At 59.7% G+C, this 56,289-nt stretch carries 55 protein-coding genes (2 of these 55 running past the window's edge); 24 read left to right on the forward strand and 31 right to left on the reverse strand.

Annotated elements, in window-relative coordinates:
* The 4 genes from WG78_RS08270 to WG78_RS08285 form a co-directional block, all read right to left on the reverse strand.
* On the reverse strand, positions 1–229 hold the beginning of the coding sequence (locus tag WG78_RS08270) for a transferrin-binding protein-like solute binding protein (RefSeq protein WP_152969125.1). It extends 728 nt beyond the left edge of the window; 229 of the gene's 957 nt are visible here — the first part of the coding sequence; it begins with the start codon at positions 227–229; its stop codon lies off the left edge, out of view.
* A 287-nt stretch (positions 230–516) separates the two neighbouring features.
* The gene (gene tpx / locus WG78_RS08275; protein ID WP_053937337.1) at positions 517–1,017 is read right to left on the reverse strand and encodes a thiol peroxidase; all 501 of its coding nucleotides are present in this window, start codon (positions 1,015–1,017) and stop codon (positions 517–519) included.
* 252 nt (positions 1,018–1,269) lie between these two features.
* A complete protein-coding gene (gene tpx / locus WG78_RS08280) occupies positions 1,270–1,803 on the reverse strand; it encodes a thiol peroxidase (protein ID WP_053937338.1) in 534 nt (177 codons plus the stop codon).
* A 76-nt stretch (positions 1,804–1,879) separates the two neighbouring features.
* On the reverse strand, positions 1,880–3,259 hold the full coding sequence (locus WG78_RS08285) for a DUF3426 domain-containing protein (RefSeq protein WP_053937339.1): 1,380 nt from the start codon (positions 3,257–3,259) through the stop codon (positions 1,880–1,882).
* 114 nt (positions 3,260–3,373) lie between these two features.
* On the opposite strand from WG78_RS08285, the gene WG78_RS08290 reads away from it, so the two are divergent.
* On the forward strand, positions 3,374–4,714 hold the full coding sequence (locus WG78_RS08290) for an MATE family efflux transporter (RefSeq protein WP_053937340.1): 1,341 nt from the start codon (positions 3,374–3,376) through the stop codon (positions 4,712–4,714).
* A 509-nt stretch (positions 4,715–5,223) separates the two neighbouring features.
* Here WG78_RS08290 and prmA read toward each other — a convergent pair.
* The 4 genes from prmA to aroQ all read right to left on the reverse strand — a co-directional run bounded on the left by prmA (position 5,224) and on the right by aroQ (position 8,697).
* The gene (gene prmA, locus WG78_RS08295; protein WP_053937341.1) at positions 5,224–6,120 is read right to left on the reverse strand and encodes a 50S ribosomal protein L11 methyltransferase; all 897 of its coding nucleotides are present in this window, start codon (positions 6,118–6,120) and stop codon (positions 5,224–5,226) included.
* A 152-nt stretch (positions 6,121–6,272) separates the two neighbouring features.
* On the reverse strand, positions 6,273–7,652 hold the full coding sequence (gene accC, locus WG78_RS08300; RefSeq protein WP_053937342.1) for an acetyl-CoA carboxylase biotin carboxylase subunit: 1,380 nt from the start codon (positions 7,650–7,652) through the stop codon (positions 6,273–6,275).
* A 79-nt stretch (positions 7,653–7,731) separates the two neighbouring features.
* Positions 7,732–8,187, reverse strand: a complete 456-nt coding sequence (accB, locus tag WG78_RS08305) for an acetyl-CoA carboxylase biotin carboxyl carrier protein (RefSeq protein WP_053937343.1) — start codon at positions 8,185–8,187, stop codon at positions 7,732–7,734.
* A gap of 54 nt (positions 8,188–8,241) precedes the next feature.
* Positions 8,242–8,697 carry a type II 3-dehydroquinate dehydratase gene (gene aroQ / locus WG78_RS08310; protein WP_053937344.1) on the reverse strand — a complete coding sequence of 152 codons (456 nt, stop codon included), beginning with the start codon at positions 8,695–8,697 and terminating at the stop codon, positions 8,242–8,244.
* Between the two features lie 206 nt (positions 8,698–8,903).
* On the opposite strand from aroQ, the gene queA reads away from it, so the two are divergent.
* The 10 genes from queA (at position 8,904) to WG78_RS08360 (ending at position 18,254) form a co-directional block, all read left to right on the forward strand.
* A complete protein-coding gene (gene queA / locus WG78_RS08315) occupies positions 8,904–9,929 on the forward strand; it encodes a tRNA preQ1(34) S-adenosylmethionine ribosyltransferase-isomerase QueA (protein WP_053937345.1) in 1,026 nt (341 codons plus the stop codon).
* A 78-nt stretch (positions 9,930–10,007) separates the two neighbouring features.
* On the forward strand, positions 10,008–11,141 hold the full coding sequence (gene tgt / locus WG78_RS08320; protein WP_053937346.1) for a tRNA guanosine(34) transglycosylase Tgt: 1,134 nt from the start codon (positions 10,008–10,010) through the stop codon (positions 11,139–11,141).
* Between the two features lie 193 nt (positions 11,142–11,334).
* Positions 11,335–11,679 carry a preprotein translocase subunit YajC gene (gene yajC / locus WG78_RS08325; RefSeq protein ID WP_053937347.1) on the forward strand — a complete coding sequence of 115 codons (345 nt, stop codon included), beginning with the start codon at positions 11,335–11,337 and terminating at the stop codon, positions 11,677–11,679.
* A gap of 52 nt (positions 11,680–11,731) precedes the next feature.
* Complete coding sequence (secD, locus tag WG78_RS08330) at positions 11,732–13,555, forward strand: protein translocase subunit SecD (RefSeq protein ID WP_053937348.1); 1,824 nt, start codon at positions 11,732–11,734, stop codon at positions 13,553–13,555.
* 19 nt (positions 13,556–13,574) lie between these two features.
* Positions 13,575–14,510, forward strand: a complete 936-nt coding sequence (gene secF, locus WG78_RS08335) for a protein translocase subunit SecF (RefSeq protein ID WP_053937401.1) — start codon at positions 13,575–13,577, stop codon at positions 14,508–14,510.
* A 113-nt stretch (positions 14,511–14,623) separates the two neighbouring features.
* Positions 14,624–15,259 carry a DedA family protein gene (locus WG78_RS08340; RefSeq protein WP_053937402.1) on the forward strand — a complete coding sequence of 212 codons (636 nt, stop codon included), beginning with the start codon at positions 14,624–14,626 and terminating at the stop codon, positions 15,257–15,259.
* Complete coding sequence (bioC, locus tag WG78_RS08345) at positions 15,256–16,143, forward strand: malonyl-ACP O-methyltransferase BioC (protein ID WP_053937349.1); 888 nt, start codon at positions 15,256–15,258, stop codon at positions 16,141–16,143. The genes WG78_RS08340 and bioC overlap by 4 nt, the downstream gene beginning before the upstream one ends.
* Complete coding sequence (gene bioD / locus WG78_RS08350) at positions 16,143–16,835, forward strand: dethiobiotin synthase (protein WP_053937350.1); 693 nt, start codon at positions 16,143–16,145, stop codon at positions 16,833–16,835. Before bioC ends, bioD begins: the two co-directional genes overlap by 1 nt.
* Positions 16,836–16,892: 57 nt before the next feature.
* Complete coding sequence (locus tag WG78_RS08355) at positions 16,893–17,486, forward strand: SCO family protein (protein WP_053937351.1); 594 nt, start codon at positions 16,893–16,895, stop codon at positions 17,484–17,486.
* A gap of 6 nt (positions 17,487–17,492) precedes the next feature.
* On the forward strand, positions 17,493–18,254 hold the full coding sequence (locus WG78_RS08360) for a flagellar brake protein (RefSeq protein WP_053937352.1): 762 nt from the start codon (positions 17,493–17,495) through the stop codon (positions 18,252–18,254).
* Positions 18,255–18,385: 131 nt separating this feature from the next.
* Here WG78_RS08360 and adhP read toward each other — a convergent pair whose 3' ends face one another.
* Together adhP and WG78_RS08370 are read right to left on the reverse strand one after the other, a co-directional pair.
* Positions 18,386–19,411 (reverse strand): alcohol dehydrogenase AdhP, encoded by a 1,026-nt coding sequence (adhP, locus tag WG78_RS08365; RefSeq protein ID WP_053937353.1) that lies wholly within the window; start codon positions 19,409–19,411, stop codon positions 18,386–18,388.
* A gap of 71 nt (positions 19,412–19,482) precedes the next feature.
* Positions 19,483–20,436, reverse strand: coding sequence for an NAD-dependent epimerase/dehydratase family protein (locus WG78_RS08370; protein ID WP_236692004.1), 954 nt, complete (start codon positions 20,434–20,436; stop codon positions 19,483–19,485).
* 24 nt (positions 20,437–20,460) lie between these two features.
* Here WG78_RS08370 and WG78_RS08375 point away from each other — a divergent pair, with 24 nt between their 5' ends.
* Positions 20,461–21,495, forward strand: a complete 1,035-nt coding sequence (locus WG78_RS08375; RefSeq protein ID WP_053937354.1) for a CDP-6-deoxy-delta-3,4-glucoseen reductase — start codon at positions 20,461–20,463, stop codon at positions 21,493–21,495.
* Between the two features lie 77 nt (positions 21,496–21,572).
* Here the strand turns inward: WG78_RS08375 and WG78_RS08380 are convergent, their stop codons facing one another.
* From WG78_RS08380 to WG78_RS08400, 5 genes are all read right to left on the reverse strand, one after another.
* Complete coding sequence (locus tag WG78_RS08380) at positions 21,573–22,454, reverse strand: metal ABC transporter substrate-binding protein (protein ID WP_053937355.1); 882 nt, start codon at positions 22,452–22,454, stop codon at positions 21,573–21,575.
* 82 nt (positions 22,455–22,536) lie between these two features.
* Positions 22,537–23,406 (reverse strand): metal ABC transporter permease, encoded by an 870-nt coding sequence (locus WG78_RS08385; RefSeq protein WP_053937356.1) that lies wholly within the window; start codon positions 23,404–23,406, stop codon positions 22,537–22,539.
* Complete coding sequence (locus tag WG78_RS08390; protein ID WP_236692005.1) at positions 23,403–24,146, reverse strand: metal ABC transporter ATP-binding protein; 744 nt, start codon at positions 24,144–24,146, stop codon at positions 23,403–23,405. The genes WG78_RS08385 and WG78_RS08390 overlap by 4 nt, the downstream gene beginning before the upstream one ends.
* The gene (locus tag WG78_RS08395; protein ID WP_053937358.1) at positions 24,116–24,355 is read right to left on the reverse strand and encodes a hypothetical protein; all 240 of its coding nucleotides are present in this window, start codon (positions 24,353–24,355) and stop codon (positions 24,116–24,118) included. Before WG78_RS08395 ends, WG78_RS08390 begins: the two co-directional genes overlap by 31 nt.
* 82 nt (positions 24,356–24,437) lie before the next feature.
* On the reverse strand, positions 24,438–25,055 hold the full coding sequence (locus tag WG78_RS08400) for a putative pterin-binding protein (protein ID WP_053937359.1): 618 nt from the start codon (positions 25,053–25,055) through the stop codon (positions 24,438–24,440).
* Between the two features lie 196 nt (positions 25,056–25,251).
* Here WG78_RS08400 and moaA point away from each other — a divergent pair, with 196 nt between their 5' ends.
* The 3 genes from moaA to WG78_RS08415 all read left to right on the forward strand — a co-directional run bounded on the left by moaA (position 25,252) and on the right by WG78_RS08415 (position 28,183).
* Positions 25,252–26,259 (forward strand): GTP 3',8-cyclase MoaA, encoded by a 1,008-nt coding sequence (gene moaA / locus WG78_RS08405; protein ID WP_053937360.1) that lies wholly within the window; start codon positions 25,252–25,254, stop codon positions 26,257–26,259.
* Entirely contained in the window at positions 26,260–26,766 is a 507-nt protein-coding gene (mobB, locus tag WG78_RS08410) for a molybdopterin-guanine dinucleotide biosynthesis protein B (protein WP_053937361.1), read from the forward strand.
* 100 nt (positions 26,767–26,866) lie between these two features.
* Positions 26,867–28,183, forward strand: coding sequence for an NCS2 family permease (locus tag WG78_RS08415; protein ID WP_053937362.1), 1,317 nt, complete (start codon positions 26,867–26,869; stop codon positions 28,181–28,183).
* Positions 28,184–28,214: 31 nt separating this feature from the next.
* Here WG78_RS08415 and WG78_RS08420 read toward each other — a convergent pair whose 3' ends face one another.
* Positions 28,215–28,886, reverse strand: coding sequence for a peptidoglycan DD-metalloendopeptidase family protein (locus WG78_RS08420; RefSeq protein WP_236692006.1), 672 nt, complete (start codon positions 28,884–28,886; stop codon positions 28,215–28,217).
* A gap of 250 nt (positions 28,887–29,136) precedes the next feature.
* Here WG78_RS08420 and WG78_RS22060 point away from each other — a divergent pair, with 250 nt between their 5' ends.
* On the forward strand, positions 29,137–29,343 hold the full coding sequence (locus WG78_RS22060) for a glycine zipper 2TM domain-containing protein (RefSeq protein ID WP_083458871.1): 207 nt from the start codon (positions 29,137–29,139) through the stop codon (positions 29,341–29,343).
* Between the two features lie 89 nt (positions 29,344–29,432).
* On the opposite strand, the gene cysK is transcribed toward WG78_RS22060, so the two are convergent.
* Positions 29,433–30,365 (reverse strand): cysteine synthase A, encoded by a 933-nt coding sequence (gene cysK / locus WG78_RS08425; RefSeq protein ID WP_053937363.1) that lies wholly within the window; start codon positions 30,363–30,365, stop codon positions 29,433–29,435.
* A gap of 287 nt (positions 30,366–30,652) precedes the next feature.
* Between cysK and WG78_RS08430 the strand changes: the two genes are divergently transcribed.
* Positions 30,653–31,045 carry a helix-turn-helix domain-containing protein gene (locus WG78_RS08430; RefSeq protein ID WP_053937364.1) on the forward strand — a complete coding sequence of 131 codons (393 nt, stop codon included), beginning with the start codon at positions 30,653–30,655 and terminating at the stop codon, positions 31,043–31,045.
* A gap of 44 nt (positions 31,046–31,089) precedes the next feature.
* Here the strand turns inward: WG78_RS08430 and WG78_RS08435 are convergent, their stop codons facing one another.
* Complete coding sequence (locus WG78_RS08435) at positions 31,090–32,025, reverse strand: pseudouridine synthase (protein ID WP_053937365.1); 936 nt, start codon at positions 32,023–32,025, stop codon at positions 31,090–31,092.
* Between the two features lie 144 nt (positions 32,026–32,169).
* On the opposite strand from WG78_RS08435, the gene WG78_RS08440 reads away from it, so the two are divergent.
* Together WG78_RS08440 and WG78_RS08445 are read left to right on the forward strand one after the other, a co-directional pair.
* On the forward strand, positions 32,170–32,571 hold the full coding sequence (locus WG78_RS08440; RefSeq protein WP_053937405.1) for a YkgJ family cysteine cluster protein: 402 nt from the start codon (positions 32,170–32,172) through the stop codon (positions 32,569–32,571).
* Positions 32,572–32,588: 17 nt separating this feature from the next.
* Positions 32,589–32,792 (forward strand): hypothetical protein, encoded by a 204-nt coding sequence (locus WG78_RS08445; RefSeq protein WP_053937406.1) that lies wholly within the window; start codon positions 32,589–32,591, stop codon positions 32,790–32,792.
* A gap of 113 nt (positions 32,793–32,905) precedes the next feature.
* Here the strand turns inward: WG78_RS08445 and ettA are convergent, their stop codons facing one another.
* The 3 genes from ettA to WG78_RS08455 form a co-directional block, all read right to left on the reverse strand.
* The gene (ettA, locus tag WG78_RS08450; protein WP_053937366.1) at positions 32,906–34,573 is read right to left on the reverse strand and encodes an energy-dependent translational throttle protein EttA; all 1,668 of its coding nucleotides are present in this window, start codon (positions 34,571–34,573) and stop codon (positions 32,906–32,908) included.
* A 157-nt stretch (positions 34,574–34,730) separates the two neighbouring features.
* Entirely contained in the window at positions 34,731–34,907 is a 177-nt protein-coding gene (locus tag WG78_RS22825) for a hypothetical protein (protein WP_169788463.1), read from the reverse strand.
* A gap of 123 nt (positions 34,908–35,030) precedes the next feature.
* On the reverse strand, positions 35,031–36,524 hold the full coding sequence (locus WG78_RS08455; RefSeq protein ID WP_201782399.1) for a multicopper oxidase family protein: 1,494 nt from the start codon (positions 36,522–36,524) through the stop codon (positions 35,031–35,033).
* A 232-nt stretch (positions 36,525–36,756) separates the two neighbouring features.
* On the opposite strand from WG78_RS08455, the gene WG78_RS08460 reads away from it, so the two are divergent.
* From WG78_RS08460 to WG78_RS08475, 4 genes are read left to right on the forward strand one after another with little or no spacing between them, the layout of a single operon-like run.
* Entirely contained in the window at positions 36,757–38,976 is a 2,220-nt protein-coding gene (locus tag WG78_RS08460) for a heavy metal translocating P-type ATPase (RefSeq protein WP_053937367.1), read from the forward strand.
* The gene (locus WG78_RS08465) at positions 38,957–39,163 is read left to right on the forward strand and encodes a heavy-metal-associated domain-containing protein (RefSeq protein WP_053937368.1); all 207 of its coding nucleotides are present in this window, start codon (positions 38,957–38,959) and stop codon (positions 39,161–39,163) included. Before WG78_RS08460 ends, WG78_RS08465 begins: the two co-directional genes overlap by 20 nt.
* Entirely contained in the window at positions 39,150–39,488 is a 339-nt protein-coding gene (locus WG78_RS08470) for a metal-sensitive transcriptional regulator (RefSeq protein ID WP_053937369.1), read from the forward strand. Before WG78_RS08465 ends, WG78_RS08470 begins: the two co-directional genes overlap by 14 nt.
* A 6-nt stretch (positions 39,489–39,494) precedes the next feature.
* Positions 39,495–39,839 (forward strand): hypothetical protein, encoded by a 345-nt coding sequence (locus WG78_RS08475; RefSeq protein WP_053937370.1) that lies wholly within the window; start codon positions 39,495–39,497, stop codon positions 39,837–39,839.
* Positions 39,840–39,867: 28 nt separating this feature from the next.
* Here WG78_RS08475 and pncB read toward each other — a convergent pair whose 3' ends face one another.
* The 10 genes from pncB to zwf all read right to left on the reverse strand — a co-directional run bounded on the left by pncB (position 39,868) and on the right by zwf (position 54,445).
* Positions 39,868–41,094: a nicotinate phosphoribosyltransferase gene (gene pncB / locus WG78_RS08480; RefSeq protein ID WP_053937371.1), complete on the reverse strand. Its 1,227-nt coding sequence runs from the start codon at positions 41,092–41,094 to the stop codon at positions 39,868–39,870.
* 74 nt (positions 41,095–41,168) lie between these two features.
* Positions 41,169–42,326, reverse strand: a complete 1,158-nt coding sequence (locus WG78_RS08485) for a methionine aminotransferase (RefSeq protein WP_053937372.1) — start codon at positions 42,324–42,326, stop codon at positions 41,169–41,171.
* Between the two features lie 62 nt (positions 42,327–42,388).
* Positions 42,389–42,685, reverse strand: coding sequence for a fimbrial protein (locus tag WG78_RS08490; protein ID WP_152969126.1), 297 nt, complete (start codon positions 42,683–42,685; stop codon positions 42,389–42,391).
* Positions 42,686–42,904: 219 nt separating this feature from the next.
* Positions 42,905–44,677: a dihydrolipoyl dehydrogenase gene (lpdA, locus tag WG78_RS08495; protein ID WP_053937374.1), complete on the reverse strand. Its 1,773-nt coding sequence runs from the start codon at positions 44,675–44,677 to the stop codon at positions 42,905–42,907.
* Positions 44,678–44,773: 96 nt separating this feature from the next.
* Positions 44,774–46,459, reverse strand: a complete 1,686-nt coding sequence (aceF, locus tag WG78_RS08500; RefSeq protein ID WP_053937375.1) for a dihydrolipoyllysine-residue acetyltransferase — start codon at positions 46,457–46,459, stop codon at positions 44,774–44,776.
* Between the two features lie 101 nt (positions 46,460–46,560).
* Positions 46,561–49,221 (reverse strand): pyruvate dehydrogenase (acetyl-transferring), homodimeric type, encoded by a 2,661-nt coding sequence (gene aceE / locus WG78_RS08505; RefSeq protein WP_053937376.1) that lies wholly within the window; start codon positions 49,219–49,221, stop codon positions 46,561–46,563.
* Positions 49,222–49,345: 124 nt separating this feature from the next.
* The gene (gene pgi / locus WG78_RS08510) at positions 49,346–50,992 is read right to left on the reverse strand and encodes a glucose-6-phosphate isomerase (RefSeq protein ID WP_053937377.1); all 1,647 of its coding nucleotides are present in this window, start codon (positions 50,990–50,992) and stop codon (positions 49,346–49,348) included.
* Positions 50,993–51,212: 220 nt separating this feature from the next.
* Positions 51,213–52,058, reverse strand: a complete 846-nt coding sequence (gene hexR / locus WG78_RS08515; protein WP_053937378.1) for a transcriptional regulator HexR — start codon at positions 52,056–52,058, stop codon at positions 51,213–51,215.
* 114 nt (positions 52,059–52,172) lie between these two features.
* A complete protein-coding gene (gene pgl / locus WG78_RS08520) occupies positions 52,173–52,871 on the reverse strand; it encodes a 6-phosphogluconolactonase (RefSeq protein WP_053937379.1) in 699 nt (232 codons plus the stop codon).
* A gap of 119 nt (positions 52,872–52,990) precedes the next feature.
* On the reverse strand, positions 52,991–54,445 hold the full coding sequence (zwf, locus tag WG78_RS08525) for a glucose-6-phosphate dehydrogenase (protein ID WP_053937380.1): 1,455 nt from the start codon (positions 54,443–54,445) through the stop codon (positions 52,991–52,993).
* Between the two features lie 509 nt (positions 54,446–54,954).
* On the opposite strand from zwf, the gene edd reads away from it, so the two are divergent.
* On the forward strand, positions 54,955–56,289 hold the 5' portion of the coding sequence (edd, locus tag WG78_RS08530; protein WP_053937381.1) for a phosphogluconate dehydratase. It continues 501 nt past the right edge of the window; 1,335 of the gene's 1,836 nt are visible here — the first part of the coding sequence; it begins with the start codon at positions 54,955–54,957; the stop codon falls past the right edge of the window.

Here is a 56,289-nt window from a genome sequence, read left to right on the forward strand (position 1 = left end):
GCGAGGTAAAGATATTGTTGTACGTGTTGTCGCGGTAAACCTCAGCGTTGCCGATGGTCATGTTGTCGAGCTGGGGAGTGGTCGCGACGGGCTGGGGGCCTGTATCTGGCAGGTCGACATGCTTGCCGATACGTTCATCGCCACCGCCGCAACCGCTGAGCGAGGCACACAAAACCGGAATAACAAAACAAGACAGGATGGCGCGTTTCATCAGATGAACCCCCGACATGATGAGCGCCAGCAGGGGCTGGCGCGGAAGTGCTCATTGTCCGGAGGGGCGCACAATAGCGAATAAGAGGATTCGCAAAAATGGTCGGCATGGGGGCTGGACCCACCATCTAGCGTCCGTCAACGGCCTTTGAAATCAGCGCCATTGCAAGGCGGGTGACGGCCCATCCCATGCTTGGGTTAGCCCGCCATGGGCAAGGCTTGATTGGGTGTTTTCTTGACGCCCAAATAAAACAACGCGCCCCGTTGCCGGTGGCGCGTTGTGGTATTGCCCAGGCCGAAGCCGCTTTACTTGAGTGCCGCCAGCGCCGAATCGTAATCCGGTTCGTTCTTGATTTCGGGCACCAGCTCGGAATACAGCACCTTGTCGTTGGCATCCAGCACCACCACGGCGCGTGCCGCCACGCCTTTCAGCGGGCCACCAGCGATAGCCACACCATAGTCGTTCAGGAATTCGCGGCCGCGCATGGCCGACAGCGTGACCACATTGGCCAGGCCTTCCGCGCCACAGAAACGCGCCTGGGCAAACGGCAGATCGGCCGAGATGCACAGCACGACTGTGTTTTCGAGCTTGGAGGCCGATTCGTTAAAGCGGCGCACCGAGGTGGCGCAAGTCGGGGTGTCGATGCTGGGGAAAATATTCAGCACTTTGTTTTTGCCGGCAAAGCTGGCCAGCGAGACGTCGGCCAGGTCTTTGCCCACCAGCGTAAACGGCTTGGCCGCATCGCCTTGCGCCGGGAAAGCGCCGTCAACCGGAATGGCGTTACCGCCGAGAGTCACTTGAGACATCGAACAAGCTCCTGGGAGTTGGAATTCTGTGGGCAGCCCCGGTGGGGCCGCCAGTCCTTTGTAGATTTTGTTGGCGCCTTTTTTGAGCAGCGCTCTGCGCCGGCCTCAGTGCGGTGGTGGGGGTAACCCACAACCGGAACCGGGCTGGCGGCACTTTACGTGCGGCCAGCCCAGGTTATTTCAAGCGCGCAACCTATGACATATGCATGACGAAATGTACGAGATCACATACCGTCCTGTTTTATTGCGCGATCAAGCCACCAGACTCGGATTTTGCGGCACAGGCGGAATCAGGGCGGCGGCCAGCGCTTCGTAATCCGGTTCCTTGTTCAGGTCGGACACCAGTTCGGCATGTACCACGTTGTCATTGACGTCGATGCCGATCAGCGCGGTGGTCATCAGCCCGGACAGCGGCACGTCGGTGATCATCACGCCGTAATCCTTGTGGAAATCGCGGCCGCGCAGCGTGGACAACAACTGCACGCGATGAAAACCTTCTTGCTGGATGATGCGCGACAAGGCGTACGGCGTGTCCACCGACACCACCAGCACCACCGTGTTATCGAGCGCGCTGGCCACGCCTTCCAACCGTCGCGCAATGGTCAGGCCGATCGACGCATCAATGCTGGGGATGACGCCGATGACTTTGCGGCGGCCATAAAAGCGGGAAAGCGGAACATCTTGCAGATTGGTATCCACCAGCATAAAGCTGTGGGCCGGGTCACCTACGCGGGGAAAACGGCCACCGACGCTGATGGGCGTGCCGTTGAGCATCACTGTCGCCATGACGGGCCTCCTTGGGGCGGGTCTTATGTGCCTTCCAGTATGGTATGCCGTCGCGCAAATACAAGCCTGCTGGCGGCTACGGGTAGAACCAGTTCAGCGTGTAACCGGTGGAATGCAAAGCGCCCGCGTCCAGCTGCAAAAACACGTGCAGCTCGTCGTTAACGCCCAGTGACGCGCGTTTCTTTTCGTTGGCGGCCAGGTATTCGCTGGCTTTGAATACCTTTTTGGCCACCACTTCATCCGAGGCGTTGGTCAGCGTCAGTTCGAGCGACGGCAACGCCTGGTCATACGGCGCGAGGTTGCGCAGCGAAGCGGAGAGCTGGATCAAATCCGGGCGATCCGGCACAAACACCAGCTCGGAATATTCATTGCGTAGCAGCGTAGCATCGCGCGGCAACGGCATCTCGCAACCGAGCACGCCGCAGACGCTGACCAACGGCGCGCGCAGCCATGGGAAATCGGTGCTGATGGTATTGCGATAGCGCAGGCCGACTTGCACCAGCAGCAGCGCCAACAGCAGCAAAACCAACGGCACTAGCAACAGACGCAGTGGCGAGCGTTTGACCGGCAGCGCCAGCAGCGCGTCGTCTTCGGCGGTGTGGATCGGCTGATATTGCGGCGCGGACGCGGTATGGGCCAGCGGCTGTTGGCCATGGACCAGCACGGTGGCGACGGCTTCGGGTGCGGTGGCCGGGTCGTGGTCCAGCGCTTCGGCTTCGGCGGCCATGGCGGCGACGGCGGGGACATACGCGTGCTGCAACCAGTCGCTGACTGATTCTTCGGTTTCGGCGGTGGCCTCTACGGCATGGGTATCGCGGGCGGGCTGGCCAGGCTCAGTTTCGTGATGAACGGGGGCGGTTGTCGTTCCGCCGGGGGCGTGCACCTCGATCAGTTCGGCTTGCGCGGGTATCTGGTTCAGCGCATCGCGATACGCCGCTTCGATGGCGGCGTTGAATTCGTCCAGATGCGCATCATCGGCGGCTTCGGCGGGCGCGTAATCGGTGCTAACGGTTTCGGTGCGCAGATCAAAGCGTTCTGCTTTGACCGGAAAGGGCTCGGGTTCGTCGTCGGGTTCGGCTGGGTGCGCGGCGTCTGTGGCGACTTCGGGCGCTGGCGCAGGGTCAGCGAAATCAGGTTCGAAGGCAGGTTCTGTAGACGGCGCAAAGGCGGCTTCGGCTTCGGGGACGAACACCGGCGCGGGTTCTGGCTCGGGCGCAAATACTGGCGCGGGCGACGGGGCCGGGATCGCAACCGCTGCGGGTGCAGGCGTGGCCACGAGGGCTGGCGCAGCTTCCGCCACCACTGGCGCAGGTGCCGGCGCTTCTTCCAGGCAGTCACGCGCATTAAAAACGAATGCGCATTTGCCGCAGCGCACTTTGCCGCCATGAGCGGCGAGTTGCGTGTCGGAAACCTTGAAGGCGGTGCGGCAGTTGGGGCAGCGCGTGACGTGATTCATAGTGCGCGATTCTAGCCGGTAAACGGGCCGCTGGTCATTAACCCGCAGTGTGTTTGCAACGCCGATGCGCACGCCAGGGCCAGCGCATGAGCCAGCTATGCGATCATCGCGGCCATGACGATCCAGCTGACCGCATCCAGTCTGCCACCCGTAACGCATCGCCGCGTATTGGGGCTGGCATTGCCCATGGCCCTGGCCAATCTGACGCAGCCGTTGCTGGCCGCCGTCGATACCGCCATGGCCGGACATTTGCCGCAATTAGCGGCGCTGGGTGGCGTGGCGTTGGGCGGTGTGTTTTTTAATTTTGTGCTGTGGGGCTTCGGCTTTTTGCGCATGGGCACTACCGGCCTGGTGGCGCAGGCCCACGGCGCGGGCGACGCGCTGGCGTTACGCGATGCGGTCGTGCGCGCGTTATTGCTGGCGCTGGGTCTCGGCGTATTGGTGATTGCGCTGCGTGGCCCCTTGCTGGCGTTGGCGCTGCACCTGCTGGGCGGCTCCGCAGCGGTACAGGACGCAGCGCGTGCTTATGTGCACACGCGCATCTGGTCCGCGCCGATGGCGCTGGCTAACTATGTGGTGCTGGGTTATCTGATTGGCGTGCAGCGAGTGCGGTTGGCGCTGGCGCTGCAGCTATTGATCAATCTGGCCAACGTGGCGGCAGTGTTTGCCCTGGTGCGTGGCAGCGGTCTGGGCGTAGCGGGCATCGGCGCTGCGACCGCGATTGCCGATGCGCTGGGCTGTGTAAGTGGGCTGATGCTGTTGTGGCAACAGCGCCCCCACGGCGTCGCGCCTGCACTCCGGCCAGCGCTGTGGCGTGATGGTGCGGCGTGGCGCAGATTGGCGGCGTTAAATCGTGATCTGTTTTTGCGCACGATGCTGTTGCTGGGCGCATTTGGCTGGTTTGCCCATGCGGGCGCCAAAGCGGGCGAGATTACGCTGGCGGCGAATGCGTTGCTGCTTAATTTCCAGACTTTTATGGCGTATGGCCTAGATGGCCTGGCGCACGCGGTTGAAGCGCTCACGGGCGAGGCCATCGGCGTGCGCGATCGATCGCGGCTGGTGGTGGCCATCCGCCTGAGCGTGTTGTGGGCGTTGGTGTTGGCGCTGATCTTCAGCGCGGTGTACGCCCTGGCGGGCGCGGACATCATCGATCTACTGACCGACCAGGCGGCGGTGCGCGCGATGACCCTGCGTTATCTGCCGTGGGCCGTGCTGACACCAGTCATTTCGGTGTGGGGATTCATGCTGGATGGTGTATTCATAGGCGCGACGCGCACGCATACGTTGATGCGCTGCATGGCCATTTGTGTGGCGGCGCTGGCGCTGGGCATGTTGACCTTGCCGCCGCTGTGGGGCAATCACGGGGTATGGCTGGCGCTGATGCTGTTTATGGCGCTGCGCGGCGTAACGCTGGCCACGCAGCTACCCCGCTTGTTGAGAACGCTGCGGCAATAGCGTGGGTCTAGCCCCACATTTCAAGCCAATTGCGAGGAACCGCGATACTTGGGAATCCTCTCGCTAGACCAGCTGGGCCAGCTAGACCCACGGGGCCCACCAAGCCTGCTGGTGAGTCCCGCCCATTTCGCTTTTTTCTTGATGGCTCTGGATGGTGGGTCGAGACCCACCCCATGCGGTAGCCCGTCGCTTTGCCGCCTGCTGAAGTCGCTGCGGCGATAGGGTGGGTCTAGACCCACCATCCAAAGCCAATTGCAAGGATCCGCGATACTCGGGAGTCCTCCCGCTAAACCAGCTGGGCCTGCCAAACCTGCTGGAGAGACCGCCCATTTCGCGTTCTTCTTGATGGCTCTGGATGGTGGGTCGAGACCCACCCTATGCGGTAGCCCATCGCTTTGCCGCCTGCTGAAGTCGCTGCGGCGATAGGGTGGGTCAAGACCCACCATCCAAAGCCAATTGCGAGGATCCGCGATACTTGGGAATCCTCCCGCTAGATCCACCCCGTGCCGTTATTCCGTGGCTTTGCGGGTGCCGGACAGGCAGACCCAGCCTTCTTCCGCAGCGGGCGGCAAAAAGTTGAACCACACGCCGTAGATCGCCATTACTTCTTCAGCTTGTTCTTCCAGAATGCCTGACAGCGCGATATGCCCGCCGGCATGCACGCGGCCGGCCAGCAGCGGCGCGAGCGTCTTCAGCGGGTTGGTCAGGATGTTGGCCACCACCACGTCATATTCGCGATGCGGTGCGGCGTCGGGCAGATAGAAATCAACCTGTACGCCGTTTTGCTCTGCGTTTTGACGCGAGGCGATCATCGCTTGCGCGTCGATATCCACGCCATCGGTCGCGCCCGCGCCCAGCTTGCGCGCGGCAATCGCCAGGATGCCGGAGCCGCAACCGTAATCCAGCACGGTTTCGCCGCCAACAATATTGCGATCCAGCCATTTCAGGCACAAACGTGTGGTGGGGTGGCTGCCGGTGCCAAAGGCCAGACCGGGGTCGAGCGCGATATTGATGGCATTGCCGGACGGCGCTTCGTGCCACGTGGGCGTAATCCACAGCCGATCAGAGATGCGGATCGGGTCGAATTGCGATTGTGTCAGGCGCACCCAATCCTGTTCTTCTACCGTGGACACGGTAAATTTCGGCTGGGCCAGTCCGATGGCGTTGGCGGCTGCGGCCACGATGAATTCGGGCGCGATGCCTTCATCAAACAGGGCCACCACCACGCTGTGATCCCACATCTGATCCACCGGCTCGCCCGGTTCGCCAAAAATCGGCTTCTCGTCGGCGGTGCCGGCGGTGGCGTCTTCGATCGAGACGGCCAGCGCGCTCAGATCGAACAAGGCGTCAGACAATGCTTCGGCACGGTTGGAATCAGTTTCAATACGAAGTTCTTGCCAAGGCATGTGCAACCTCAGAGCCAAATAACCATTCTCGCATCGCAGCAATACTTAAGAAAAGCATGACGTTAGATGCAGTTGCGGATGTCGCAGCAAATGGGAAATAGAAAAAACAAAACGGGGCCTCAAGGCCCCGTTGCGATGAACCACCGGCGCGCTTATGCGTTCTGGGCGGTTTGCGCCTCAACCAGCGCGCGGATTTCCGGCATCTTGTGCTCCAGGTAATGGATGCTGGTGCCGCCTTTGATAAATTCGGCGTCGAGCAACAATTGCTGGTGCAGCGGGATGTTGGTGTGGATGCCTTGCACCACCGTTTCTGACAGCGCAATGCGCATGCGTGCCATGGCCTGCTCGCGCGTATCGCCATAAGTGATGATCTTGCCGATCATCGAGTCATAGTTGGGCGGCACAAAATAGCCTTGATACACGTGCGAATCCACGCGTACGCCAGGGCCACCGGGTGCATGGTAGCTGGTGATGCGGCCCGGGCTCGGTACGAACTTGAGCGGGTCTTCGGCGTTGATCCGGCATTCCATGGCGTGGCCTTTGAGCTTGACGTCCTTCTGCGTGTAACGCAGTTGTTCGCCCGCAGCCACACGGATCTGTTCCTGCACGATATCGATGCCGGTAATCAGTTCGGTGACCGGATGTTCCACCTGCACGCGCGTGTTCATTTCAATGAAATAGAACTCGCCGTTTTCAAACAGGAACTCAAAGGTGCCCGCACCGCGATAACCAATCTTGCGGCACGCTTCAGCGCAGGCTTCGCCCACGCGTTTGCGTTGCGCATCGGTAATGCCCGGCGCCGGTGCTTCTTCGATCACTTTCTGGTGACGACGCTGCATCGAGCAATCGCGCTCGCCCAGATAGATGGCGTGACCATGTTGGTCGGCCAGTACCTGGATTTCGATATGCCGCGGGTTTTGCAGGAATTTCTCCATGTAAACCACGGGGTTACCGAACGCGGATTGCGCTTCGCTCTTGGTCATCTCCACCGAGCGCAGCAATTCTTCTTCAGCATGCACCACGCGCATACCGCGGCCACCACCGCCGCCAGCGGCTTTGATGATGACGGGGTAACCGACTTCGCGGCCCAGCTTGAGCACCGAGGCGTCGTCGTCGGGCAGCGCGCCGTCCGAACCCGGCACGCACGGTACGCCGGCAGCCTTCATCGCGTTTTTGGCCGAAACCTTGTCGCCCATCAGGCGAATCGATTCCGGGGTCGGGCCGATAAAGACAAAGCCCGACTCTTCCACGCGTTGAGCAAAGTCGGCGTTTTCAGACAGAAAACCATAGCCGGGGTGGATCGCTTCGGCTTCGGTCACTTCGGCCGCGGCGATCAGCGACGGAATATTCAGATAGCTTTGCGCCGACGGGTTCGGCCCGATGCAGACCGATTCATCGGCCAGCTTGACATACTTGGCTTCGCGGTCGATCTCGGAATGCACGACCACGGTCTTGATGCCCATTTCACGGCAGGCGCGCAGCACGCGCAGCGCAATTTCGCCGCGATTGGCGATCAAAATCTTATTAAACATGGCTCAACTCCGTGAGACGTGAGGGTCTGGCGCGGGATGCCGGCGTCTGCCTTGCACCTCATGCCTCACACTCACAGAATTACCCGATGACAAACAGCGGTTCGCCAAATTCAACCGGCTGGCCGTTCTCAACCAGGATGGCTTTGATCACACCGCTGGTTTCGGCTTCGATTTCGTTGAGCAGTTTCATCGCTTCGATGATGCACAGCGTATCGCCGACATTCACTTGCTGGCCGATCTCGACAAAGTTTTTGGCACCAGGGCTCGGTGCGCGATAGTACGTGCCCACCATCGGCGATTTAACGACGGTGCCTTCCAGTGCGGGCGCAGCGGCCGGCAAGGTGGCAACCGGCGCCGCGATGGCGGCGGCGGGCTGTTGCATTAACTGCGGTGCGGCTGATGCGATGTACGTCGGTTGTACCGACTGGGTAACGCGTGTGATGCGTACTTTTTCTTCGCCCTCGGTCACTTCGAGTTCGGCGATGCCCGACTCTTCAACGAGGTCGATCAGCTTTTTGAGTTTGCGCAAGTCCATTGATGGCAACCCTTCTTTGATTTAGAACGTGTTTTGGAATGAAGCGACGCCGTCTCAGGGCGTCTTGACGGGCTGGGACAAGACGAAGGCCAGAGCGTATTCATAGCCCCGGGCGCCCAGACCACAGATCACGCCGACGGCGAGATCAGAAAAGAACGAGTGATGCCGGAACGCTTCCCGCGCATGCACATTGGATAAATGCACTTCAACAAACGGTTTTTTCACAGCAGCCAGCGCATCGCGCAGGGCGACACTGGTGTGGGTATAGGCTGCCGGATTGATGATGATGTAATCTGTGCCGTCGTCCAGCGTGGCGTGGATGCGTTCGATCAGCTCGAATTCGCGGTTGGACTGAAGCGCCTCCAGGGTAGCCCCTGCGGCTTGAGCTTGTTCGCTCAGGCGGGCATTGATGCTGGCCAGTGTGTCCGCACCGTAATGTTGCGGTTCACGCACGCCCAGCAGGTTGAGGTTGGGGCCGTGCAAAACCAGTACTTTACGGCTGTGCGTCATGGTCTCCCCGGATCGAGTGTTCCCTGTCATCGGCGGGAGTTTGCCGAGGCGACCCCACCTTGTCTAGTAAATTCGGCGAAATTACCGGCATTTTCGCGCTAAAACGCTCGTTTGAAAGCGTGTTTGAATCAACACCGGCGCGGGCTGCGCGCGGGTGACGCTGGTATACTCGCGCCATTTGAAAATTGCTGGATTAGAAGCACCTTATGCAGTTATCTGACTTTGATTACCACTTGCCCGAGCATCTGATCGCGCAATTTCCCCCTGAAGTGCGCGGCGGCAGCCGCTTGTTGCATGTGGCCGGCGCCACACTCGAAGACCGCATGTTCGCGGATCTTCCGCACTATCTAAGGGCAGGCGATGTGCTGGTGTTTAACGACACGCGCGTGATCAAGGCGCGTTTGTTTGGCCAGAAAGAGAGCGGCGGCCAGGTTGAGGCGCTGGTGGAGCGCGTGCTCGACACCCATCGCGCGCTGGCGCATATCCGCGCTTCCAAGTCGCCCAAGCCGGGCAGTCGCATCATCTTTAATGGCGATCATGCCGCCACGATGGTGGAGCGCCAGGGCGAACTGTTCTTGCTGCAGTTCGAAGAAGATACGCCGGTGCTGGATATTCTGGAGCAAGCAGGCCAGTTGCCACTGCCGCCCTATATTACGCACGTGCCCGATGATGAAGACGCCAAGCGTTATCAGACCGTATACGCGCGCGACCCCGGCGCGGTGGCGGCGCCCACTGCGGGTCTGCACTTTACCGATGACTTGCTGGCGCGCCTGCGCGAAATGGGCGTGCATACGGCGTTTTTGACGCTGCATGTGGGCGCGGGCACCTTTCAGCCGGTGCGGGTGGAAAACCTGGCCGAGCATAAAATGCACCACGAGCGCTATACGATCGCGCCCGAAACCGTCGCTCTATTAAAACGCGTGCGCGAGGCGGGCGGCCGCATCATCGCGGTGGGCACCACCTCGCTACGTGCGCTGGAGGCCGCCAGTCAGCATGAATTTCTGGGCGAGCCGCAAGGCGATACCGATATTTTCATCACGCCGGGCTATCAGTTTCGCGTGGTGGACCGGTTGGTCACCAACTTCCATCTGCCCAAATCCACACTATTAATGCTGGTGGCCGCGTTTGCCGGCTTTGATACGATGCGCGCCGCGTATGCGCATGCGGTGGCGGCGGAATATCGTTTCTTTAGTTATGGCGATGCGATGTTGCTGGAAAAGCAAAGCCACTGAACGCGCTTATATATGTAGTTCTTGTAATCCCACCCACATGCATCGGACTGTTTTCCGGTAGCAAGGAGCAATACAGCAATGGCAACAACTTTTAACGGCCTCGATTTTGAGCTGAAGGCCACCAGTGGCGGCGCACGTCGCGGTCAAGTCACGCTTAACCACGGCGTGGTGCAAACCCCGGTGTTTATGCCGGTGGGCACGTACGGCACCGTCAAGGCGATGACCCCGCGCGATCTGAACGAGATCGAAGCGCAAATCATCCTCGGCAATACCTTCCATCTCTGGCTGCGCCCCGGAACCGAGGTCATCAGCCAGTACGGCGGCCTGCACGGCTTTATGGGTTGGGACAAACCCATCCTGACCGATAGCGGTGGCTTTCAGGTGTTTAGCCTGGGCGAATTGCGCAAGATCACCGAAGAAGGCGTCAAGTTTCAAAGCCCGGTGAATGGCGACAAGCTATTTTTGACGCCGGAAGAATCGATGCGCATCCAGCGCGCGCTCAATTCCGATGTCGTGATGATTTTTGACGAATGCACGCCGTACCCCGCCACGCGCCAGGAAGCCGCCGATTCGATGCGCATGTCCGCGCGTTGGGCGCGTCGGTCACGCGATGAATTTGATCGGCTGGAAAACCCGAATGCGCTGTTCGGCATTGTGCAGGGCGGCATGTATGAAGACCTGCGCAATGAATCGCTGGCTGGTCTGGATGAGATTGGGTTTCATGGCATGGCCATCGGCGGTTTGTCGGTGGGCGAGCCGCGCGAAGAGTTTTATCGCGTGCTGGCGCAAACCGCGCCGCGTTTGCCTGTGCACAAACCGCGTTATCTGATGGGCGTGGGCACGCCGGAAGATTTGGTGTACGGGGTTAGCCAGGGGATTGATATGTTCGATTGCGTAATGCCGACGCGCAATGCGCGCAATGGCATGCTGTTTACGCGTTTTGGCGATATCAAGATCAAGAACGCCCGTCACCGCACCGATACCCGGCCGCTGGACGAAACCTGCGACTGCTATGCCTGCCGCAATTTCAGCCGTGGTTATTTGCATCATTTGTTCCGCGCTGGCGAAATCCTGGGCGCGCAACTCAACACCATCCACAACCTGCGCTATTACCAGGTGTTGATGGCAGAAATGCGTACCGCGATTGAAGAAGATGCCTTCCCGGCGTTTGTGGCGCAGTTCCACAGCGGGCGCGCGCGCGGCACCGAGTAACCCCGCAAGCCGGCGCGGGCAGGGAACTGTTTGATTGCAGCAAGCGTCTGACACGCGCCGCTTGTCCGGCCCCCGGTGCACCATTCCTGATACGGGCGGCTACCCGTGATGGATTTACCTCAGGTCGCGGGCTAGAATGGGCGGCTTTCGCGTACCGCTTTATTTAATTTACAAATACGGAAGACTCACCACTATGTCGTTTTCGCTGATTCCTAGCGCGTTTGCCGCTGACGCAGCCGCTGCACCTGCTGGCCCCCTGGGCAGCCTGATGTCGTTCCTGCCGATGATCGTGATCTTCGTGCTGTTCTATTTTCTGTTGATCCGTCCGCAGCAAAAACGCGCTAAAGAAACCCAAGCCATGCTGCAAGCACTGCAAAAGGGTGAAGAAGTGGTAACCACGGGTGGTCTGGTTGGCCGTATCACCAAAACGACCGAACAGTTTCTGACCATCGAACTGGCTGACGGTGTTGAAGTGCTGGTCCAGCGCGGTGCGATTTCGCAGCGCCTGGAAAAAGGCACCATCAAAAACAACAAATAAGTAACCCCGATGAGCGGCAGCAAGACTGCCGCTTGTCTTACCGGCTCTGAACATGAACCGTTATCCGTTGTGGAAATATTTTGTGATCGTGGTCTCCCTGGTGGTGGCCGCGCTCTATACCCTGCCTAACCTGTTTGGCGAAAGCCCGGCCGTGCAGATCTCGACCGCGCGCTCTTCGGCCAAGGTGGATGACGCATTGCAGGCGCGCGCGCTTGCCGCCATCAAACAGGTGGGCCTGACTCCCGATGCCACGCTGGCGGACGCTAACTCGGTCAAGTTCCGTTTCAAGGACACCGACGCCCAGCTGAAAGCCAAAGATGCGGTACAAGCTGCATTGGGTGACGATTATTCAGTGGCGTTGAACCTGCTGCCGCAAACGCCGCAGTGGCTGATTTCGCTGCACGCCAAGCCGATGTCGCTGGGCCTGGACTTGCGTGGTGGCGTGCACTTCCTGCTGGAAGTGGACATGAACGCGGCGCTGAGCAAACAGCTGGATAAAACAGCGGGCGATATCAAGCGCGAATTGCGCGATCGCAAAATCCGTTACGGCAAGATTGCCCGCGTGCGTGATTCGGTGGTGGTGCAACTGCGTGACGCGCAAACCGTGGATGATGCAGCCAACGCGCTGCGCACCGCGCTGCCGACGCTGGCGCTGGAACAATCCAAAGCTGCCGACAACTACACGGTGACGGTGACTTTCACCCCGCAAGGCTTGCAACAGCTGAAGTCTGACGCGGTGAAACAGAACATCACCACGCTGCACAACCGGGTTAACGAACTGGGCGTTAGCGAGCCGGTGATCCAGCAGCAGGGCGAAGGCCGCATTGTGGTCGAACTGCCCGGCGTGCAGGACACCGCCAAGGCCAAGGATATTCTGGGCCGTACCGCCACGCTGGAAGTGCGCATGGTGGATAGCGACCCCAACCATATCGACGCGGCGCTGAAGGGCAACCCGCCTGAAGGCACCGAGCTGATGCCGGAACAAGGCAGCCGTGGTAGCGGCGTGTTGCTGGTGAAGAAAGACGTAGAGCTGACCGGCGATAACATCAACGACGCGCAAGCCGGTTTTGATGATCATAGCCAGCCCGCAGTGCACTTGAATCTGGATTCGGCGGGTTCTTCAATCTTCGGCACGCTGACCCGCGAAAACGTGGGCAAGCGCATGGCGATGATTCTGGTGGAGAAGGGCAAGGGCGAAGTCGTTACCGCTCCGACCATCAACAGCGAAATTACCGGCGGCCGCGTGCAGATTTCGGGCGCGATGACCTCGCAAGAAGCCAATGATACCGCGCTGTTGCTGCGCGCCGGCTCGCTGGCGGCGCCGATGAACATCATCGAAGAACGCACGATTGGCCCGAGCCTGGGTAAAGACAATATCGAGAAGGGCTTCCACTCGACGCTGTACGGCTTCCTGGCGGTGGCCGTGTTCATGATGGTGTACTACCGCGTGTTTGGTGTGGTGTCGGCCGTGTCGCTGGCTTGCAACCTGTTGTTCTTGCTGGCCTTGTTGTCGATGCTGGGCGTAAGCCTGACCCTGCCAGGTATTGCAGCCATTGCGCTGACGCTGGGTATGGCCATCGACTCGAACGTGCTGATCAACGAGCGCGTGCGTGAAGAAATGCGCAATGGCATGACGCCGCACATGTCGATCCAGAACGGCTACGCCCACGCGTTTGCCACCATTCTGGATTCGAATGTGACTACCTTGATCGCCGGTCTGGCGTTGCTGATTTTCGGCTCGGGTGCGGTGCGCGGTTTTGCCTGGGTGCATTGCATCGGCATCGTGACCTCCATGTACAGCGCCGTGTTTGTTTCGCGCGGCCTGATCAATCTGATTTACGGCTATCGCCGCCGTTTGTCCTCGCTGGCCGTGTAAGCGAGGGGAGCTGAAAATGATCGAGTTCTTTCATGTAAAACGCGATATCCCGTTTATGAGCTATGGCAAGCTCACCACGGCGATTTCGCTGGTCACCTTTCTGGTGGCGGTGGTGTTCCTGGGCTACAAGGGCCTGAATTTTGGTGTGGAATTCACCGGCGGTACGGTGATGGAGCTGCAATATGGCCAAAGCGCGGATCTGAATCAGATTCGTGATTCGGTCAGCGCCATGAAGTATGGCGACCCGCAGGTCCAAGCTCTGGGCACTACGCGTGACGTCATGGTGCGTTTGCCCGCCACCAAGCTCCACACCGCAGCGCAGATTTCCGACGCCGTGCTGGCCACGCTGAAGAAAGATCGCCCCGATGTGCAAATGCGCCGCGTCGAGTTTATCGGCCCGTCGGTGGGCGACGAACTGGTGTCGCACGGTATTACCGCGCTGGTGCTGGTGTGCGTAGGTATCGTTGCCTACCTGGCAGTGCGCTTTGAATGGCGCTTTGCGGTGTCGGCCATTCTGGCCAACATGCATGACGTGGTCATCATCTTGGGCTTCTTTGCGTTCTTCCAGTGGGAATTTACGCTGACCGTACTGGCCGCAGTGCTGGCGGTTCTGGGTTACTCAGTTAATGAATCGGTGGTGGTGTTTGACCGGATTCGTGAGAACTTCCGCAAGCCCCAAATGCGCGGGCGCGAAGTCCCGCAGATTATCGATAACGCGATTACCGCCACCATGAGCCGGACCATCATCACCCACGGTTCGACTGAAGTGATGGTGCTTTCCATGCTCGTTTTTGGAGGCCCTGCATTACATGGGTTTGCCACGGCGCTTACAATTGGTATTCTGTTCGGTATCTATTCGTCAGTGCTCGTTGCGTCGCCGCTTCTGCTGATGTTTGGGGTAACGCGCGAAAACATGATCAAACCGGTCAAGGTGAAACAAGAAGCCGTGGTCTGATTTTTGCTCTGCAACATTTGTCGCCAGGTCTGTACTAAGGATCGGCAGGCAAATAGATGTTACCGACGCCGGCGGCCATCGCCGGCGTTTTTTACGTCATTACGGAGTCAACCATGGAATTCAACCCCATCGACGTCTTTATGCATCTCGACGTTTATCTGGCCCAACTGGTGCAGCAATATGGCACGGGCGTTTATGCACTGCTGTTCGGCGTTATCTTTTGTGAAACCGGTCTGGTGGTGCTGCCGTTTCTGCCGGGCGATTCTTTGTTGTTTGTAGGCGGGGCCGTGGCGGCACTCGGTGGCATGGACCCGTTTGCCCTGTCTGCCACTTTGATGGCGGCAGCGATCCTGGGCGATAGCACCAACTATCTGATCGGACGTCTGCTAGGCGAAAAGCTGTTCAGCAATCCCAAATCGAAAATCTTTCGCCGCGATTACCTTGATCGCACCCACGAGTTTTACGAACGCCATGGCGGCAAAACCGTTACGCTGGCCCGCTTTGTGCCCATCGTGCGCACCTTCGCGCCGTTTGTGGCAGGCGTGGGCCATATGAATTACTTCCGCTTCCTGATGTTTAGCGTGCTGGGCACGGTGGCATGGGTGGGCGGGCTGGTGGCGCTGGGGTATTTCTTCGGCAACATCACGTTTATCAAGCAGAATCTGTCCATCATGATCATCTGCATCGTGGCACTGTCTTTTGTGCCGATGATGCTGCAGGTAGCACGTCATAAATTAGGTAAGGCATGACCGAAGCGTTTTACACCGACAAGACCGCAGTCCGCGCTGCATTTGATAAAGCCGCCACCACATATGATGCGGCGGCTTTTCTGCAGCGCGAAATCGCCCAGCGCATGGGCGAGCGTTTGCAATATATCCGCGTGCAACCGGAACGCGTGCTGGATGCGGGCTGTGGCACCGGCTATGCCAGCGCCATGCTGCGCGAGCGTTATCCACAAAGCCGTTTGTTGGAACTGGATCTGGCACCCGGCATGCTACGAGTGGCGCGCGATCAGCGTAGTGGCCTGAAGGCGCTGTTTGACCGGCGCAAACCGCTGCAACTGTGCGGCGATATCGAGGCATTGCCGCTCGCTACTGGGTCGGTAGACCTGATCTGGTCCAACCTGGCGCTGCAGTGGTGCAATACGCCGGATGCGGCTTTCAAAGAATTCTTGCGCGTGCTCAAGCCGGGCGGGCTGTTGATGTTTTCGACGCTGGGCCCCGATACGCTGAAAGAACTGCGCGCTGCGTTTGCCGATGTCGATGGCGCCACCCACGTTAATCACTTTATCGATATGCATGATCTGGGTGACGCACTGGTCAACAGCGGCTTTGCGACGCCGGTGATGGATATGGAATACATCACCTTGACCTATCCTGAACTGAAACCTTTGTTGGCTGATCTGAAAGGCATTGGGGCGCAAAACGCCACGCTGGGGCGGCGCAATGGCCTGATGGGCAAATCGACGTGGCAGCGCATGGTGGCCTCGTATGAACGTTTTCGTCGGGATGGCGAACTGCCAGCCACCTATGAAGTGGTCTATGGTCACGCATGGAAGCCGGAAACAGCACCTGCGCAAAAGCGCGCCGATGGCAGCCAGGTGATTGAATTCCGCCCGCGAGGGCAGGCTTGATGGCCGCGCGCGGCTGGTTTATCACCGGCACCGATACTGAGGTGGGCAAAACTGTCGCCACGTCGCAATTACTACGCGCGTTTGTGGCCAACGGTTATGCAACCGCAGCAATGAAACCGGTAGCGTCAGGCTGTGAGGTGCGTCGCGACGAGCAGGGCGGCGAGTGGTGGTGGAATGCTGACGTTGCTGCGCATGCCGAGGCCAGCAATCTGGCGCTGCCCGAGGCGCTGACCAATCCGTACAGGTTTTTGCCGCCGATTTCGCCGCATCTTGCTGCCCGTGATGCGGGTGTCGAGGTATCGCTGCCGCATTTACTCGATTGCGCGCAGCAGATTGGTGCGCAGTCAGACGTGTTGCTGGTGGAAGGTGCGGGCGGATGGCTCGCGCCCTTGAACGAAACGGCATGCATGGCCGATCTGGCGGCGGCGCTGGGTTACCCCGTCATCTTGGTGGTAGGTATGCGTTTGGGTTGTATCAACCATGCGTTGTTGACGGTGCAGTCGATCAAGGCGCAAGGCGTGCCTTTGGCTGGCTGGATTGCGAATCAGGTTGATCCGGAGATGTCACGTTACGACGACAATCTGGCCACCTTGCAGCAGCGCATTGCCGCACCCTTACTGGGTGAAATACGCCACAGCGCGCAGGCGCTGACACAGCGGCTGTCGGACGAAACCGTGCGCTTGCTTGTCTGAATGCTTGCGTAAGCATATAAGGCAGCGCACACTGACGCCAATTTCGCCGGAACTCATATGATTATCAGCCTTAGACGTTTGCGAATCTTCTTCGCGCCCTTGGCTTTATTGTCGTTGGCGATGCTGGCGGGCTGCAGCAGGCCGCAGTTCCAGGGTACCGATTTAACCGGCGCCAGTTTTGGCGGCGATTTTGTGTTGCAAGATCATCACGCTAAAGCTCACCGCCTGGCGGACGATAAAGGCAAGGTAGTCGCGCTGTTTTTTGGCTACACACATTGCCCTGATGTTTGCCCGACGACGATGGCAGAATATGCGGCTGTCATGAAGCAACTGGGCGATAAAGCCAAGGACGTACAAGTATTGTTTGTGACGCTTGATCCGGCGCGCGATACCTCGGCATTGCTGGCGCAGTATGTGCCCGCATTCAATCCGGCCTTTATCGGTTTGACTGGCACCGACGCGCAAATTGCCGAAGTGGCCAAACAGTACAAGGTGGTTTATCAAAAACAGGGCGAGGGTGCTGGCTATACGCTGGACCACAGCGCCGGCAGCTATTTGCTGGATAAACAAGGGCATCTGCGCGTGCTGGAAAACTACGGCGCGCCTGTGGCCACATTGGTCGCAGACCTGAAGATACTGATCGAGGAATGAGCTTGCATGAGCGAGCCGATAGAACATCCACAAACGCCCGTTTCTGAGGGTGAAGATATTGCGCCGTTCCAGCTGACCAATCCGCTGGAGATTGGAGCTGTCTTGCGCCAACTGGTGCTGCGTGGTGACAACATCACCATTTATTTTGCCCAGGGCCGCCAGTTGATGCTGTCGCGGCTGCTCGCGGTCGATATCCCGAAGCGTGAGCTGATTCTTGATGTGGGCGGCCACGCAGAAACCAATGCCGCGCTGCTGAACTCCGAGCGCAACATCATTGTGGGCACGCCAGACGGCGTAAAAATCCAGTTTGTGCTGAGCAAAATCCGCTCAACGCGCTTTGACGGCTCGCCCGCTTTTGTCGCTTCGTTTCCGTCGGACTTGATCAAACTGCAACGCCGCGAATTTTTTCGCATCGAAACGCCGCTAAACCGACCGTACACCTGCGAAATGACCCTGCCCGACGGCAAGCGCGCTGCGCTTGAACTGCACGATTTGTCACTGGGCGGCATCGGGGCATGGGCGCTACCGCAGGTTGCGGTGCCGCTGGTGCCGGGTACGGTGCTGGAAAGAGCACAGCTTGAGCTTGGTCCGAATGGCATGTTGCAAATGGATCTGGAAATGCGCTCCAAGCGCGTCACGGTGCGCGGCTCGGGGCAAGAAATTTATCTGGTGGGCTTCAAGTTTGTGAATACCAGCCGGGCGGGCGAAGCAACCTTGCAACGTTTGATGGCCCAACTCGAACGCGAACGTAAAGCGCTAACAGGCTAAGCGTAGCTGCAGTGGCGCGAGGCTGGAGCCGAATGACAAAAGCGGTTCCGGGTGAGTATCTCTTCTCTGGAATACCCACCCGGCGTTCTCCGCCACTCCTTACTTCCCCATTCCCTGCTTATTACGCTTTATCAAAATGCCAGGACCACACGGCCCAGCAGTTTGCCTTCTTCCATGTCCTGGAAGATCTGATTGATGTCTTCCAGTTTTGCCTTGGTGTAATGGGTCTTGATCTTGCCGGCGGCGGCAAATTCAAGCGCCTCACGCAAGTCTTCACGCGTACCCACAATCGAGCCACGCACCGTGATGCGTTTGAGTACCACGTCGAAAATCGGCGTTTCAAAGGTGCCGGGAGGCAAGCCGACCAACGAGATGGTGCCGCCGCGACGCAGTAGATCAATGCCTTGTTTAAACGCTGCGGGTGACACTGCGGTCACCAGCGCGCCATGCACGCCGCCGCCGGTTTTGGCCTGAACCTGCGCGACCATATCAGCCGATTTGTAGTTAAACGCCAGCTCAGCGCCCAGCTCGCGCGCTAGTTGCAGCTTTTCTTCATCGCCGTCGATGGCGACGACACGGAAGCCCATAGCCTTGGCATACTGCACCGCTACGTGGCCGAGGCCACCGATACCCGAAATGGCCACCCAGTCGCCCGGCTTGGCATCGGTTTCTTTCAGGCCTTTATAAGTGGTGACGCCTGCGCACAGGATCGGCGCAACCATATAAGGATCAAGCCCGGCCGGAATATGCGCGACGTAGTCTGCGGGGGCCAGCATGTATTCCGAGAAACCACCATTGACCGAATAACCGGTGTTGGTTTGTTCAGGGCACAGCGTTTCCCAGCCAGTAACGCAATATTCGCAGCAGCCGCACGCTTCGTGCAGCCAGGGCGAACCGACCAGATCGCCCACTTTGATGCGGGTAACGCCTTCGCCCACTTTGACCACTTCGCCAAGCCCTTCATGGCCTGGAATAAATGGGGGCGTGGGTTTGACCGGCCAATCGCCCTTGGCGGCGTGTAAATCGGTGTGGCAAACGCCGCAGGCCACCAGGCGGATCAATACCTGGCCAAAGCCGGGATCAGGAATTTGAACGGTGGAAATTTCGAGCGGTTGGCCAAAGGCGCGAACAACAGCAGCACGTGATGCAGTGGACATGACAGTTCTCCTGTATTGCGGATGCACCCGGGGACGGGCGACATGACACATGCACCTTACTGCTAATATTTCTACGGCTTATTGATCCAACTCAGATTTCGGACATGTGCCAAAAACTGGTCGACATCGGGCCAGCGCAATTTGATACGTAGTTCCTGGCTTAGCCGCACATTGCGCAGCCGCCGCGATTCGTTCAGATAAGACAACAAAGCAGGCGACAACACATGCTGTGCCTCGGCGCGGCTAATGCGCGGCGGGCGCGGCAGACCGGCATGATCGGCGACGCGATCAAACCAGTCGGCCATGCGCAGGGGCTGATTGTCCACCACGTTGTAAACACGCAGCGGCCGGGCGCGGAACAACGCCAGGCAGACCGCGCGCGCCAGATCGTCGGCGTGTATATGGTTGGACCAGCTGTCTTCTTCGGCCCGTAGCGCGGGTTCGCCGCGCTGCACGCGGGCCAGTGGCAAGCGACCGGCCGCATAGATGCCTGGGGCGCGCAAAATACCCAGTCCGATGCGGCTGCGACGCGCCCAGCGGCGTAACGCCACTTCTGCCGCCACGCGCCGTTGTGCGCGCTCCGACCTGGCGTGCGCCGGGCTGTTTTCATCCAGCCAACCACCATCCGCATCGCCATACACCCCGGTTGTGCTGATGTAGACGGCGTGCGCAGGGGGCTGTGTTAAAATTGCCACTTTCTTTGGCCCCCGCCACGGCGGCCGGCTGAGTGCCTGAACCAGATTGCGCGTGCGCTGGTCCAGACTGGAGTCGCCCGCAGGCGGCGCGCTGTGGATCAGCCAGGTTGCCAGTCCGGCAATACGCCGCAACGTGGCTGGCTGATCCAGATCGCCCCGCACCACGCGTACGCCCAAGGCACGCAACCGGGTCGCTTGCTCCGGGCGTCGAACCAGCGCATAGACCTGAAAGCGCACCAGCAGCCATGGCAGGGCGCGTTGGACAACATCGCCACAGCCAATAATCAGCAGGCGTGGACGTTGGATGGATTGCGGTTTATGGGCTAACACGGTTATTTATCGAAGACGGAAAAGATGTCGAAGCAACTTACCATTCAGCCTTCTGGCCAGCAAATCACGATGCAGGATGACCAGACCATCCTGGACGCGGCCATGGCCGCTGGCTTTAACATGCCATATGGCTGCAAGAATGGCGCCTGTGGCGCCTGCAAAGGCCAGATCATCAGCGGCGATGTGGATTACCCCGACGGTTATGCCGAATCCGCGCTGCCGCATATGGAGCGCGAGCGCGGCCTGGCGTTGTACTGCTGTGCGGTGCCCAAGGGCGATATCACCGTCGAATGCCGCGAGGTGGCGGCCACCAAAGATATCCAGATCAAGACGTTGCCGTGCCGCGTGCAGCAGATCGACAAGATCTCACACGATGTGGCGGTACTGTCGCTGAAGCTGCCCACCACCGAGCGCATGCAGTTTCTGGCGGGCCAATATATTGATCTGCATACCAAAGGCGGCAAGAAGCGCAGTTTTTCGATCGCCAATGCGCCGCACGAAAGCGAATACCTGCAGCTGCATATCCGCTGCATGCCGGGTGGCGAATTTTCTGATTACGTCTGGAACGAGATGAAAGAGCGCGAAATCATGCGCTTTACCGGCCCGCTGGGTTCGTTCTTTCTGCGCGAAGACAGTGATCGTCCAATCATCTTTATTGCCACCGGCACCGGCTTTGCGCCGATCAAGGGCATTCTGGAACATGCCTTCAACAAAGGCATCCAGCGCGAAATGATCCTGTACTGGGGCTGCCGCAGCCTGCAAGACCTGTATATGCCGCAGTTGCCCAGCGACTGGCAGCAGCAGCATCCCAACTTTACCTTTATCCCGGTATTGAGCGACCCGCAGCCCGAAGACCAATGGCAAGGCCGTACGGGCCTGGTCCACGAGGCGGTAATGGACGATTTCAATAATCTGTCGGGCTGGCAGGTGTATGCCTGCGGTGCGCCGGTGATGGTGGAAGCGGCGTACACGCACTTTGTATCGCACGGCTTGCCGGAAGGCGAATTCTTCTCGGATGCGTTTTTCAGCTCGAAGGATCTGGGCAAACCCAAGGCGTGATCGTGCGCGGCGCAAACAAAAACCGGTGCACTCCAACGAGGCACCGGTTTTTTATCGCCTAGAACATCCAGGCGCGATTAGCGATTCAGTTTCATCCCTGCCACCAATGACGTCACATTGTGGCGATACATCGTTAGATAGTGATTGGCGCGCGGGTCTTTCGACAACGCGTCGGAATACAGTTGTTCGCCCAGCGGGCTGCCGGTTTCGGCGCCAATCTGCTGCACCATTTTCGGATTGCTGATGTTTTCCATAAACACCGCGTGGACGCCGCTTTTCTTGATTTGATCAATCAGCTTGCCCACGTCCTTGGCGCTGGGTTCAGCGTCGGTGGATACGCCTTGCGGTGACAAGATCTTGATGCCAAAGCGCTTGCCCAGATAGCCGAACGCATCGTGCGAAGTCAGGATGACACGCTTACTTTGCGGCACCGTATTGAACTGCGTGCTAGCCCAGTTGGCCAGCTCGTCCAGCTGTTTTTGATACGCATCGGCGCGTTGTTGATAGGCGCTGGCGCCTGCCGGGTCGGCTTTGACCAGCGCTGCGGTGATGTTGTTGACCATCAGTTTGACTTGCGCAGGGTCTTGCCAGATATGCGGATCAGTGATCGTTTTGCCTTCTTCGTTCATCGTGAGCGGCGCGACACCGGTGCTGACGGTGACCACCGTGCCTTTATAGCTGGCGGCTTGCTGCAAGCGCGTCAGCCAGCCTTCCAGCCCCAGACCATTGACGAAAAACAGGCGGGTACGTCCCACGCTGGCGATATTGCCCGGCGTCGGCTGAAACACATGGGCATCTTCGTCCGGACCTACCAGCGTCATCACATCGACGCGATCACCGCCGACCTGTTTGACCAGATCGCCCAGCACGCTAAAACTGGCAGCGACCGGTAAGGCGGCGTGCGCGGGCAGGGCGATAGCGCCCAGCAATAAACTGAAGGCGACAACAAAGCGACGCATGGCAAGACTTCCTGAGAGTGGAGAAACCGGAATATCGGGTTATGCGCCCGGCGTTGTCGCTATCGCAGCCACCAACCCGCAATCAATGTTGCAAGTGGGTTTTGCTGGCGCGGCGGCCCAGCCAGCCATGCGGCGCAAGCCAGAGCGACAGCAGATACAACACGCCCGCCACCAGCACGATGGCGGGGCCAGACGGCAAATTCAGGTGGTATGACAACAGCAGACCCACCACGCTGGCGACCAGGCCCGCCACCCAGGCGGACCACAGCAAACCGGCCAACGTATCGGCCCACAAGCGGGCGATCGTGGCGGGCAGCATCATCATGCCCACAGCCATCAGCGTGCCCATGGCCTGAAACCCGGCCACCAGATTCAGCACGGTCAGCACCAGCAAACCCAAGTGGTACCGGCTGCCGCGGCCGCCTGTGACGGCCAGATAGCCGGGATCAACGCATTCAAGAATCACGCCACGGTAATTGATGGCCAGCCAAAGCAGCGTCAGCGTGGCGATGGTGGCCAGCATATACAGCGCGGCATTATCGATGGCCAGCACCGAGCCAAACAGCAGATGGATCAGATCGACGTTGCTGCCGTAACGCGATACCAGCACCACGCCAATGGCGAGCGAGACCAGATAAAAGCCGGCAAAGCTGGCATCTTCGTTCAGGCTGGTAAACCGGCTGGCCAGGCCCGCCAGCAATGCCACCAGCAAGCCCGCGACGATGCCGCCGCCAGCCAACCAAGGTAGCGCAAAGCCGCCAAAAATAAAGCCGATGGCCGCGCCCGGTAGCACGGCGTGCGATAGCGCATCCCCCATCAAACTCATACGCCGCAATACCAGCATCACGCCCATGGGCGCGCACCCGGTGGCCAAAGCCACACAACCGGCTAAAGCGCGGCGCATAAAGGCGTAATCGGTGACAGGCGCCAGAAACATCTCATGCAAGGTCATGGGCGGGCACACCAAGGCGCATCGTTTTGCCAGTATTCGGTCATTTGTTGAGCGCGTTGCAGGTTGTCTTCAGACAGCGTGCTGGCCGTATCGCCCCAGGCGATTACCTCGTGCGCCAGCAATAGCGTCTCGGGAAAATGTTCGTGAGCCAGGCCCATGTCGTGTACCACCACCGCCACTGTGCGTTGCTGCGCACGCCAGTGCGCGAGGATGGCCAGCAGCGTGTCACGCGTGCGGGTGTCGACGTTATTAAAGGGTTCATCCAGCAGGATGATGGGCGTGTCTTGCACCAGCAGTCGGGCAAAACGCGCGCGTTGCAATTGGCCGCCCGACAAGGTGGCGATGGTGCGTTGACCAAAGCCGCTGAGGCCAACACGTTCCAGCGCTTCGTCAGCGCGATCGGTTTCTTCGCCGTCCAGCGCGCGCAAACCACCGCGCCGCTTCCACGCGCCGGCCAACACCAGCTCGCTTACGGTTAACGGAAACTGTCGATCCAGCTCGGCCATTTGCGGCAGATAGGCAATATCGCCATCGACATGGATGGTGCCGGTGGTCAGCGCTTGCTGGCGCGTAATGGCTTTCAGCAGCGTGGTTTTGCCCGCACCGTTGGGCCCGACCACGGCGGTCAGGCCACCCGCGGTAAACGTGCCGGTCAGATGGTGCACCGCCGGGTGTTTGCGATAGCAAACCGTGACGTCATCCAGCCGGATCATTGCAGCGCCCACCACGTGAATAGCCAAACCAGTGCCAACGGCACAATCGCAATCAGCAAGCGTTGCGCGGCCCCGGCGGCAAACAGCCGCGCCGCAAGCGGCGGCCGACCGGGTGCCTTGGGCGCACGGTGCGCATGCGCATGGCTGGCCGCCTGGCTGTAGCTGTGGTTGTGGCTATGATCATGGCCGGCGCCATGCTCATGCGTGTGAGGGGCCTGTGGGGCAGGAACGGACATCGGCAGGTTCAGTATTTTGCAACAGTGTTGCATTATGGCGAACAAGCCGTTGCCCGACAAGCTGGAATGCGATGATGCCGCTTTAGCCGGTTTGCACTTCGATATGAAACAGCGCGTAAGGGCAGTTTAAATAGCGCTCCGCCAGCGGCCGCGCCGTGATCTCGGCAAACTGGTCAGCCGCATACACCGCCCACAGCGGGCCCAGTCCGCCCAATGCCAGCGGCTGACCATCCATATGCGTCGCCACGATATAGCGATATTTGCGCAGGTCGCCCAGGCTGATGCTGGCATTGGTGCCATCCAGCCCGCGCAGCAGCACCTTGGTGCCATCTCGCGTGGCTGCGCCGGCTGTGGCCAGCAGTTGCGCCAGATACGGGCCTTGCAACGTGTGTACTTTGCCGTCCCATGCCAGCGTGGTGCGGATTTCATTGGAAGGCATCGCCGCCAGTTCTGGCCATGACAAGGTCCACGCTTTATCAAAGTGGATGCCCAGTTTGTTAAACAACGGGTCCAGCGCTGGATCGGTGGCGCCGCGATTGCTGCGGCTGATTGCGCCGGTTACTGTCAACAATGCCGGGCCGGCCACCGGGGCTGGCGCGGGCTTACGCGGCTTGCTGTGAGGTTTGCTCTGGGCCAGCGCCGTCACAGGTCCCGCGGCCAGTAATGCGGCCCCGCGCAGCAGAAACGTACGTTTATTCATTGCATCTACCGTCAAAACGAGTGCCACAGTGTGCCAGACGTTCGCCGCTTGCGGCATGGGTGGCCATGATCAATTTCCTCGGTGGGGCCGCTCAAGCCGCTCGACCAGGAATTGTCTTGTAGCCGACGACTGTAGGAATTTGTAAAACTAGCGCCTCTGCCGCATCAAGCTGTAACGGCCTACAATGGCATCTATCATGAACGCACCGGCACTTTCCACCCTTCGTCCCGCCTTGGTCGACCGTTTTGGTCGATCGGTTGATTATGTCCGGCTGTCGGTCACGGATCGTTGTGATCTGCGCTGTTCATATTGCATGCCCACAGGCTTTAAAGGTTTTGAAGAACCTGCTGACTGGCTGACGTTTGATGAGATCGAGCGCCTGGTTGCGGCGTTTGCCCGCTTGGGCGTGGGCCGCATCCGCCTGACCGGCGGCGAGCCCTTGCTGCGCCGGGGCATTTCGGATCTGGCGGCGCGGTTGAAGGCGCTGCCGGGCCTGCGCGATCTGTCGCTGTCCACCAACGCCACGCAGTTGGTCAAACATGCCAAAGCGCTACGCGCTGCAGGCGTAGACCGGCTCAACATCAGCCTGGATACGCTGGACGGCGCCTGTAACAAGCACATCACCGGCCGCGATACCTTCAACGCGGTGATGGCAGGCATCCACGCCGCACGCGATGAAGGCTTCGCGCCGATCAAGCTCAATATGGTGGCCATGAAAGGCGTTAACGATCACGAGATCGAACGCATGGCCGAATTTGCCATGGAGCACGGCTTTATCTTGCGTCTGATCGAAGCCATGCCGATGGGCGCAACTGGCCGCAATGCGCAATATCTGGATCTGGGCCCCGTGCGCGATCGTCTAGTGGCGCGGTACGGCATGCGTGCTGAAACTCACGAGCTGGGCGGCGGCCCCGCCCGGTATTGGACTACCGCCGACGGTCGCGGTCAGATTGGCTTTATCACCCCGATTTCGCAGCATTTCTGTGCCACCTGTAACCGCGTGCGTCTTGCCGTGGATGGCACTTTATATATGTGTCTGGGCCAGGAAGAACGCTACGAATTCCGCCCGTTGTTACGCGATGGCGTCAGCGATGCCGAGCTGGAAGCGGCCATCCGCGAAGCCATTGAACTGAAGCCGGAACGTCATGAGTTTCTTGAGGCGCCGGGCAAGATCATTCGTTTCATGTCGCAAACGGGCGGTTGAATGCGTGTATTTGGTCTGGTGGGCACGTCGGGCAGCGGCAAGACCACGTTGCTGGAAAAACTGATTGCCGAATTTACCCGCCGCGGCCTGCGCGTTAACGCCATCAAACACTCCCACCACGATATCCAGCTGGAACCGCCCGACAAAGACAGCGCGCGTTTTCGGGCTGCCGGCGCGGCCGAGGTCATGGTGGTGTCGCCGTATCGTTACGCCATCGTGCATGAGCTGCGTGATGAAGCGGAACCCGATATCGCGCAGCAATTGGCGCGGCTGGCACCGGCCGATCTGACCTTGCTGGAAGGGTTTCGCAAAAGCGCGTTTCCCAAGCTGGAAGTGTGGCGCGAAGCCAATGGCAAGCCACCGCGCTTTCTGCAATTCGATGACATTATTGTGCTGGTCACCGAAGACACCCCGCCGGTGGCCACTGACATTGCGCGATTCGGTCTGGAGCAAATCAGCGAAATCGCCGATTTCATTGCGCAACACGCGGTCGACTATCCTCAGTAAGACGTCCGCATATTGGTATTTATGCACGCGGCGCGGGCAGGGCGGGTTTTGCTATGCTTGCCGCGCGCTTGCCTACCTTTCGTTCTGATTCTGGTGATCCATGTCCCAAATACCCCCGTCCATGCTGGAACGCCTGTTCCAGTTGCGCGCCCACGGCACCACGGTACGCACCGAGTTGCTGGCCGGTTTGACCACGTTTTTAACCATGGTCTACATCATTTTTGTTAATCCGCAGATTCTGGCCAACGCGGGCATGGACCAACAAGCCGTGTTTGTCGCCACCTGCCTGATCGCAGCGGTGGGCAGTATCGCCATGGGCTTGTTTGCCAATCTGCCCATCGCGTTGGCGCCCGCCATGGGGCTGAACGCGTTTTTCGCATTTGTGGTGGTCGGGGGCATGCATCTGACCTGGCAAACCGGTATGGCGGCCATTTTCTGGGGTGCAGTCGGCTTTTTTGTCCTGACCGTATTGCGTGTTCGTTATTGGCTGATTGCCAGCATTCCACATGGTCTGCGTGTGGGCATCGGCGCGGGCATCGGGCTGATGATTGCGCTGATGGGCTTGCACAATGCGGGCATCGTGGTGGCCAATCCGGTCACGATGGTGACGGTAGGCGATCTGACTTCCCTGCCTTGTCTGTTGGGCGCAACCGGCTTTTTTCTGATCGCAATCCTGGCCGCGCGCGGTATACACGCCTCCGTTTTGATTGCCATGGCAGTCACCACCGGGCTAGGGCTGGCGCTGGGGAATGTGCATTACGTCGGACTCGCGTCGCCGCCGCCCAGCCTTGCGCCCATTCTGGGCCAACTCGATTTGCGCGGCGCGTTGCAATGGCCATTGGCCAGTGTGATTTTCGCGTTCCTGCTGGTCAGCCTGTTTGATTCATCCGGCACCTTGATTGGCGTTACCGGCCGCGCGGGGCTCAGCGATGCCAATGGCCGCTTTCCGCGCATGAAACAAGCTTTGCTGGTGGATAGCAGTGTTTCGGTGCTTGGCGCGTTTATGGGCACGTCGGCCATTTCCACTTATATCGAAAGCTCGGCGGGCGTGGCGGTCGGCGGTCGTACCGGGCTTACCGCGCTAACGGTGGGCGTGCTGTTTATTCTGGCGGTGTTTTTTGCGCCGCTGGCGCAAATGGTGCCTGCCTATGCGGCGGCAGGCGCACTGATCTATGTGGGCGTGCTGATGACGTCCGAGCTGACCAAAGTGCGCTGGGATGATCTCACCGAGGCCGTGCCTGCCTTCGCAACCGCCGTGATGATGCCATTCTGCTTTTCGATTACCGAAGGCATTGCGGCGGGCTTTATCGCCTATGCGGTCATGAAGCTGGGCACCGGACGTTGGCGCGAATTGCCCTGGTGCGTGGTAGTGGTGGCGCTGTTGTTTATCATCAAATTCGGGCTGGATGCACACTGAAGCTGCGTGCGCGCTGCCCATACAAAGCAAATCAGGGTAGGGCGCTGGTCGGATCGATCGCCTTGCCCTTGTAGCGCAATTCAAAATGCAGCGCCACACGCTCGGCGCCACTATCCCCCATGCTGGCAATGCGCTGACCCTGCTTCACCTCATCGCCTTCTTTAACCGCCAGCGCATCGTTGTGTGCATATGCGGTCAGATACACTTCGCTGTGCTTGATCACCAGCAGCTTGCCGTAGCCGCGGATGCCTTCGCCGGCATACACCACTTTGCCTGCGGCGGCGGCCACCACCGCGTCGCCCCGATTGCCTGCGATATCAATGCCGTTATTACGATCGCCCGATTTAAGCACCTGGCCTTTGGCAGGCCAGATCAGGCCGATTTTTGGCGCGACTTCCGCGGGGGCAGTGGTTTCGCTGGCCGGTGGCGTGGTCGGGCGGCGCGTAGTGGTTGGCGCGGGCCGGTCACCGGCTCTGGGCGTTACGCGCAGTACCTGGCCGATCTCGATGGCGGTTGCATCCTTCAGGTTATTCCAGCGCACCAGGTTATTGACGCTCTGGCCGTTGTTCACAGCGATGCGATACAGCGTGTCGCCTTTCTGCACGCGGTAGTAACCGGCAGGCGTGGCCTCGGAAGTCGGGTTGCTGGAACACGCGGCAAGCAGCGTCAGGATGCAAAGGGTGGAAAGCAGGCGGCGCGTCACGATAGCTCGAGTCGGGTGTTGATAGATGATTGGCGCCGATTGTAAGGCGCGCGCGGCGTTCCTGGCAGTCGGCCAGGTGGTTTTTATTGCCGCGGCATCTGGCTGACGCAGGCTAGCGCCGACATTTTTTTGGGCGCCCTGCCCACGCGAGATGCGGACTTTGCGCCGCAACCCGGCCTACTCAGCGTCGTCTTATCGGTATGGCTTTGCGCCAGAACTCGCCAACCAACACAAATACCGGGAGCACATCATGACAAATACTCTGCGTAGTGCAGCAATCATCGCAACGCTGGCAGCCGCCTTGGGCGGATGCGCCGATATGGATAGCACCACTAAACATACAGCCGTGGGTGCGGCTGTTGGTGGGGTCGCAGGTTCTGTTTTAACCAATGGCTCGGCGGTGGGCACCGTGGGTGGTGCGGCCGTAGGTGGCGTGATCGGCCACGAAGCACATTAAGTGGTTGAAGCGGGTGGTTTGCTTTTGCGATGGCTTAAGCAAAGACCACCCGCACTGCCGATCCCGCATCTCTTGGCGGGATAAAAACCCTAATCGATCAGATCCGCGAACAGCGGCGTCGACAGATAACGCTCGCCAAATGACGGGATAATCACTGCAATCAGCTTGCCGGCATTCTCCGGACGCTGCGCAACCTGTAATGCAGCCCACACCGCAGCACCCGAAGAAATGCCCCCCATGATGCCTTCCTGGGTAGCCAGCGCGCGCGCGGTGGCGAACGCGTCTTCGTTCTTCACACGGATTACCTCGCTATAAGCGTCCGTGGCCAGCACTTTGGGGACAAAGCCAGCGCCAATACCCTGGATCGGATGCGGGCCTTTGGCGCCACCCGACAATACCGGGCTGGCGTCGGGCTCCACCGCAATCGCCTGAAACGACGGCTTGCGTGCCTTCAATACTTCGCTCACGCCAGTAATGGTGCCCCCCGTGCCTACACCGGCAATCAGGATATCAATCTGGCCATCGGTATCACGCCACAATTCTTCAGCGGTGGTTTTGCGGTGAATTTCCGGGTTGGCCGGGTTTTCAAATTGTTGCGGCATAAAGTGGTTGGCGTTTTCAGCCACCAGTTCACCTGCGCGTTTGATGGCGCCGCCCATGCCTTCAGGTCCGGGCGTCAGCACCAGTTGCGCGCCATAGCCGCGCAGCAACGCGCGGCGTTCCCGCGACATGGTCTCGGGCATGGTCAGAATCAGCTTGTAGCCGCGCGCCGCGCACACCATGGCCAGGCCGATGCCCGTATTGCCCGACGTGGGTTCGACGATGGTGGTGTCGGCATTAATCAGACCATCGCGCTCGGCAGCATCCATCATCGCCACGGCGATCCGGTCTTTGACGCTGTGGCTGGGGTTCAGGTATTCCAGCTTGGCCACCACGGTGGCGCCGCTGCCTGCCGTCAGGCGGTTCAGTCGCACCAGCGGGGTGTTACCAATCAAAGCCGTCACATCATTGGCGATATTCATGGTCTGCTTCCTTGCGTTAAAGAGATGTCAGGCGGCCATTCTAGCGCGCCCCTTGCGCCATGTGCAGCATCTGCCGAGATTATTCTGATTTACATTCGGGGGTGACCGATTTAATTGTCTATTACATCAGCATTGGCAAAGATAGTCGCTGGCAATTGCAATTATTCTAATGCAGGATCATTCGGTTAATTCCTATATATGGATTATCTGGATTGTTAGGCGCTATATGGCTATGTATCTTTAAAGACAATTCTGCCGCATGCAACAAACCCGCTAATATCCTGCTCATGAATACTTTAGGCTCCCGCATCAGCATGGTGCGCAAAATCCGGAAACGCAGCCAGGGCTGGTTGGCTGATCGTTTACATGTAACCCAACCCTCGGTCAGCGCATGGGAATCGGACGAGGCAGATCCCACCCTGACCAATCTAATGGGCATATCCAGCTTGCTGGGCGCGTCTACTGACTGGCTATTAACGGGTATGGGCACGGCCGAAGGTGGTGGTTTTCCGCTGCGCGAGCCTTTGCCGCTGGACCCCGAAGAACAGGCGTTAATTGATGCGTTTCAAGATCTTAACCGGGTGCGCAGGCATGCCTTGCTGCACTTTTTGCAGGCCTTTACGCATCGGCACAATGTGCATGTAACGCGGTTTCCGCCCGATACCACAGCCAAAGGTTAAGCGATATCGTGTATAGCAATAGCCCGGCTAAGGCCGGGCATTTATCACGTTTGCGTCAATATCAGATTGCGACGACTGCCAAATTGTCGCAATTGCCCATTAAACGGATCAATAAACTCAACAGAGCGCGCCAGCAATTGGAGTGGCGAGCCAAAATCATCTGCCTTATCACCCATGGGTGTCGGGTACCACGGATCATTGATAATAGGAATGCCTAACCCGGCCATATGTACGCGCAATTGATGTTTGCGTCCGGTGTGCGGTTTTAACCGATACAGGGCGAGTTGCGGATTCGGATCTGATTTCTGCGAAAACGGTAATTGGCGAATTAATTCAATTTGCGTATGCGAATTGGGCGCTTCGTCAATTTCCTGCATCGTAAACCACGTCGCACCCGCAGCAATGTGGCTATGCCGGATTTGCGGCAATTGGATATCCGCGCGCCACGGCGCAACGGCTTCGTATTCTTTTTTAACCAGCCGATCCTGAAACAACGCCTGATAGGCGCCGCGGCTGGGCGGGTGCAGACAGAACATCACCACACCTGCGGTTTCGCGATCGAGTCTGTGGATGGGCGTTAGCTCGGGCAGATCAAACTGTAGCCGCAGCCGCGCCACCACGGTTTCACGCAATTGCCGACCGGACGGGATGGTGGCCAGAAAATGCGGCTTGTCCACTACCAGCAGGCGGTCATCGCGATGCAGGATGTCGATCTCGAACGGCACTTTGATTTCGTCCGGCACGTCGCGGTAATACCAGAGCCGACCACCGCGCGGGTAGGGCATGTCGCCGCGCACCGCCTGGCCATGCTGGTTCACCATTTCGCCATTGGCCAGGCGCTGCTGCAGCACGCCTGCGGGCAGGAACGGAAAGCGCTGCAGCAAAAAGGTCAACAGATCCGGCCAGTCGCCTTGTTCGGGCAGCACCACAAAGCTGGGGGCGACGCCATCGCGATGTGGCAGTGGCGAACGGTTATGCATACGGCAATCCGGCAAGCAAAAGCGTGATTGTAGCGCGCGCGGGTCCAGGCCCGCAGAGGCGCAGACAGCTACCGTCCGGCACAGCTGCATTGCGCGCAGCACAGCGCGCCGCTGATAATGCGCGCCGCACTGGACTGTTTGCTTATGATCACCAAGAAACTGATACACCTTTCGACGCTGGAAAATCTGGATACTTGGGCGCGCTATCGCGCCAGCCTGTGTATCGATTGCCAGGCGTCCTGTTGCACGATGCCGGTAGAAGTACGCCTGCCCGATCTGGTCCGCATGGGCGAGGTGGACGCGTTCGAGGCCGAGCACGAGCAAGCCAAGCAAATCGCCAAGCGCTTGCAGAAGGCAGGCGTCATCCAGCATTTCAATTTCAAGCATGAAGTGTTTACGCTGGCGCAGCGCGCCAGTGGCGATTGCCGCTATCTGCACGCCGAAACGCGCCGCTGTACCATCTATGACTTGCGCCCCAACACCTGTCGCAACCACCCCAAAATCGGCCCGCGCCCTGGCTTTTGCGCGTACCGCAACAAACCCTGATCGAAGATTTGAACGCCATGGCTGAACAAACCGCTGCCCAACCCGTTGCACTGCCTGTTCCCTGTCCGCGCTGCGGTGCGCCCGGCAAGATCTGCAAGGCTGGCGCCAACCGCGTCTGGGTTCAGTGCAGCAAATTTGGCAAAGACGGCAATTGCAGCGCCATCAGCAGCCCGGAGCCCAACAAGAAGGCCGCGCTGGCCACCTGGGCGCGCCTCAAATAAATCGCCCGCGCCGCGCCAGACGAAAAAAAGCCGCCTTTCAAAGGCGGCTTTTTGCTGGCTGTAGCAGACGATGTTCCAGTCCGCTGTAGCGGCAGGGCAAGAATCGTCAACGATCAGCGGGTGACCGGCTTGTAGCGAATCCGCTTGGGTTTGGCGCCTTCTTCGCCCAGACGATAACGCTTGTCCGCTTCGTATTCCTGATAGTTGCCATCAAAGAACGTCCACTGGCTGTCACCTTCGGCCGCCAGAATGTGCGTGGCGATCCGGTCAAGGAACCAGCGATCATGGCTGATTACAAACGCGGTTCCGGCAAACTCCAGCAACGCGTCTTCCAGCGCACGCAGGGTTTCCACGTCCAGATCGTTGGACGGCTCATCAAGGAACAGCACGTTGCCGCCTTGCAGCAGCGTTTTGGCCAGATGCAGACGACCACGTTCACCGCCCGACAGCATGCCGACCTTCTTCTGCTGGTCGCCGCCTTTGAAGTTAAAGCGGCCGAGGTAAGCGCGGCTGGACATTTCAAACTTGCCTACCTGCAGGTTGTCCAGGCCGCCCGATACGTCTTCGAACACGGTCTTTTCATCTTCCAAGCTGTCGCGCGATTGCTCAACAAAGGCGGTCTGCACCGTCTGGCCGATTTCAATGGTGCCGCTATCGGGCTGTTCTTTGCCCGCGATCATCTTGAACAGCGTGGTTTTACCCGCGCCGTTGGGGCCAATGATGCCGACGATGGCGCCCGCTGGCACCGAGAAGCTCAGATTATCGATCAGCAACCGGTCGCCAAAGGCTTTGGAGACGCCATTGAAATCGATGACCTTATCGCCCAGGCGTTCGGCCACAGGGATAAAGATTTCCTGGGTTTCGTTGCGCTTTTGATGCTCGAAGCTCGACAGTTCTTCAAAGCGCGCAATCCGCGCCTTCGATTTGGCCTGGCGGCCTTTCGGGTTCTGGCGCACCCATTCCAGTTCTTTGTTCAGCGCTTTCTGGCGTGCCGATTCGGTCGATTCTTCCTGCTTCAGGCGCGCTTCCTTTTGCTCCAGCCAGCTGGAGTAATTGCCTTTCCAGGGAATGCCATGGCCGCGATCCAGTTCCAGAATCCATTCGGCCGCGTTATCAAGGAAGTAGCGATCATGGGTGACGGCCACTACGGTGCCCGGAAAGCGCACCAGGAATTGCTCCAGCCATTCCACCGATTCAGCGTCCAGGTGGTTGGTCGGCTCATCCAGCAACAGCATGTCGGGCTTGGACAGCAGCAGTTTGCACAGCGCCACGCGGCGCTTTTCACCGCCGGACAAATGCCCGATCACCGCATCCCACGGGGGCAGACGCAGCGCGTCGGCCGCCAGTTCGAGTTGCAGCGCGGTATTGTCGCCTGCACCGGCCGAGATAATGGCTTCCAGCCGGCCTTGTTCTTCGGCCAGCGCATCAAAGTCGGCATCAGGTTCGGCATAGGCGGCATACACTTCTTCCAGCCGCTTTTGCGCATCCATCACTTCGCCCATGCCGCTTTCCACTTCCTCGCGCACGGTTTTGGCGGCGTCTAGCTGCGGCTCTTGCTGCAGATAGCCGATTTTGACGCCAGCCAGATGTTGCACTTCGCCGTCGAATTCCTTGTCTGCGCCCGCCATGATGCGCAACACAGTGGATTTGCCCGCGCCGTTCAGACCCAGCAGGCCAATCTTGGCGCCAGGAAAAAAGCTGAGCGAAATATCCTTGATGATCTGACGTTTAGGCGGAACGATTTTGCTCACACGGAGCATCGACATAACGTATTGGGCCATTGCAGTGTCTTGTGTGTGGCTGAGAATGGCGCAAGTGTAGCAAACGCGGACGTACCCGGCAGCGAATGCTCGCGTAGCTCAATGATCAATCCGGGATCAATCCGGCAATAAAAAACCGGCCCTGAGGCCGGTTTTGTACAAGCGCACTACCGCGTGATCAAGCAGCGGAAGCGGCGCTAGCCTTGGTTTTCTTGGCTTTTTTGTGATGCTTCACGTGCTGCGAAGCTTTTGCAGCCGGATCAGCATCAGCAGTGCCAGCAGCTTCTTCAGCGAAAGCCAGACCAGCGGAACCGAAAATCGAGAGAGCGAGCACAGCAGCGAACAGCTTTTTCATGGTTTTTTTCTCCTGGGTTTATCAACATGCGTTGACGTTGCAACCAGCATAGGAAAGCGAGCGCCGGTTCACCGTAACGTTCGTCCATTCTCATGTATCCACTTGTAATTAAACAAGCGCTTTTTAGATGACGTCCAACTGGCCCATCATGCCGAGGTCTTCGTGCTCGATGATGTGGCAGTGATAGACGCGGCGACCCTTCTGTTGCTGTGCCACATGAATAATCACGCTCTCTTGCGGCCGCACATTAACGGTGTCGCGCCAGGCTAATAATTTCTCCGGCGTGGTCTGCCCTTTGTAACGACGCTCTGCCACCTGGAACTGCGTGCCGTGCAGATGAAAGGGGTGGTCCATATCGCTGTCGTTACGCAAGGTCCACGCTTCGACTTCGCCCACTTTGCTGGTCAGGTCGACACGATTCATGTCGAACACTTTGCCATTGATCATGAACTTCATCGAAGCCGGGTCATCGGTCATGTTGTCCATGTCCTCGCTGAACACCAGTTCTTTTTGCGCCGTCGGCGTGCCCAGCGGCTCGATGGTGCGCAGTTGCTGCGGCAATTCGGCTGGCACGCCGATCCGGAAATGCGCATGTAGCAACGGTATATCGTGTTCGGGCGGCATATCACCCATCTTGCCGCGATCATAAGACAGCGCCATTAAAGCGCTATTGCCATCGCCAGAGACCAAAACCTCAGCGCGCTCACCCGGGGCCAGCAGTAATTCGGTTACCGGATGCGGCGCGCCCAGCAGACCGCCATCGGTGCCGACTTGAATCATCGATTGCTCGGGCAATTTCAGCCGCAGATAGCGTGCACTGCAGGCATTCCACATGCGCCAGCGCTGCCGTCCCAGCACTTGCAACGTGGGTTGCAGATGGCCGTTAACCAGCACGAACTGACCTTCGCGGCCATTCATCCAGTCGTCCATGCTGTTTTCGGCGATGCGGCCATTGGTTTGCAGTTTGAGGTCGGAAAACACCAGATGGCGTTCGGGCAGATGCGCCAGCGGATCGGCCTTGGCGCGCACGATAAACAGCCCGGCCAGGCCGCGGAACACTTGCTCGGCGGTATGGCCATGCGGATGCGGGTGAAACCAGTAAGTGCCCGCGCTACCCACTGGCAAGGTAAAGCGATAGGTGCGCGATTTGCCCGGCGCAATTTCGCTACCGGGGTTGCCATCCTGCTCGGGCGGCACGGGCAGGCCGTGCCAGTGGATGGTGGTGGGTTGTTGCAACTGGTTGATCAGTTTGATGGTGACGGTATCGCCTTCGTGCACGTCGATCAGCGGGCCCGGCACGCTGCCGTTATAGGTCCACACCGGCGTACGCACGCCCGGTTTGATCTGAACCACGGTGGGCGCAGCGCGCAAGGTAGCGACAAACTGACCGGGTTTTTTGCTCTGGTTTTTAAGCCGCACCAAAGGCGGCAGCGCAGCGCCGGTCGGCAACGTCAGCGCCTTGGCACCGGCTGGCTTGCCCGCAGCCTTAGCCGATTTGCCATGACCGGCGTGATTCATGCCCGCCATCTGGTCCATTTCCATGGCCGTCGCGGCCTGGCGCAGTGTCAGCAAGGCCAGGCCAGCACCGGCGTAATACAAAAAATCTCTACGTTTCATGCGCGTTCTCCGGGTGGCGCATTGGGGGGCCACCATGCTGTGTCGTCGTCCTGTCAGGCATCAGTATTGGCGCTGCGCGCGCAGTTTGCTAACGCCAGCCACAAAATTCGAGGCAAAGCCTATACCCCCCTGCCGTATATCGTAAAGCCCCAAATCCACACCATTAGCGCGGTTGATCCTGGTCAATACCGGGGCGTAATATACCCCCTGCAGGTATTTCTGGAGCAGCTCGATGACCGCCGAAACCACGCTCGTGCCCGGCCCTAACGAAACGCGTTCCTTCGCGATCGAAGGCATGACATGTGCCGCCTGCGCCGCGCGCATCGAGAAAGTGCTGAATCGTCTGCCTGGCGTGCAGGCGCAGGTAAACCTGGCCACCGAAGTCGCGCAGATCGAACTGCCCGCGGGCCAGTATTCGCCCGAGCAATTGATTGCCACCGTGCAAAAGGCGGGTTATCAGGCGCAATTGCTGGCCGATGCCACGCCGCCCGCACCCAGCGACCATCGCGCCAGTGCCTGGGTGTGGCTGCTGCCCGCGTTGCTCACCGCGCCGTTGTGGCTGGATATGCTGGCGATGCTGAGCAGCGCGCACAGCTGGATGTTGCCGCGTTATTGGCAATTGATATTGGCGACGGCGGTGCAGTTCGGGCCGGGCCTGCGCTTTTATCGCGGCGCGTGGCACAGCGTGCGCGGCGGTGGCGCCAATATGGATGTGCTGATCGCTTTGGGCACCAGCGTGGCGTGGCTGTTCAGCGCGGTGGTGGTATTGGCGGGGGCGGAAGCGCAGCCGGTTTATTTTGAGGCCAGTGCCACCGTCATCACGCTGGTGTGCCTGGGCAAATGGCTGGAAGCGCGCGCCAAGCAACGCGCTTCGCAAGCCATGTCGCGCCTGCTGCAATTGCAGCCCAAAATGGCGCGCATCGAACGTGAGGGGCAGGTCAGCGAAGTCGAGATCAGCAGCTTGCGCCGAGGTGATGTGTTGATCGTGCGGCACGGCGAAGTGATTGCCGCCGATGCCGTGGTGATTGAGGGCCAGGCCGCCGTGGACGAAAGCATGCTGACTGGCGAAAGCGTGCCGGTGCACAAAGGCGTCGACGACGCGGTCTATGCCGCCACGCGCAATCAGGACGGCATGTTACGTTGCCGGGTCAGCGCGACCGGTCAGGGCACGCAGCTAGCGCAGATCATCCGCCTGGTCAGCGCAGCCCAAGGTTCGCGCGCGCCGATTCAGCAATTGGCGGACCGCATTTCGGCGGTGTTTGTGCCCAGCGTGCTGGCGATTGCCTTGGCCGTGTTTGCCCTGAGCTGGTGGTGGTTGGGGGCGGCGGTGCCCGCGATGATCCATGCGGTGTCGGTGCTGGTGATTGCCTGCCCCTGCGCCTTGGGTCTGGCCACGCCGTCGGCGGTGATGGTGGGCGTGGGGCGTGGCGCAAAACTGGGCTTGCTGTTTCGCAACGCCGGCGCACTGGAACACGCCGCCGCGCTGGATACCTTGGTGCTGGATAAAACCGGCACGCTGACCACAGGCCGGCCGGCATTACGCCGCATCGATGTCATCGCAGGCAACGACACGCTTGAGCATTTGCTGCAGATTGCCGCCAGCCTGGAAGCGGGCAGTGAACATCCGCTGGCGCATGCGTTAATCGAAGCGGCTGCCCAACGCCAGTTGCCCTTGCTGCCGGTGGCGCAGTTCAAAGTGGAACCGGGTCTGGGCGTGAGCGGCGCGGTCGAAGGCCATGGTGGCTGGCAAGTGGGCCGCCCAGATTGGCTGGCTCCCGCAACCCCGTTGGCGGCGGGCCAACAAGACGAAACCGTAATTGGCCTGGCCCGTGATGGGCAGTTGCTGGCGACGTTTGCTTTGGCCGACCAGATCCGCCCCGATGCCCGTGCCGCCATCAGCGCCTTGCGTGCCATGGGCATCCGCCCAGTGATGTTAACGGGCGACCGGCGCGCCACTGCGCAATGGGTGGCGCAACAGGTTGGCATCGATGAAATCCACGCCGAGGCCATGCCAGGCGGCAAATCCAGTGTGATCGCGCAACTGCGCGCGTCCGGTCGCCGCGTGGCCATGGTTGGCGATGGCATCAATGACGCGCCCGCACTGGCCGCTGCTGACGTCAGCTTTGCCATGGGCAGCGGCAGCGATGTGGCAGTGGAGGCCGCAGACGTGACCTTGCTGCGCAACGATCTGCGTATCTTGCCGCAAGCGCTGGCGCTGGCGCGCACCACGCTGCGCCGCATCCGGCAGAACCTGTTTTTCGCATTTATCTACAATGTGTTGGGCATCCCGCTGGCCGCGATAGGGCTGCTTAGCCCCGCGCTGGCAGGCACGGCGATGGCGCTGAGCTCGGTGTCGGTGCTGCTCAATGCATTGCGAGGCTGGCAAGCGCCCGCGCTCGCACCGATCACTCAACCCGAAGGAGCAACAGATCATGCAAACCACCACGCTTGAAATTGGCGGCATCAGCTGCGGCGGCTGCGTGCGCACTTTAACCACCGTGTTGTCGGCCATCCCCGGCGTACACAGCGCCGTGGTCGAGCAGCAAACCGCCAAGGCCACCGTCGATTACGACGCCACCGCCACCGGGCCGGACGAATTCCGTCAGGCCATCGAGGACGCCGGTTATGACGTCGTCTGAAGGCTGCCTGCACTGCGCTGATCCGGTCGATATGGCGCCGGGCGATCCCGAGCGGGTGGTAGTGCAACCCGAGAAAAAGCGCTTGTTAAGCCGGATCAACCGTATCGAGGGCCAAGTGCGCGGTGTCGGTCGCATGGTTGAACAGGATCGGTATTGCGTGGATATCCTCACCCAGATCACCGCGATCCGCGCCGCGCTCGATTCAGTGGCATTGCAGTTGCTGGAGGACCATGCGCACGGCTGTGTGTCGCGTGCGATCGCGGCGGGCGAGGGCGAAGAGGCTATCGCCGAATTGATTGATGTGGTGCGCAAACTGAAAGGGTAAGCCGCTATGGCGCGAGTAAAAAAAACCGACCCCGCGACCAGTCCGCCACTATGGCAAGTGCGGCGCGTGCTGGCGCTGGGGCGGGCGTTATCGGATGAGCAACGCACGCGGCTGAATGAACTGGGCACGCAAGAAGGCGTGCTGCAAATCGAACCGGTGCATGGCGGCCGGGTGGCGGTGACGTATGACGTGCGGGTTTGGCAATACAGCCGCTTGCTCAACTGGCTGCAAGCCAAGGCCACCGGCTTTAGCCGCTGGCGCGCGGGCTGGTATGACAACCAGGATAGCAATCTGGCCGCGCAATCCACGCTGAAAGCGGCGGCCTGCTGTAACACGCCGCCGCGCGCCTGAAACCGCGGGGCGCGACGGCCCCGCCGACTCAAGCGTTGAGCATTGCTTTGTCGATATGGAACACGTCGCCCAGGTAGTTAAGGAAGTTCTGGTCTTCGCACATACCCTTGCCCGGGCTGTCGCTGACCTTGGCGACAAACTGGCCGTTACACCGGGTCATCTTCATCACGATCTGCAACGGCGTAATACCGCAATCGTTGGTGAGATTGGTGCCGATGCCAAAGCCGGTGCGGGCGCGATCCGCAAAGCGGCGGTATAGCGTGATCGCTTTTTCCACATTCAGCCCGTCGCTGAACACCAGCATCTTGGTCAGCGGGTCGATGCGCATTTTGTGATAGTGCGCGATGGCCTTTTCGCCCCACACAAACGGGTCGCCCGAGTCGTGGCGCAGCCCGTCAAACAGCTTGCAGAAATACAGGTCGAAATCGCGTAAGAACGCATCCATGCCAACGATATCGGTCAGCGCAATGCCGAGGTCACCGCGATATTCGCGCACCCAATGTTCCAGCGCGTTTTTCTGAAAGTCGCGCAAGCGCGAGCCAAACGACTGGAACGCCTGCAGATATTCGTGCGCCATGGTGCCAATTGGCGTCAGGTTATAGATGCGCGCCAACTCGACGTTGCTGGTGCCTTTGATAAACGAATTGGGCTTGCGCGCCGCCCCGGCGATGATCTCTTCATGCCAGGCGCGCGAGAAGCGGCGGCGCGTACCAAAATCGAACATCACAAACGGAAAGCGGCAGGCCGGTTCCTGCGCAAACGCATCCAGTTGCGTCAGCTTGCCCGCGATGCGACGACGACCCTCGGCGATGGCAGTGTCTTGCTGAAACTGGCGGAAATACAGCTCGTTGACCGTGGACAGCACGTAAATCTCAAACAACATCACATGCAGCATCGGGCCGATGGCGCGGATTTCGAGTCCATCGGGGTTGTTCTCGGGGATGGAGACATGGATGAACTGGCGATGCAGATGAAACAGCCGCAGAAAATCGACAAAGTCGGATTTGATAAAGCGCAGGCTGGCCAGGTATTCCAGTTCGGTGTCGTTAAAGCGCAGCGTACACAGGTGGTCCAGCTGGCGTTCCACTTCTTCTTTCAGCGCGGACAACGGCAGTTCGGGCACATTGCGGCACTTGAACACATATTCGGCGCTGGTCTCGGGATGGTGATGCAGGATCTCTTGCATCATCGTGAACTTGTACAGATCGGTATCCAGCAGCGATGTGATAACGGGCTGGAATGCGGGCGCGCTCATGCGGGTACTCCGGGTCGGATAAACGCCAGTCTGCCGGGCCAACGCGCGCCCGGCAACTGGCGGAAACCGCAGTGTTAGCGTGCCTGAGCGAGTGGGGCCAGCCGGGCAATGGCGGCGTCCAGCGTTTCGGGGCGCTTGGCAAAACAAAAGCGCACCAATTGGTGGTTGGCGCCGTCGCCATAAAACGGACTGAGCGGAATGCTGGCCACGCCAAATTCGGTGGTCAGCCATTTTGCAAAGGCCAGCTCGTCCAGATCGGGCCGGATGCGCGTATAGCTGGCCAGCTGAAAATACGTGCCCGCGCATGGCAGCAGATCAAAGCCCGCGGCGCTGAGACCGGTGGCCAGATGATCGCGCCGCGCCTGGTATTCAGCCGCCAGGTTTTGCCAATGGCTGGCATCGTGCAAATGCGCGGCGAGGCCAAACTGCGCCGGGGTATGCACGGAGAACACCAGAAACTGATGCAGTTTGCGCAATTCGGCGGTGATGGCGGGCGGCGCAACCATATAGCCAATCTTCCAGCCGGTGGCGTGAAAGGTTTTGCCAAACGAATACACCGCAATGCTGCGCGCGCGTAATGCCGGTTCGGCCAGCACGCTTGAATGCTGCGCGCCGTCGTACACCAGATGCTCGTACACCTCATCGGCAATCACCAACAGATCATAGCGCTCGGCCAGTTGCGCCAACGCGGCGCGATCCACGCGCGACCACACCCGCGTGGACGGATTGCCGGGGTTGTTGATGATGATGACGCGCGTGCGCGGCGTAATGGCGTCTTCAATCTGTTGCCAGTCCAGCGCGAATGTCGGCGGCGCCAGTTTGATGCGTACTGGCTCCGCGCCCAGTGCAGTGATGGCGGGCGCGTAGCTGTCATAAGACGGATCAAGCACCAATGCCTGGTCGCCCGCGTGCAAGCCTACCGCCAGCGCGGTAAACAGCGCCTGGGTGGCGCCAGCGGTAATCGTGATCTCGCTGACCGGGTCGACTGTCACTTGTTGGCCCAGCGCCAGTTTGCCCGCGATGGCTTCACGCAAGGCCAGCAAACCCGGCATCGGGGCGTACTGGTTGTGGCCTTGGCGCATGGCGTCGTTAACGTGTTCCAGTAGTGCCGGGTCCAGCGCAAAGTCTGGAAAACCTTGCGACAGATTGATCGCGCCGTGGTCCAGCGCCAATTGGCTCATCACACTGAAAATGGTGGTACCGACATCGGGTAATCGCGAACGCAGATTCATGGGCTGGTTAAATTCAAGAGAGTGATAAAAGCCCGAATACCGGGGGCTCTGGGCGGGTGGGGTTACAAGTATTCGATGGTGACGATGGCCGCCTTGTGGTCGGCGGTCGGCGTGGTGGTCACTTGCTGGACCACGGGCTTGACCACCGGCTGCACGCTGATGCGGGTGCGTGCGGCCACTTCGGCTTTACAGCCGCTGAGTTGCGCTTGGGCGCTGCCGTCGGTGGCCGGGCTGGCGACGCAAGCATCTTCCACGATGCGGCCCACAAAATGGATGGTGCCGCCACCCAACGTGGCAGGTGCGGCCCAGACGGGGGCGGTCAGGGTAGTCAGGGCGAGTACGGCGATCAGGCGGTGCATGGCTAAAACCTTGGTGAAGGGGACAATCCGCAGCATAACGAGATTCGGATTGATCTTAATAACAGACCCGGCAATGATGTTGTTTATACGCGAATTAATGCATTTGGCATATTCCATATAAATATCGGGTCTTTAAAAGCCGCCCGCGCGCTGAGGTTCAGGCAATAAAAAACCCGGCCGAAGCCGGGTTGGTTCTGCACAAGCCGAAGCCTGGATGCATTATTTTTTACGCGGAATATACAAGTCGGTGATCGAGCCATGCGCAATCTCGGCCGCCATGTACACGGTCTCGGACAAGGTCGGGTGCGCGTGCACCGTGCCGACGATGTCGTTGATATCCGCGCCCATTTCATAGGCCAGCACCGCTTCGCCCAGCAACTCACCGGCGTTGACGCCCACAATGGCGGCGCCCAGGATGCGGTGGGTTTCCGGTTCGATCAGGATCTTGGTCAGACCGTCGTCGCGGCCATTGCCCAGCGCGCGGCCGCTGGCGGCCCACGGGAACACGGCTTTCTCGTACGGAATGTTCTTGGCCTTGGCTTCGGTTTCAGTCAGGCCCATCCAAGCCACTTCCGGATCGGTATACGCAATCGACGGAATCGCGCGGTAATCCAGATAGCTCTTCATGCCCGAGATGACTTCGGCCGCGCATTTGGCTTCGTGCGTGGCTTTGTGCGCCAGCATCGGGTTGCCGACGATATCGCCGATGGCAAAGATGTGCGGCACGTTGGTGCGGCACTGGTTATCCACGCTGATAAAGCCGCGCTCATCCACCTTGACGCCGGCAAACTCGGCGCCAATCAAACCGCCGTTAGGACGACGGCCAACGGCCACCAGCACCTTGTCGTACACCTGCGGCTCGGCCGGGGCCCAATCGCCTTCAAAGGTGCAACGCAGGCCTCCCGGCAGCGCTTCCACCTTGCTGACCTTGGTCTTGACCATGATCTTGTAACGGCCGTTGATGCGGTCCTGCAGCACTTTGACGATATCGCGATCCGCGCCGGGAATCAGGCCATCGCCCAGTTCCACCACGCTGATTTCGGTACCCAGCGCGCCATACACGCAGGCCATTTCCAGACCGATAATGCCGCCGCCCACCACCAGCATGCGCTTGGGAATGCCTTCGAGCTTGAGCGCACCGGTGGAGGTAATGACGCGAGGATCATCGTAGGGATAACCCGGAATCTTGAAGGCGGTGGAACCGGCGGCGATGATGGCATTGGCAAAGCGCACGGTTTTAACCGAGCCATCTTCCGCCGTCACATTCAGCGTGTACGGGCCGCTAAACTGGCCGTTGCCGGTCAGCACGGTTACTTTACGTTGCTTGGCCAGACCGCTCAGGCCCTTGGTCAGACGCGTGACTACGCCGTCTTTAAAGCCGCGCAGCTTGTCGATATCGATTTTGGGCGCGCCAAAGTCGATGCCGTGCGAGCGCATTTCTTCGGCGTCGGTCAGCACCTTGGCCACATGCAGCAGCGCCTTGGAAGGGATGCAACCCACGTTCAGACACACGCCGCCCAGCGTGGCATAGCGCTCGACCAGCACCACTTTCTTGCCCAGATCGGCCGCGCGGAAGGCGGCGGTGTAGCCACCAGGGCCCGCGCCCAGAACCAGCACATCACATTCCACCACATCGCCCGAAATGACCGGCGCTAGCGGCGCAGCGGCGGGTTGCGAGGCGCTGGAAGCTTGTTGTGGCGACGGCACGGCTGTGGCCGGCGCAGGCGCGGCGACCGGCGTACCGGCGCTGGCTGCGGCTTCTTCCAGCGTAATTACCAGACCGCCTTCGGAAATCTTGTCGCCCACTTTAACGGCCACCGACACCACGGTGCCTGCGTGCGTGGACGGGACTTCCATCGTGGCTTTGTCGGTTTCCAGCGTGATCAGCGATTGTTCTTTTTCAATCACGTCACCGGGCTTGACCATCACTTCGATGATTTCGACGTTTTCGTGTCCGCCAATGTCGGGCACTTTAATGTCTACATTGCTCATGGCATTACCTTTGTGCGAGGGAGGGTGGGCGCGCGACGCCGGATAACGGGCCGCGCAGACCAGCACGGACGGGCGCGGTGGCGCCCGTCACGCGCCTCACAGAATCAGACGACGCAGATCGGCCAGCAGGCGGGCCAGATGCACGGTAAAGCGTGCTGCCGCCGCGCCATCAATCACGCGGTGATCAAACGACAACGACAGCGGGCACAGCAGGCGCGGCTCGAATGCGCTGCCGTTCCAGACCGGTTTGATCTGGCTCTTGCACACGCCCAGGATCGCCACTTCAGGCGCATTGATGATCGGCGTAAAGCTGGTGCCGCCTATGCCGCCCAGGCTGGAAATGGTAAACGTCGCGCCCTGCATGTCGGTGGGCTTGAGCTTGCCTTCACGCGCCAGACCCGACAGTTCGGTCAGCTCTTTGGCGATCTCTTTCAGGCCCTTCTTGTCGGCATCCTTGATCACCGGCACCACCAGGCCATTCGGCGTATCGGCGGCAAAACCGATGTGGTAGTACTTTTTGAGCACCAGGTTGTCGCCATCCAGACTGGAATTAAAGTTGGGGAATGCCTTCAGCGTTTCGGCGGCGGCCTTGATGATGAACGCCAGCGGGCTGAGCTTGAGACCGCTCTTTTCCCACTCTTTGCCGATCGACTTGCGGAATTCTTCCAGCTCGGTGATATCGGCTTCGTCGTTGAACGTGACGTGCGGAATCATCACCCAGTTGCGCGACAGATTGGCGCCGGAAATCTTCTGGATGCGGCTGAGCGGCTTGGCTTCGACCGGGCCAAACTTGGCAAAGTCGACCTTGGGCCACGGCAGCAGATCCAGGCCAACACCGGTACCCGCCGGAGCTGCAGTCGGTGCCGCCGCTGCAGCGGACAGGGCGGTCTTGATAAAGCCGCGTACGTCTTCGTGCAGAATGCGGCCCTTGGGACCGGTGCCGGTGACGCGCGACAGATCCACGCCCAGTTCACGTGCAAAGTGGCGCACCGAAGGGCTGGCGTGGGCGCGCTTGAAGCCTTCTTCGTTGTAGCTGGTGCTGGCAGCAGCCGGGGCGGCGGCTTGAGCCGGAGCTGCGGGAGCAGGAGCCGGGGCTGGAGCTGGTGCAGCAACCGGCGCGGGTGCGGCCGCAGCGGGCGCCGCAGCGGCGGGGGCCGGTGCAGCCGCGCCAGCGGCGCCTTTCAGCGTCAGGATCAACGCGCCTTCACCAATCTTTTCGCCGACCTTGACGGCAATGCTCTCCACCACGCCAGCGGCGGGCGAGGGCACTTCCATGCTGGCTTTGTCGGATTCGAGCGTGAGCAGCGAATCATCCACCGCCACCGTATCGCCGACCTTGACGCTAACTTCGATAATTTCGACAGCATCGAAGTTACCGATGTCGGGGACGCGCACTTCGATCGGACCACTGGCGGCCGCGGCAACTGCCGGGGCCGCAGCGGGCGCAGGGGCCGCCGCGGCAGGGGCTGGCGCGGGTGCAGCGGCGGCAGGCGTCGGAGCCGGAACCGGCGCAGCGGCCGGTGCGGGTGCCGCAGCCGCATCGGCCACTTCCAGCAACACCACCACATCGCCTTCCGACACTTTGTCGCCCGCCTTGACCTTGACTTCCTTAACCGTACCCGCAGCCGTTGCCGGCACTTCCATCGTGGCCTTGTCGGTTTCGAGCGTAATCAGCGATTGCTCGACTTCGATCACGTCGCCCGCTTTAACCATGACTTCGATGACATCCACGCCGTCGTGGCCGCCGATATCGGGAATCTTCAGTTCAATAACATTGCTCATGGGTTGTACCTGTCTTGGGTGAGCAGCAGGGCCGATGTAGGCAGGGCCCCGTTTCTAGCAGCGCCACCGGCCGATCGGGCCGGTGGCTTTGCCTCACTCGTTCAAACAGTCCAGGGGGCTGGACGATCCGCATTGACGCCGTATTTGGCAATCGCCTCAGCCACCTTGGCGGCCGGCAATTTGCCTTCGTCGGCCAGCGCCTTGAGGGCGGCGACTACGACGTGATAACGGTCAACCTCAAAGAAGCTGCGCAACTGGCTGCGGCCATCCGAACGGCCAAAGCCATCGGTGCCCAGCACCACATAACGACCCGGCACGTATTCACGAATCTGGTCGGCGTAGGTGCGCTTGTAGTCGGTGGCCACGATGGTCGGGCCCACCGCGTCTTTCAGGCATTGCGTTACAAACGGCACTTGCGGCTCAGCCAGCGGGTGCAGCATGTTGTGGCGGGTGGCGGCCATGCCGTCGCGCTTCAGTTCATTAAAGCTCGGGGCGGACCAGATGTCGGCTTCGACGCCGAAATCGTTCTTGAGCAGATCAGCCGCGGCAATCACTTCGCGGAAGATGGTGCCCGAACCCATCAGCTGCACGTGCAGCTCGCCGGTGCTGGCGGCAGGACGGAACTTGTACAGACCCTTGATGATGCCGGCTTCCGCGCCTTGCGGCATGGCCGGGTGCGCGTAGTTTTCGTTCATCACGGACAGGTAGTAATAGATGTTTTCCTGATCCTGATACATGCGCTTCATGCCGTGCTGCACGATCACTGCCAGTTCATAGGCAAAGGTCGGGTCATACGACACGCAGTTAGGCACAAACTCGGCAAACAGGTGGCCGTGGCCATCCTGATGCTGCAGGCCTTCGCCGTTCAGCGTGGTACGGCCAGCGGTACCGCCGACCAGAAAGCCACGTGCACGCAAGTCGCCCGCAGCCCAGGCCAGATCGCCAATGCGCTGGAAGCCGAACATCGAGTAATAGATGTAGAACGGAATCATCGTCACGCCATGGTTGGCGTAGGCGGTGGCGGCGGCAATCCAGTCGGCCATCGCGCCCGCTTCGTTGATGCCCTCTTGCAGAATCTGACCCGTGGTCGACTCTTTGTAGAACATCAGCTGGTCCGCATCTTGCGGCTCGTACAGCTGGCCGACGTGGCTCCAGATACCCAGTTGGCGGAACATGCCTTCCATACCAAACGTGCGCGATTCATCCGGCACGATCGGCACAATGCGCTTGCCCAGCGTTTTGTCTTTGACCAGCGTGGACAGAATGCGCACGAAGGCCATGGTGGTGGACATTTCGCGTTCGCCGCTGCTTTCCAGCAGGGTTTTGAAGGCGTCCAGCGCCGGGGTTTCCAGCGGCTCGTTCACCGGCTTGCGCGACGGCAGATAGCCGCCCAGCGATTGCCGGCGTTCGTGCATGTACTTCAGCTCAGGCGCATCGGCGGCCGGGCGATAGAACGTGGCGGCACGGGCTTCGTCATCGGTCAGCGGAATGCGGAAACGGTCGCGCAAATGCAGCAGGTCGTCGCCAGACAGTTTTTTGGTCTGATGCGCCACGTTCTGCGATTCGCCCGCCGCGCCCATGCCGTAGCCTTTGACGGTTTTAACCAGCAGCAGCGTCGGTTGGCCTTTGTGTTCAGACGCGGCTTTGTAGCCGGCAAACACTTTGTGCGGATCGTTACCACCGCGGGTGAGACGCCAGATGTCGTCGTCGGACATGTTGGAAACCATGTCCAGCAGTTCCGGGTACGCACCGAAGAAATGCTTGCGCACATACGCGCCATCTTTGGATTTGTAGGTCTGGTATTCGCCGTCGACCACTTCCATCATGCGTTTTTGCAGCAGGCCGTTTTTGTCTTTGGCCAGCAGGGCATCCCAACCGGAACCCCATACCACCTTGACCACGTTCCAGCCCGAACCGCGGAAGTCGCCTTCCAGTTCCTGAATGATCTTGCCGTTGCCGCGCACCGGGCCATCCAGACGCTGCAGGTTGCAGTTGATCACAAAGATCAGGTTGTCGAGCTTTTCACGGCCTGCCAGCGAGATCGCGCCCAGCGATTCCGGCTCGTCCATCTCGCCATCGCCGCAGAAGCACCAGACCTTGCGATCGCCTTGTTGCTTGAAGCCACGGTCGTCCAAGTACTTCATGAAGCGCGCCTGGTAGATGGCCATCAAGGGGCCGAGGCCCATCGAAACGGTGGGGAATTGCCAGAAGTCCGGCATCAGCCACGGGTGCGGATAGCTGGACAGACCGGCGCCATCGACTTCCTGGCGGAACTTGACCAGTTGTTCTTCCGAGAAACGGCCTTCGAGGAAGGCGCGCGAATACATGCCGGGGGCGCTGTGGCCCTGGAAGTAAACCAGATCGCCGCCGTGGTTTTCGCTGGGGGCGTGCCAGAAGTGGTTCCAGCCCACGTCATACAACGTGGCGGCCGAGGCAAACGACGTAATGTGGCCGCCCAGGTCCGGGTTGATCTTGCCCGCGCGTACAACCATCGCCGCTGCGTTCCAGCGCGTGTAAGAGCGGATGCGCTCTTCAAACGTATGGTTGCCCGGGCTCTTGGCCTCGAGGTGGGCGGGGATGGTGTTGATGTAAGCGGTGGTGGCCGTGTACGGGATGTTGACGCCGTCAGCACGTGCGTGATCGATCAGTTTTTCGACGAGATAGTGCGCGCGCTCAGCACCTTCGTTTTCGAGTACGCCATCCAGCGCTTCCAGCCACTCACGGGTTTCCTGAGGGTCCTGGTCGTGAATCTGCTCTGCCATTGCCATACCTTTTTGATGTGGTTAATGCCCGGTCTGTCGTATCCATCCGGTGCATCGCCCGGCTTTTGGCCGGGCGATCTGTCCGCAGTGCGGTATTTATAGTGGGGACGTCAGTGCGTATGACTTAGCGCGATGCATTGCGCTTGTAGTAGTTGACCAGCCCATTGGTGGACGAGTCGTGGCTGGTGGTCAGCCCCGGTGTGGTCAAATCCGCTTCAATGGCTTTGGCGAGCTGCTTGCCCAACTCGACGCCCCATTGATCATAGGAGTTGATATTCCACACGGTGCCTTGCACCAGGATCTTGTGTTCGTACAGCGCGATCAACGCACCCAGACGACGCGGCGTCAGGCGCTGCATCAGGATGGTGTTGGTCGGGCGGTTGCCTTCAAAAATCTTGTGCGGCGTGAGTTTGTCTTGCGCTTCACCGGTGATGCCGGCCTTGTTGAGCTCGGCGCGCACTTCGGCTTCGTTCTTGCCGCGCATAAAGGCTTCGGTTTGCGCAAATACGTTGGCCATCAGGATGGCCGGGTGCGGTTCCGGCGCGTCCGGGTGTTCGATCGAGCTGATAAAGTCGATCGGCACAATCTGGCTGCCCTGATGCAGCATCTGGTAGTAGGCGTGCTGTCCATTGATACCGGCATCGCCCCATACCACCGGGCCGGTTTGATAATCAACACGGCTGCCATCCAGCGTCACCGACTTGCCGTTGGATTCCATATCCAGCTGTTGCAGGTACGCCGGGAAGCGCGCCAGCGACTGGTTGTACGGCGAAATCAGATGGGTTTTGGTGCCGAAGAAATTGATGTACCACACGCCCAGCATGCCCATGATCACCGGCAGGTTCTGTTCGAACGGCTTGTTCTTGAAATGCTCGTCCATGGTGTAAGCACCATGTAGCAAGTCTTGATAATCGTGCTTGCCAAGGTAAATGGCGATCGGCAAACCAATGGCCGACCACAGCGAATAACGGCCGCCCACCCAATCCCAGAATTCGAACATGTTGTCGACGTCGATACCGAACTCGGCCACGGCCTTGGCGTTGGTGGACAGCGCGACAAAATGGCGGGCGATATGCGCTTCGTTGCCCACGCGCTCAAGGAACCACTTGCGCGCGGTGTGCGCGTTGGTGATGGTTTCTTGCGTGGTAAATGTCTTGGAGGCCACGATAAACAGCGTGGTTTCCGGATTCAGGCGCTTGAGGATGGAGCTGATCTGTTCGCCATCAACGGTGGACACAAAGTGCATGGTCAGGCGTTCGTGGCCATAAGCCTTGAGCGCGTTGCACACCATCAGCGGGCCGAGGTCGGAGCCACCGATACCGATGTTGACGATGTCGGTGAAGGCCTTGCCGGTGTAGCCGACGCGTTCGCCCGAGCGGATTTCGTCGGAGAACTTGAACATCTTTTCCTTGACCGCATTGACCTTGGGCATGACGTCTTCGCCATCGACCAGGATCGGGTTGCTGTCCAAGTTGCGCAGCGCCACGTGCAGCACGGCGCGGTTTTCGGTGATGTTGATCTTGTTGCCGGCAAACATGCTTTTGATTTTTTCGGGCACGCCAGCCTGACGGGCCAGATCGAACAGCAGCTCCAGCGTTTTGGGCGTGATGCGGTTCTTGGAGTAATCAAAGAACAGGCCGCCCGATTCCAGCGAAAACTTTTCGAAGCGCTGCGGATCGTCATTGAACAGATCGCGCATGTGCAGCGGAGCAACTTCTTTGTAGTGTTCCGCCAGCGCGAGCCATGCGGGGGATTGAGTCAGGTTGGACATGTCTGGGTTCCTTTTTTCTCAGTGGCACTGATACCCGCGGCAGCGGGCCTGATGTCTTGAAACACACGGTAAATCGTTGACGGATGACCCTCGTGGTTGCGCCTGGGTCTTGGGGCCCGGGTCGACAACGACGGCGGCAGGGGTCCGTTTGGCGCGCTGGCCACCAAGGGGGTCGCCGCGCGCCGGTAGTGCGTGGTGCAATGCAGTGGTGCGTGGCCGTTTAGCTTTCGTGGCCGCGTACGCGTTTTTCTTTCAGGTTGCGCTTCATTTTTTCCAGCTGGTCGATCAGTTCCGGGCCGCGCTTGAGCGCAACGCCCACCGCCAGCACATCGATAATCACCAGGTGGACGATACGGGTGATCATCGGCGTGTACAGATCCGGATCTTCCATCGTGTCGGCGTACAGGCAGATCGAGCAGCGCTTGGCCAGCGGCGACTTGCTGTGGGTAATGCCGATCACGTCAGCGCCTGCATCCCGCGCAATTTCCACCGAGCGCATCAGATCCAGCGTACGACCCGAATTGGACACGGCGACGACCGCATCACCGGGCTTGAGCATCGAGGCGCTCATGCCGTGCATGTGCGGATCGGTATAAGCCACGGTGGGTACGCCCAGGCGGAAGAACTTGTTCTGCGCATCAATGGCGACCGCGCCTGACTGCCCCTGACCCCACACTTCAATCTTGTGCGTGTTGGCCAGGATCTTGATCGACTTTTCGAGTGCATCGGTGTCGAGTTCGTTCCGGCAACGCAGCAGATGCGAAATATTGTTGTCGAACAGTTTTTTGGCCAGGTCATGCGCCGAGTCATCGGCCGATACCATCGAATGCACATACGGCACGCCCGACACCAGGCTACGCGTGAGGCGCAGCTTGAAGTCCTGCAAGCCGGAGCAATTGAGTGAACGGCAGAAACGGATGACCGTGGGTTGTGACACGTCCGCCAGATCGGCAATTTGTGCGATCGGGGCGTTGGCCACCAGGTTGGGCTGGGCCAGTACGAGCTCGGCAACCTTGCGTTCCGATCTGGACAGGCTATCGATCATCGTTTTGATGCGTTCGAGCATTAGCGTCTCACTCCATCACTTTGTTATGTGTCCGCGCCGTGGCTTTTGGCCGTGGCGCGGTTGGGTTTCGGGCCTTGAAGGACAGCCCCATTAAATACAGCTTGCGCGGGCCGCTTACGCAGTCCAGAACACCGATTTATTGCCCTTGACGGCATCAAGCACGCGGCGGATGGGGTATTGCTCCGTCAGCGGCTTGTCTTCAGTCAGCGCGGTTTGCAGCAATTCTTTTTTGCCTTCGCCAGTAATGTGCACGATCACGTTATGTGCTTTGGCAATCGTGGGCAGCGTCAGCGTAATGCGCTTGTGCGGCGCCACCGGCGGCGTAACGGCGGCCACCAGGTCGGTTGAGGCGCAAGCGGCTTCGAGTTCGGGCGCGTTGGGAAACAGCGATGCGGTGTGACCGTCTTCGCCCATGCCCAGAATCAGCACGTCAAACGGGGCGGGCAGGGTGGCGAAGCGTTGTTCAATTTCGGCCTGACCTTCGTGCGGCGTAGCGGCGGCGGAGACCGGCGAAACAAAATGAATGGCGGCGGCTTTGCCCACCAGCAGGTTCTGGCGCACGGTGCGTTCATTGCTGTCGGCATGGTCGACCGGTACCCAGCGCTCATCCACCAATGTGGCGTACACCTTGTCGAAATCGATATCGAGTTCGCTCAGCGCCTTGAACATGCCGGCTGGCGTGCGTCCGCCCGAAACGGCCAGCGACGCCTTGCCGCGTGCCGCGATGGCCAGGTTGAGTTGCTGGCCGATGGTTTGCGCCAGTTGCTGGTCCAGTTGGTCTTTCGACGCGAATTCATGCCATTGAACGGACATTCACTACCTCTTGAAATTGTTGCATTTGCTGCAGTGCATCAAAAACCCTGCGGCAAATCGGCAAAAGCGCGCCCCGACTGGAGCGCGCTTTGAGTACGGCACTGTTGGTTAAACGTGGATCAGGACTCTTCGTGCCAGGACAAGCCGTCGCGCGACAACAGCGCGGACGAGGCGGCGGGGCCCCAGGTGCCTGCGGTATACGGCTTCGGACCTTCGGCGCTGTTTTCCCACGAATCCAGAATCGGCTCGACCCAACGCCATGCGGCGCGTTGTTCGTCACGACGCACAAACAGCGAGATATCGCCGCGGATCACGTCCATCAGCAGACGCTCGTACGCTTCGGGCGAACGGGTCTTGAAGGTTTCCTTGAAGTCCATGTCCAGATGCACCGGGCGCAGGCGCACCTGGTTGCCCGGCTCTTTGGCCATCAGATACAGACGCACCGATTCGTCCGGTTGCAGCTGGATGACAAGGCGGTTGGGCGAAGTGCCACGGCCGTAGATCGAATGCGGCGCTTCGCGGAAATTAATGACAATCTCGGCCATACGCTCTTGCAAACGCTTGCCGGTGCGCAGGAAGAACGGAACGCCAGCCCAACGCCAGGTCTGGATTTCGGCCTTCAGCGCGACGAAGGTTTCTGCCTTCGAGCCAGCGGGCACGCCCGGTTCTTCTTGATAGCCCGGCACCGGCTTGCCATTGATGGCGCCCGCGCGGTATTGGCCGCGCACGACTTTGGTATGCACGTCTTCTTGCGTCAACGGCTTGAGGGCGCGCAGCACCTTCAGCTTTTCATCGCGCACGGCATCGGCGTCGATCGAAGCCGGCGGTTCCATGGCGACGATGGTGAGCAGTTGCAGCAAGTGGTTCTGGATCATGTCGCGCAGCGCGCCAGTCTTGTCGTAGAAATCAGCACGCGTTTCTACGCCAACCTGTTCGGTGACGGTGATCTGCACATCGCGAATCCACTCACGACGCCACAACGGTTCGAGCAACGTGTTGGCGAAGCGCAAGGCGATCAGGTTCAGTACCGGCTCTTTGCCCAGGTAATGGTCGATGCGGTAGATCTGTTGTTCGTCAAAGTATTCGGCAACGGCATCGTTGATCTCGTTGGACGAATCCAGATCATGGCCGAGCGGTTTTTCGAGTACGACGCGGGTATTGGGGACGCGGGCCAGGCCCACATCGGACAAGGCTTTGCAGATACGGGCAAACAGATCGGGCGCGGTGGACAGATAGAACACGCGCGAGCGGCCTTGTTGCTCATTGAGCTTGTCGGCCAGTTTGCTGTATTCGGCCGGATCGTTGGCATCCAGCTTCAGGTATTCGACGCGCGAAGCGAACGCCGCCCAAACCTCTTCTTCGTAATCCTTGCCCAGATAACCCTTGGCCAGTCCGTGCGCCTTGTCGAGATAGGCGGCGTTGTCGGGCACGCTGCGGCCCAGACAGATAATGCGGCCAGACTTGGGGAGATTGCCGTCACGGTGCTGGTGATACAGCGCAGGCAACAGCTTGCGCATTACCAGATCGCCGGTGCCGCCAAACAGCACCATGTCGAAAGCGTCGATGGGGGTCATAAGGGACGTTCCTTTTCCTTTTATGCGGGAGGCCAGGCGGCCTCCGTTTCTGTAACAGCCAGTGGGACTGTTCCGGGCTCTGCGCCAAGGCTACGGCATGCGTTACGGCCTGCGCGATGTGGGCAGGGGATGGCACCCCGCCGTACCTCTTGCCGCCATTGAAAATGCACGGTTTTAACGCGCAATATCAACTATGCTCGGCTTGTAACGCTGCTGGACGTAGTAAGACTTTGTAATCTTACTACATCGACAAAGCGTGGCGCAAACGGTATCGCCTACACGAGTTCCTGGCAAAACCAACAGAGTTTGTCCTGGATCAAATCACTGCTGAACACTTGGTTATGTTGCAGTGCAGCAGCACCCTTTTGTGTCATATTAAAAGTTGAGTCGGTACCGGGGTTGTAGTAAAACTACGCCTCGGCAACTAATTCCAAGGCCCTTACGGCTACCCTGCAATACCGTTAGAAAGCACCATCCATTTACCGCGATCCCTCTACCGGAGTCCTGCAATGCCTGCTGTCAGCCCCGTTCACCCCCGGCTTACCGAGGTAACCCGGCGTATCGTCGAACGTAGTCGCGAATCCCGTCAGCGCTATCTTGCGCGGCTGGATCAGGCAGCCAGTAAAGAGCCGGTGCGTAAAGGGCTCGCATGCACCAATCAGGCGCATGGCTGGGCTGCGGCGCCCGAGAAAGACAAGATCATGCTGCGCGAAATGCGCCACCCCAACGTGGCGATCGTGTCTTCATATAACGATATGTTGTCGGCCCATCAGCCGTTCGAAACTTACCCCGCCATCATCAAGAATGCCGTGCATGAAGTGGGCGCCACTGCGCAATTCGCTGGCGGTACGCCCGCGATGTGTGATGGTGTCACCCAAGGTGAGCCGGGCATGGAGTTGTCGCTGTTCAGCCGCGATGTGATCGCCATGTCGACTGCCATCGCGCTGTCGCACAATATGTTCGATGCCGTCACTTTGCTGGGTGTATGTGACAAGATTGTGCCAGGCCTGCTGATTGGTGTTTTGCAGTTTGGTCATCTGCCCGCCGTGTTTGTACCTGCCGGCCCCATGACTTCGGGGATTTCGAACGGCGAAAAATCCAAAATCCGCCAGTTGTTTGCTGAAGGCAAATGCGATCGCCTTGAGCTGCTGCGCTCGGAAGAAGCGTCGTATCACGGCGCGGGCACCTGTACGTTCTATGGCACGGCCAACAGCAACCAGATGCTGATGGAAATCATGGGTCTGCATCTGCCCGGTTCTGCCTTTGTGCACCCCAACACCCCGCTGCGCGATGCGCTGACCGCTGAGGCCGGCCGCGTGGCCGCCCGCAATACCGCGCTGGGCAACAACTTTATTCCGGTTGGGCGCATGATCGACGAGAAAGCCGTCGTTAACGGCATCGTCGGTTTGCTGGCCACCGGTGGCTCGACGAACCACACCATGCACCTGACCGCCGCCGCGCGTGCTGCGGGCATCGTGATCGACTGGAGCGATTTTGATGATCTGTCGGCCGTGGTGCCGCTGCTGGCCAAGATCTATCCGAATGGCGCATCGGACGTAAACCAGTTTCACGCTGCAGGTGGCATGGGCTACCTGACGCGCGAGCTACTGAAGGGCGGCTACCTGCACGCCGACGTCATGACAGTGATGGGCCAGGGTTTGCAGTACTACACGCGTGAACCTTTCTTGATCGACGGCAAGGTCGAATGGCGCGAAGCACCGGAACATTCGGCAGACGAATCGGTGCTGCGGCCGATCACCAAGCCGTTTAGCGCGGATGGCGGCCTGCGTTTGCTGGACGGCAATCTGGGTCGCGCCGTGATGAAGGTCTCGGCTGTGCAGCCG

This window comes from Amantichitinum ursilacus, assembly GCF_001294205.1.
In the GTDB taxonomy this organism is placed as follows: domain Bacteria; phylum Pseudomonadota; class Gammaproteobacteria; order Burkholderiales; family Chitinibacteraceae; genus Amantichitinum; species Amantichitinum ursilacus.

Excerpts from the sequence above, each read along its gene's own strand:
- tpx (WP_053937337.1), bottom strand. The coding sequence starts at position 1,017 with ATGTCTCAAGTGACTCTCGGCGGTAACGCCATTCCGGTTGACGGCGCT.
- tpx (WP_053937338.1), bottom strand. The coding sequence starts at position 1,803 with ATGGCGACAGTGATGCTCAACGGCACGCCCATCAGCGTCGGTGGCCGT.
- WG78_RS08285 (WP_053937339.1), bottom strand. The coding sequence starts at position 3,259 with ATGAATCACGTCACGCGCTGCCCCAACTGCCGCACCGCCTTCAAGGTT.
- WG78_RS08290 (WP_053937340.1), top strand. The coding sequence starts at position 3,374 with ATGACGATCCAGCTGACCGCATCCAGTCTGCCACCCGTAACGCATCGC.
- prmA (WP_053937341.1), bottom strand. The coding sequence starts at position 6,120 with ATGCCTTGGCAAGAACTTCGTATTGAAACTGATTCCAACCGTGCCGAA.
- accC (WP_053937342.1), bottom strand. The coding sequence starts at position 7,652 with ATGTTTAATAAGATTTTGATCGCCAATCGCGGCGAAATTGCGCTGCGC.
- accB (WP_053937343.1), bottom strand. The coding sequence starts at position 8,187 with ATGGACTTGCGCAAACTCAAAAAGCTGATCGACCTCGTTGAAGAGTCG.
- aroQ (WP_053937344.1), bottom strand. The coding sequence starts at position 8,697 with ATGACGCACAGCCGTAAAGTACTGGTTTTGCACGGCCCCAACCTCAAC.
- queA (WP_053937345.1), top strand. The coding sequence starts at position 8,904 with ATGCAGTTATCTGACTTTGATTACCACTTGCCCGAGCATCTGATCGCG.
- tgt (WP_053937346.1), top strand. The coding sequence starts at position 10,008 with ATGGCAACAACTTTTAACGGCCTCGATTTTGAGCTGAAGGCCACCAGT.
- yajC (WP_053937347.1), top strand. The coding sequence starts at position 11,335 with ATGTCGTTTTCGCTGATTCCTAGCGCGTTTGCCGCTGACGCAGCCGCT.
- secD (WP_053937348.1), top strand. The coding sequence starts at position 11,732 with ATGAACCGTTATCCGTTGTGGAAATATTTTGTGATCGTGGTCTCCCTG.
- WG78_RS08340 (WP_053937402.1), top strand. The coding sequence starts at position 14,624 with ATGGAATTCAACCCCATCGACGTCTTTATGCATCTCGACGTTTATCTG.
- bioC (WP_053937349.1), top strand. The coding sequence starts at position 15,256 with ATGACCGAAGCGTTTTACACCGACAAGACCGCAGTCCGCGCTGCATTT.
- bioD (WP_053937350.1), top strand. The coding sequence starts at position 16,143 with ATGGCCGCGCGCGGCTGGTTTATCACCGGCACCGATACTGAGGTGGGC.
- WG78_RS08355 (WP_053937351.1), top strand. The coding sequence starts at position 16,893 with ATGATTATCAGCCTTAGACGTTTGCGAATCTTCTTCGCGCCCTTGGCT.
- WG78_RS08360 (WP_053937352.1), top strand. The coding sequence starts at position 17,493 with ATGAGCGAGCCGATAGAACATCCACAAACGCCCGTTTCTGAGGGTGAA.
- adhP (WP_053937353.1), bottom strand. The coding sequence starts at position 19,411 with ATGTCCACTGCATCACGTGCTGCTGTTGTTCGCGCCTTTGGCCAACCG.
- WG78_RS08375 (WP_053937354.1), top strand. The coding sequence starts at position 20,461 with ATGTCGAAGCAACTTACCATTCAGCCTTCTGGCCAGCAAATCACGATG.
- WG78_RS08380 (WP_053937355.1), bottom strand. The coding sequence starts at position 22,454 with ATGCGTCGCTTTGTTGTCGCCTTCAGTTTATTGCTGGGCGCTATCGCC.
- WG78_RS08385 (WP_053937356.1), bottom strand. The coding sequence starts at position 23,406 with ATGACCTTGCATGAGATGTTTCTGGCGCCTGTCACCGATTACGCCTTT.
- WG78_RS08395 (WP_053937358.1), bottom strand. The coding sequence starts at position 24,355 with ATGTCCGTTCCTGCCCCACAGGCCCCTCACACGCATGAGCATGGCGCC.
- WG78_RS08400 (WP_053937359.1), bottom strand. The coding sequence starts at position 25,055 with ATGAATAAACGTACGTTTCTGCTGCGCGGGGCCGCATTACTGGCCGCG.
- moaA (WP_053937360.1), top strand. The coding sequence starts at position 25,252 with ATGAACGCACCGGCACTTTCCACCCTTCGTCCCGCCTTGGTCGACCGT.
- mobB (WP_053937361.1), top strand. The coding sequence starts at position 26,260 with ATGCGTGTATTTGGTCTGGTGGGCACGTCGGGCAGCGGCAAGACCACG.
- WG78_RS08415 (WP_053937362.1), top strand. The coding sequence starts at position 26,867 with ATGTCCCAAATACCCCCGTCCATGCTGGAACGCCTGTTCCAGTTGCGC.
- WG78_RS22060 (WP_083458871.1), top strand. The coding sequence starts at position 29,137 with ATGACAAATACTCTGCGTAGTGCAGCAATCATCGCAACGCTGGCAGCC.
- cysK (WP_053937363.1), bottom strand. The coding sequence starts at position 30,365 with ATGAATATCGCCAATGATGTGACGGCTTTGATTGGTAACACCCCGCTG.
- WG78_RS08430 (WP_053937364.1), top strand. The coding sequence starts at position 30,653 with ATGAATACTTTAGGCTCCCGCATCAGCATGGTGCGCAAAATCCGGAAA.
- WG78_RS08435 (WP_053937365.1), bottom strand. The coding sequence starts at position 32,025 with ATGCATAACCGTTCGCCACTGCCACATCGCGATGGCGTCGCCCCCAGC.
- WG78_RS08440 (WP_053937405.1), top strand. The coding sequence starts at position 32,170 with ATGATCACCAAGAAACTGATACACCTTTCGACGCTGGAAAATCTGGAT.
- WG78_RS08445 (WP_053937406.1), top strand. The coding sequence starts at position 32,589 with ATGGCTGAACAAACCGCTGCCCAACCCGTTGCACTGCCTGTTCCCTGT.
- ettA (WP_053937366.1), bottom strand. The coding sequence starts at position 34,573 with ATGGCCCAATACGTTATGTCGATGCTCCGTGTGAGCAAAATCGTTCCG.
- WG78_RS22825 (WP_169788463.1), bottom strand. The coding sequence starts at position 34,907 with ATGAAAAAGCTGTTCGCTGCTGTGCTCGCTCTCTCGATTTTCGGTTCC.
- WG78_RS08455 (WP_201782399.1), bottom strand. The coding sequence starts at position 36,524 with ATGAAACGTAGAGATTTTTTGTATTACGCCGGTGCTGGCCTGGCCTTG.
- WG78_RS08460 (WP_053937367.1), top strand. The coding sequence starts at position 36,757 with ATGACCGCCGAAACCACGCTCGTGCCCGGCCCTAACGAAACGCGTTCC.
- WG78_RS08465 (WP_053937368.1), top strand. The coding sequence starts at position 38,957 with ATGCAAACCACCACGCTTGAAATTGGCGGCATCAGCTGCGGCGGCTGC.
- WG78_RS08470 (WP_053937369.1), top strand. The coding sequence starts at position 39,150 with ATGACGTCGTCTGAAGGCTGCCTGCACTGCGCTGATCCGGTCGATATG.
- WG78_RS08475 (WP_053937370.1), top strand. The coding sequence starts at position 39,495 with ATGGCGCGAGTAAAAAAAACCGACCCCGCGACCAGTCCGCCACTATGG.
- pncB (WP_053937371.1), bottom strand. The coding sequence starts at position 41,094 with ATGAGCGCGCCCGCATTCCAGCCCGTTATCACATCGCTGCTGGATACC.
- WG78_RS08485 (WP_053937372.1), bottom strand. The coding sequence starts at position 42,326 with ATGAATCTGCGTTCGCGATTACCCGATGTCGGTACCACCATTTTCAGT.
- WG78_RS08490 (WP_152969126.1), bottom strand. The coding sequence starts at position 42,685 with ATGCACCGCCTGATCGCCGTACTCGCCCTGACTACCCTGACCGCCCCC.
- lpdA (WP_053937374.1), bottom strand. The coding sequence starts at position 44,677 with ATGAGCAATGTAGACATTAAAGTGCCCGACATTGGCGGACACGAAAAC.
- aceF (WP_053937375.1), bottom strand. The coding sequence starts at position 46,459 with ATGAGCAATGTTATTGAACTGAAGATTCCCGATATCGGCGGCCACGAC.
- aceE (WP_053937376.1), bottom strand. The coding sequence starts at position 49,221 with ATGGCAGAGCAGATTCACGACCAGGACCCTCAGGAAACCCGTGAGTGG.
- pgi (WP_053937377.1), bottom strand. The coding sequence starts at position 50,992 with ATGTCCAACCTGACTCAATCCCCCGCATGGCTCGCGCTGGCGGAACAC.
- hexR (WP_053937378.1), bottom strand. The coding sequence starts at position 52,058 with ATGCTCGAACGCATCAAAACGATGATCGATAGCCTGTCCAGATCGGAA.
- pgl (WP_053937379.1), bottom strand. The coding sequence starts at position 52,871 with ATGTCCGTTCAATGGCATGAATTCGCGTCGAAAGACCAACTGGACCAG.
- zwf (WP_053937380.1), bottom strand. The coding sequence starts at position 54,445 with ATGACCCCCATCGACGCTTTCGACATGGTGCTGTTTGGCGGCACCGGC.